Genomic DNA, 55,727 nt, shown 5'->3' on the forward strand with positions numbered 1-55,727 from the left:
AGCTGCCGGTGACCTTCTGGGCCATGCTGATCGGCACGCTGGCCATCACCGGTGTGGGCATTCCGCTGACGACCATCGGTTTTGCTGGGTTCCTCTCCAAGGACGCGGTGATCGAAAGCGCCTATGCGGGCACGGCGGGCGGCTATGCCTTCTGGATGCTCGTGGTGGCGGCGCTCTTTACCAGCTTCTACAGCTGGCGGCTGATGTTCCTGACCTTCTGGGGCAAGCCGCGCGGCGACAAGCACACCCATGAACATGCCCATGAAAGCCCCGCGGTCATGCTGGTCCCGCTTGGCGTGCTGGCCATCGGCTCCGTGCTGGCCGGGATGGTCTGGTACAACAGCTTCTTCGGCAAGACCGACGAGGTGGCCAAATTCTTCAACGTGCCCTATCACGCCGAGGCCGCACATGGCGATGCGCATGGCGATGATCACGGCGAGGCCAAGGATGACGGGCATGGCGACGACGGCCATGGCGAGGCCGCCACGAAAGAGGCGGATGAGCATGCCGGGGAGAAGAAAGACAAAGACGCCAAGCCGCATTACGTGCTCGCGGGTAACCCGGGCGACGGGGCAATCTATGCGGCCGCCGACAACGACATCCTGAACGAGGCGCATTACGTGCCGAAATGGGTCAAGGTCAGCCCGTTCATCGCGATGATCATCGGACTGGTCACGGCCTATTGGTTCTATATCGTCAATCCGTCGATCCCGCGCCGCCTGGCGGAAAACCAGCGCCCGCTCTACCTGTTCCTGCTGAACAAGTGGTATTTCGACGAGATCTACGACTTCCTTTTCGTCCGGCCGGCCATGTGGCTTGGCAAAGCCTTCTGGAAGAAGGGGGACGGCACTGTCATCGACGGCTCGATCAACGGGGTTGCGATGGGGATCATCCCCTTCTTCACCCGGCTCGCTGGCCGGGCACAATCGGGCTACATCTTTACCTATGCGTTCGCCATGGTGATCGGGATCGCGGTGCTTATCACCTGGATGACGATCTCGGGGGGGGCTGAATAATGGATAACCTTCTTTCGATCACCACCTTCATCCCCGCCATCGCGGCCCTGATCCTGGGCGTTTTCCTGCGGGGCGATGACGAGGCCGCCAATCGCAACGCCAAATGGGTGGCGCTGATTGCCACCTCGCTGACCTTCCTGGTGTCGCTCTTTATCCTCGCGGGCTTTGACCCCGACGATACCGGCTTCCAGTTCGTGGAAGAGCATACCTGGCTTCTGGGGCTGAAATACAAGATGGGCGTCGATGGAATCAGCGTGCTGTTCGTGTTGCTGACCACCTTCATGATGCCGCTCACCATTGCTGCCTCGTGGAATGTGACGGTGCGGGTGAAGGAATACATGATTGCCTTCCTCGTGCTTGAGACGCTGATGCTGGGCGTGTTCATGGCGCTCGATCTGGTGCTCTTCTACCTCTTCTTCGAGGCAGGTCTGATCCCGATGTTCCTGATCATCGGCATCTGGGGCGGCAAGGAGCGGATCTATGCCAGCTTCAAGTTCTTCCTCTACACTTTCCTCGGCTCGGTGCTGATGCTGGTGGCGATGGTGGCGATGTTCGCCGAGGCGGGCACCACCGACATCCCGACGCTGATGAACCACACCTTTGCCTCCGACAGCTTCTCGGTGCTGGGCGTGCATATCGTGGGGGGCATGCAGACGCTGATGTTCCTCGCCTTCTTCGCCAGCTTCGCGGTGAAGATGCCGATGTGGCCGGTGCACACATGGCTGCCCGATGCTCACGTGCAGGCGCCCACCGCGGGCTCGGTCGTTCTGGCGGCGATCCTGCTGAAGATGGGCGGCTATGGTTTCCTGCGCTTCTCCCTGCCGATGTTCCCTGTGGGCTCGGAGGTGATGACGCCGCTGGTCCTGTGGATGTCGGCCATCGCCATCGTCTACACCTCGCTGGTCGCACTGGCGCAGGAGGACATGAAAAAGCTCATCGCCTACAGTTCTGTGGCCCATATGGGGTATGTCACCATGGGCATCTTTGCGGCCAACCAGCAGGGCATTGACGGGGCGATCTTCCAGATGCTCAGCCACGGCTTCATCTCCGGCGCGCTCTTCCTCTGCGTCGGGGTGATCTATGACCGGATGCACACCCGCGAGATCGACGCCTATGGCGGCCTCGTAAACCGGATGCCCGCCTATGCGCTGATCTTCATGCTTTTCACCATGGCCAATGTCGGCCTGCCGGGTACCTCGGGCTTTATCGGGGAGTTCCTGACGCTGGTGGGCATCTTCCAGGTCAACACCTGGGTGGCTCTGGTGGCCACGTCGGGTGTGATCCTGTCGGCGGCCTATGCGCTCTGGCTCTATCGTCGGGTGGTGCTGGGCGATCTGATCAAGGAAAGCCTCAAGAGCATTTCGGACATGTCCGGGCGCGAGCGCGCGATCTTTGCGCCGCTCGTGGTGATGACGCTGCTCCTCGGGGTCTACCCGAGCCTTGTGACCGATATCATCGGGCCGTCCGTTGCGGCCTTGATCGACAATTACGACACGGCGCTGGCCGCGGCAGAGACCGCGAACCAGACCGCAAGTGCCGCGCAGTAACGGAGGGCCAGAGATATGCAGGCCGACCTGAACGTAATCCTGCCCGAGATCATCCTCTCGGTCTATGCGATCGCAGCGCTCCTGGGCGCGGTCTATACAGGCAAGGACCGGATGGCGGGGATGCTGCTCTGGCTCACCGCGGCGCTTTTCGTGGCTGTGGCGCTTTGGATCGGATCCACCGCGAACGGCACGCGTGAGGCCTTTGGCGGCATGTTTGTCGATGACGGGTTCGCCCGATTTGCCAAGGTGACGATCCTGCTGTCCGCCGCGGCCATTCTGGTGCTGGGACAGGAATACATGGCCCGCCGCAACCTGATGCGGTTTGAGTATCCGCTGCTTATCGCGCTTTGTGCGGTCGGTATGATGATGATGGTCAGCGCGGGCGACCTGATGGCGCTTTACATGGGGCTGGAGCTACAATCGCTTGCGCTTTATGTGGTGGCCTCCCTGCGGCGCGACAGCGCCAAGTCCACCGAGGCCGGCCTGAAGTATTTCGTTCTGGGCGCGCTCAGCTCGGGCCTGCTGCTGTATGGCTGCTCTCTGGTTTATGGCTATGCCGGCACAACGCTCTTCTCGGGCATCATCACCTCGGCACAGGATCAGGCCCCGATCGGGCTGCTTCTGGGGCTGGTCTTCGTGATGTCGGGCCTTGCGTTCAAGGTCTCGGCCGTGCCCTTCCACATGTGGACGCCCGACGTCTACGAAGGGGCGCCCACACCGATCACCGCCTTTTTTGCCACCGCGCCCAAGATGGCCGCCATGGCGCTTTTCGCGCGTGTCATGCATGACGCCTTTGGCAATGTGGTGGGCGACTGGCAACAGATCGTGGCGCTGCTGGCGCTTCTGTCGATGTTCCTCGGCGCTGTTGCCGCTATCGGGCAGACCGATATCAAGCGGCTGATGGCCTATTCCTCGATCGCGCATATGGGCTTTGCCCTGATGGGCCTTGCCGCCGGGACGGCCTTTGGTGTGCAGGCGATGCTGATCTATATGGCCATCTATGTGACGATGAATATCGGCACCTTCGCCTTCATCCTGTCGATGGAGCGTGACGGCCAGCCGGTGACGGATATCGCCAGCCTGAACATGTATTCCCGCGCCCATCCGACCCGCGCCTTCGCGATGCTGATCCTGCTGTTCAGCCTCGCCGGTGTGCCGCCGCTGCTGGGCTTCTTCGGCAAGCTTTATGTGCTGCGCGCGGCTTATGAAGGTGGGCTGGCCTGGCTTGCCATTGCGGGGGTGATCGCGTCGGTGATCGGTGCGTTCTATTACCTGCGAATCGTCTATTACATGTATTTCGGCGAGGAAGGCGACGGCCTGGAAACCGGCAAATCCCCGGTGCAATGGGGCTTCCTGATGGTGTCGGCGGCGATCATGCTTCTCGGCATTATCAACATGTTCGGGGTCGAGGGCATGGCGCAGGCGGCGGCGGCGACCCTGGTCAACTGATCGGGCTGAGGACCGCCGGGGTGTCAAAGAGTATCTTGCCTCCGGCGGGAGTATTTTCGGAACAATGAAAGCGGTGTGGCCATCTGGATATGGGAGGCGTGTGCTGGCCGAAGTGGACAGCACCAATGCCGAGGCCGCACGGATTGCAGGCACGCTGGCGGGGCCTGAATGGATTCTGGCGCTTCACCAGACCGCGGCGCGCGGGCGGCGCGGGCGGGCCTGGGCCAATCCGGAGGGGAATTTCGCGGCCACGCTGGTGATGCGGCCCGAGGGCAGTGCGGAGCAGATGGCGCTGCGCTCTTTCGTGGCGTCGCTGGCGCTCTATGATGCCTGTGTCGCGGTGACCGGACGCAGCGCGGGACTGGCGCTGAAATGGCCCAATGATGTGTTGCTGAACGGTGGCAAGCTGGCTGGTATCCTGCTGGAGAGCGCCGGAAGTGCCGCGGGGCTGAGCCATTTCATGATCGGTATCGGGGTGAACCTGCGTGAAGCGCCGGGCGCGGATCAGGTGGAGCCGGGGGCTGTGCGGCCTGTCTCCTTGCTGTCCGAAACCGGTGTCGCGGTCACGCCCGAGGCGTTTCTGGACGTTCTGGCGGCGGCCTTTGCCCGCCATGAGGCGCAATTCACCGAGCTTGGTTTTGCGCCGATCCGCAGGCTCTGGCTCGACCGGGCGGCAAAGCTGGGCGAGGTGATCACCGCCCGAACGGCCCGCGACGAGATCACCGGAACGTTTCAAACGGTGGACGAGGCGGGCAATCTTGTTCTATTGAGCGGCAAAACCCGGCATGCCATTCCGGCGGCCGAAGTCTTTTTCTGAAAGGGGCCGAGATGCTTCTGGCCATTGATTGCGGCAATACCAACACCGTTTTTGCGATCTGGGACGGGACCGAGTTCATCTGCACCTTGCGGACCTCGACCCACCATGCGCGCACGGCGGATGCCTATTTTACATGGTATTCCACGCTGGTGAAGCATTACGGGATCGAGGTGGATATCACCGATGTAATCATCTCGTCCACGGTGCCGCGGGTGGTGTTCAACCTGCGGGTTTTTGCCGACCGGTTCTTTGGCTGTCGTCCCCTGGTGGTGGGCAAGCCCGAATGCGCGCTGCCGCATGAGCCGAAAGTGGATGAGGGCACGATCGTGGGGCCGGACCGGCTGGTCAATGCGGCGGGGGCGTTTGACCGGCATGGTGGCGATCTGATCGTGGTGGATTTCGGTACGGCCACGACATTCGATGTGGTCTCGAAGGACGGAAATTACATCGGCGGGGTGATCGCGCCGGGGGTCAACCTGAGCCTGGAGGCGCTGCATATGGCGGCGGCCGCCTTGCCGCATGTGGATATCTCGAAGCCGCAAAATGTCATTGGAACCAACACGGTAGCCTGTATGCAATCGGGTGTGTTCTGGGGCTATATCGGGCTGGTCAAGGAAATCTGCGACCGGATCAAGGCGGAGCGCGAGCGCGAGATGACGGTGATCGGCACTGGCGGGCTGGCGCCATTGTTTGCCGAGACGGAAGAGTTGTTCGATGTGATCGAGGACGATCTGACGATGCACGGGCTGACCGTCATCCATGAGTATAACAAGGCGTTGGGATAAGCGATGAGCAGTGAACGGGTGATCTATCTGCCTCTGGGTGGGGCGGGCGAGATCGGGATGAATGCCTATGTCTACGGGGTTGGCCAGCCGGGGCAGGAGCGGCTGATCCTGGTGGATCTGGGTGTGACCTTTCCGGACATGGATGGCAGCCCCGGTGTTGATCTGATTTTGCCGGATATTCAATGGCTTAAAGAGCGTCGTGAACAGCTGGAGGCGATCTTCATCACCCATGCGCATGAGGATCATGTGGGCGCTCTGGCGCATTTCTGGGGGGATCTGGGCGCGCCGGTTTATGCCCGTGCCTTCACCGCCAATATCGCCCGGCGCAAGATGGAGGAGCATGGCCATCCGGAGCGGGCGGTCACCACGGTTTCGCCCTGGCCGGAAACCGTGCAGGCGGGGCCCTTCACCGTGGGGTTTGTTCCTATTTCTCATTCAATTCCAGAGAGTTCCGGACTGGTGATCGACGTGGCCGGGCAGCGCCTGGTGCATTCGGGCGACTTCAAGATCGACCATGCGCCGGTTGTGGGCGAGCCGTTTGACGAGGATGCCTGGAAACAGATCGGCGCGGCTGGCGTGCTGGCGCTCATGTGCGATTCTACCAATGTTTTCAATGCACATGGGGGGCGTTCTGAAAGTGCGCTTGGCCCGGAAATCGAGAAACTCGTCGCCGGATGCAAGGGGATGGTGGTGGCCACGACCTTTGCCAGTAACGTGGCGCGGGTAAAGACGCTGGCCGAAGCGGCACAGGCGGCGGGGCGGTCGGTGTGTTTGCTGGGCCGTGCGATGCGGCGGATGATCGAGGCCTCGGTGGAAACAGGCGTGCTTACCGGCTTTCCGCGCACGATAAGCCCCGAGGAAGTAAAGGAAATTCCCCGCGAGAACGTGATGCTGATCGTCACGGGAAGCCAGGGGGAGCGGCGCGCGGCGAGTGCGCAGCTGAGCAATGGCAAATATCAGGGGATCACGCTTAAGGAGGGGGACACGTTCCTCTTCAGCTCCAAGACCATTCCGGGGAACGAACGCGGGGTGGCCAGAATCATGAATAATTTCAGTGAGATGGGCGTCGATGTTGTGGACGAATCCGGCGGGCTCTATCACGTGTCGGGCCATGCCAACCGGCCGGATCTGAGCACGATGCACAAGCTGGTCAATCCGAAGCTGGTGGTGCCCATGCATGGCGAGCATCGGCATCTGCGGGAACATGTAAAACTGAGCAAATCCAACGGGTTCAAAGGCATTCTTGCACCGAATGGCACGATGATTGACCTCGGCGGCGAAACACCCACAGTGGCCGAGTATGTCGAGACCGGGCGGACCTATCTGGATGGCTCGGTCCAGATCGGGGCGCTGGACGGGATCGTGCGCGACCGTATTCGTATGGCGCTGAACGGGCATGTGATGGTGAATGTGATCCTTGATGAGGATGATGAGCCGTTGGGCGAACCCTGGTGTGAAATCAGAGGCTTGGCGGAGACAGGTGTCAGCCGAGCACCGCTGGTGGATGTGCTGGAGGAAGACCTGAGCCAGTATCTGGGCCGGGCCGGATCGAAGACGCTCATGGATGACGACAAGCTGGAAGACGGCTTGCGCAAGATCGCGCGGAACACGGCGCAGGGCGAGATCGGCAAGAAGCCGGAAGTGACGGTGGTGATCTCGCGATTGTCGGCCTGAAAATTTTGTACAAAACGTACAAAATGACCCCCTGTTTTGTACAATCGAACAATCGGGCGCATATGTCGCAATCTGACGAGACGGGACGGGCGAACGGGCGGTTAGGTGGCGTGTAACCACTTTTGAGGGACCGCCATGAGCGCCAGCCAGTATATCGACCTTGACCGCTATCCGATTGACCGGGCCGGACCCGACCGTGACGCCGTGATCGCGCGGGCGCGCGCAGCGCTGGCCGAGGATGGCTGTGCGGTGCTCAAGGGGTTCCTGACCGGGGCCGGGATCGCGGCGCTGACGGCGGAGGCCGAGAGCGTGGCCGACAAGGGGCACCACTCGCACAGCCGGACCAATGCCTATTTCACCCGCGACGACCCGAGCCTGCCCGAAGACGATCCGAGGCGGCAGTTCTTCGACCGCTCGAACGCGTTTATCCCGGCGGACAATTTTGTGCCGGAAGGGCCGTTGCGGCAGGTGCATGACTATCCCGGCTTTGACAGGTTTATCCAGGATTGCCTGCAGGAGGAGAAGTTTTACCGCTATGCCGATCCGCTGGCCGATGTGATCGTGAACATGGCCGAGGAGGGCAATGGCTTTCCCTGGCATTTCGACACCAACAATTTCACCGTGACGCTGGCCATTCAGAACGCCGAAGAGGGGGGCGCGTTTGAGTATGCGCCCGGCATCCGCGAGGGGGATGAGAATTTTGCCGAGGTCGCGAAGGTGCTGAACGGCACCTCGGAGCGGGTGACGGTGCTGCATCTCGAACCGGGCGATCTGCAACTGTTCCGGGGGCGGTATTCGCTGCACCGGGTGGCGCCGCTAAAGGGTGCAAGGCCCAGATATGTGGCGATTTTTTCCTATGTGGAAGAGCCGGGCATGGTGGGCAGCGTGGAGCGCACCGAGCAGCTTTATGGCCGGACCCTGCCGGTTCACCATGAGCGGGCCGGGCAAAGGGCGGACGCCTATATCGATTGAGGGAAGGCGGGGTGCCCCCCCGCCTTGCAGGTCAGTTGCGGCGTTCGTCGAAGCTTTGGGCGATGAAGCTGGGCATGTGATCGCCCATGCCGACGGTTCTGTTGTCGCCGCCCGAGCGGCCACGTCCGCCGCGCTCGCCGCGTTTGCTGGTCTGCTTTTCGCGCGGCTGGTCCTCGCCGACCTCTTGCGTGGCCGTCTCGGCAGTGGCGGGCGCGGGGGCCTCTTTGTCGGATTTGCGCGACCGGCTGCGGCGCGGCTTTTTCGGGCTGTCCTCGCGGGCCTCGGCCTCGGGGGCCTCGTCCTGGGGCGCGGTGCCCAGAGGGTTGTCGAGCCGGGGGATGTCCTTCTGAATCAGCGCTTCGACGGCGGCGAGCGCCTTTTCGTCGCGCGGGTTGCAGAGTGTGATCGCCTTGCCTTCGCGGCCTGCACGGCCGGTGCGGCCGATGCGGTGCACGTAATCTTCGGGGTGGCCGGGCACGTCGAAGTTGAACACGTGGCTGACCGCGGGCACGTCGAGCCCGCGCGCGGCCACATCGGAGGCCACAAGAAACTTCAGCTCACCGCCGCGGAAGGCATCAAGCGTGCGCGTGCGCTGTGACTGGTCCAGGTCGCCATGAATGGGGGCGGCATCATAGCCGTATTTTTTCAAGGACTTGGCGACGATATCCACATCCGTCTTGCGGTTGCAGAAGATGATCGCGTTGGTGCATTTCTCACCCTCCGCGTCGATCAGCGCGCGCAGGAGCTTGCGCTTTTCGCTGTCGGCGCGGTCGCGGCGCGAGGGTTTGAACATGGCCACGCCCTGTTCGATCGTCTCGCTGGCCGTGGCCTGGCGGGCCACTTCGACGCGGGCCGGGTTGGAGAGGAAGGTGTTGGTGACCCGCTCGATCTCGGGCGCCATGGTGGCGGAGAAGAAGAAGGTTTGCCGGGTGAAGGGGGTCAGGCCGAAGATCCGCTCGATATCGGGGATGAAGCCCATGTCGAGCATGCGGTCGGCCTCGTCCACGACCATCACCTTGACGTCCGACAGGATCAGCTTGCCGCGTTCGAAATGATCGAGCAGGCGGCCCGGGGTGGCGATGAGCACGTCAACGCCCTTGTCGATAAGAAGGTCCTGTTCCTTGAAGCTGACCCCGCCGATCAGCAGCGCCTTGGTCAGGCGCAGGTATTTGGAATAGGTGTCGAAGTTTTCGGCCACCTGAGCGGCAAGTTCCCGCGTGGGGCAGAGCACGAGAGAGCGCGGCATCCGCGCCCGCGCCCGGCCGCGCGCCAGAAGCGACAGCATGGGCAGGGTGAAGCTTGCCGTTTTGCCGGTGCCGGTCTGGGCGATGCCCAGCACGTCGCGCCCCTCAAGGGCGGGCGGAATGGCCCCGGCCTGAATCGGCGTAGGGGTTTCATAGCCGGCATCGGCGATGGCTTTGAGGACTTTGGGGTTCAGGCTCAGGTCTGAAAATTTGGTCATGTGTATCCGTGGTTTACGGACACTATCTTGGCCCGTACGTCGCAATTGGGGCGGCCCGAATGGCCATATCTGCCCCGTCACGGGCCATGTACCTCAAGATGCGCGAAAGGGCAATGCACAGTGGCGTGTGTGCGACAATCAATGAGCTAAACCAGTGATTGTTGCCAATTGCGCAACAATCAGTCGTGGTCGGGGAAGTGGCGGGCGCGTTTGGCGTCAAGATCGAGCGCGAACCCGTGCAGCAGGTTATGGGCCATCAGCCGTTCGCGCAGGGCCGGGGTGGCGGTGCAGACCTCCGAATAGAAGGCGCGCAGGGCGTCTTGGCCGCCCTCGGCCTCGATCATGGAGAACAGCGCATTCATATTGACGCCGGCACCGTCGGCGGTGGGCACGGGCTTCAGCTCGGGGCGGTAGGAGCCGCGGGCGAGGCGGAACTGATAGGCGCCGTGAAACTGCGTCCAGCTTTTGGCGTGCAGGTGACAGAGGAGCGTGCCGGAGAGGTCGGCGGCGTCGTCGTCCATCTGCCCGTCCTGAAAGGCGTTGTGAATGCGCAGGCTGATCTTGTCGAGCCCGGTACGCACAAAGACCTTGCCCGCCACATGGCTGAGGAAACCGCCATTGAGAAAGGCGCCATAGGTCGGGTAAATCTCGGCGGTTTGCGCGCGGCGCGGCTTTTGCTGGCGGGCGAAGCTTTTGAACCAGGTGACCTCGGGCGCGGCGGGGCTGTCGGGGTCGGGTGCCAGCGCCTCGACCGGGCGCACGCGGGCGCTGAGCACATCGGCCCCGAGGGCGGCCAACTGACCGGGCAGGGGGCTTTGCGGCCAGAGAAATTCATCCACGTCGATATGCGCGAGCCAGTCCACGCCAGGCCCGCGCCGATAACAGCGGGTGGCGTTGGCGGTCTGGCGGGCCTGATGTTTGTCCGGGCGTTGCTTGCGGCGGCGCCAATAGGCCGCGTCACAGAGGATCACGCGGCATTTGGGATGGGCCTTGAGGGCGGCAAAGGCCTCGGGGGTGTCTTCATCGAGATAGATATGCACCCGGTGCGCGCCCAGATCGAGATGATGCGCGGCGAAATTCAGGATGTCGCGGGCGGGGGCCTTGATGGTCGAGACCACGCCCCAGGTTGGTTCTGTCATATGCGCAGGGTGCGATGAGACGGGCGCCGGTGCAAGACAGAGTTTTGTGCCTCCGGCGGGAGTATTTTGGGAACAATGAAAGAGGCAAATATGACTTTCATCGTTCTGGAAATACTCATGCGCCGCCGGGAGAGGTCACACCATCATTTCCTTGGTGGCGGTCAGTTTGATGTCCGGATAGTCGCGCTCGACCCGGTCGATATCCCATTGCAAACGCGTGAGGTAGACGACATCGCCATCATGATCGTGCGCGATGTGCTGCTTGTTGGCTTGGGTAAATTTATCAATGGCTTGCCGGTCACCCTTCACCCAGCGGGCCGAGGTGAACTGCGATGCCTCGAAGCGCACGGGCAGGCCGTATTCCAGCTCGATCCGGGAGCCGAGCACCTCGAATTGCAGGGCCCCCACGACGCCGACGATAAAGCCCGAGCCGAAGGCCGGTTTGAAGACCTTGGCCGCCCCTTCTTCGGCGAATTGCATCAGCGCCTTTTCCAGATGCTTGGCTTTCATCGGATCGCCCGCGCGGGCGGTTTGCAGAAGCTCCGGCGCGAAGGAGGGGATGCCGGTGACGCGCAGCGCCTCGCCCTCGGTCAGGGTGTCGCCGATGCGCAGCTGGCCGTGGTTGGGGATGCCGATGATATCACCCGCGTAGGCCTCTTCGGCCAGTTCGCGGTCGGAGGCGAGAAACAGCACCGGGTTGGAAATGGCCATCGGTTTCTTGGAGCGCACATGGGTCAGTTTCATGCCACGTTTGAAATGGCCCGACGCGAGGCGGACAAAGGCGACGCGGTCGCGGTGCTTGGGGTCCATATTGGCCTGCACCTTGAAGACAAAGCCGGAAACCTTTGATTCTTCTGGGGAAATCTGGCGCGGCTCGGCGCTTTGCGGCTGTGGTTCGGGGCCGTATTGGGCGATGCCGTTCATCAGTTCCTTGACGCCGAAGGAGTTGATGGCGGAGCCGAACCAGATCGGCGTCATATGCCCTTCGAGCACCGCCTGGGGGTCCAAGCTGGGCAGAAGCTCGCGCGCCATTTCGACCTCTTCACGGAGCTGCTCGATCAGGTCGGCGGGCACATGTTCGGCCAGTTTCGGGTCATCAAGGCCCTTGATCTCGATCGACTCGGCCACCCGGTTGCGGTCGGCGCGGTCCATCAGTTCCAGCCGGTCGTTCAGAAGGTCATAGCAGCCGATGAAATCGCGCCCCAGCCCGATGGGCCAGGAGGCCGGTGTGACGTCGATGGCCAGGTTTTCCTGGATCTCGTCGATGATCTCGAACGTGTCGCGGCTTTCGCGGTCCATCTTGTTGCAGAAGGTGAGGATCGGCAGGTCGCGCAGGCGGCACACCTCGAAGAGCTTTTGCGTCTGGCTTTCCACGCCTTTCGCGCCGTCGATCACCATGACGGCGGCATCGACGGCGGTGAGGGTGCGATAGGTGTCTTCGGAGAAATCCGAGTGGCCGGGCGTGTCCACAAGATTGAAGCGGAAACTCTTGAAATCAAAGGACATGGCCGAGGCGGAGACAGAAATGCCGCGGTCCTTCTCCATCTGCATGAAGTCCGAGCGCGTGCGCCGCGCCTCGCCCTTGGCGCGGACCTGTCCGGCCATCTGGATCGCCCCGCCGAAGAGCAGGAATTTCTCGGTCAGCGTGGTCTTGCCCGCATCGGGATGCGAGATGATGGCAAAGGTGCGCCGCCGCGCGATCTCGGGCGGCAGGTCAGGGCGGTTTGAGGCGGTATCCAACATGGGGCTGGCTATAGCGGGGAGCCGGGGCGCGCGCAATATGCCCCAAAAGAGAACAGGCCCCGGGGAGGGGCCTGTTTTGAGACGTCGTGTGTTTGCGTCTAGATCTTGCCCGCGCGGCGGCGGTTGCAGTAGCGGGACTGGCCGCGGATGATGTGGCGGCGGGCGTTGCCGGGTGCGCGGCGAAGGCAGCCGTCGGCGCCGCGCCAGACCTTGCGCTTGGTGGTCGACTTCTTGGTGGTCGTCGAGCTGTTGGCATTGGCGGCGAGCCAGTTGACATAGAGCGTCTCGGACATGGCATTGAGCGCGCCGAGCTGGTCGGCGGCGAGGTAGCCCGTGGGCGGGATGCCGTTCTTGTACTGCCACTGGGTGAGGCCCGCACGGGTGCCGGGGCCAAACACGCCATCGACGCCGCGGGTGTTGTAGCCCAGCAGGTTCAGGCGGCGCTGCACCTGGATGCGGCCGGCCTTGTCAAGTTCGAGCGCGGTCTCGGTCAGGATCGTGCCTTCGGTCATGGCCTTGGGCACGGCGAGTGCCGCGCTGTCGGCGCCCGTATCGGCGGAGGCGGCCAGGGCGGCAGCGGCGGCCGCGGCAGCCGCGGCGGCGGCGATATCGGCCTCCGTATCGGTGGCGGTATCCTCCATTGCGGCGTCGGAGCCTTCGTCGCCCATGCTGTCGCTCTCGGCCATATCCGTGGCGTCCTCCGGGTCATCGGAGCGGGTGATCCAGCTGTCATCGTCGGCGGCGGCGGAATAGGCCAGCATCTCACCGCCCTCGGAGGACAGTTTCACATTGCCGGTGATGCATTTGAGCTGTGTCGGCCCGGTGTCGAACCGGCCCTGTTGAAAGACCACTTCTTCACAGGTGAAGCTGGCCATCGAGGTTTCGGCGACGATCGCGTTATGCAGCTTCTGGGCGGTGGCCATGTCGACCTCGATCTCCATGTAGTTGCCCACGCCGAGAGCGCCGCCGGGCACGAAGCCGGATTTGTAGAACGGGCAATCGTCGGGATTCTTCTCGGCCAGACCGTCGAAGCGGATGCTCACCAGTGCCTCGACCGCGCCGCCATCGACATCCGATTTGTAGAGCAGAGAGCTTGGCAGGCAGAGCTTGTAGGTCTTGGCGTCGAAATCATAGGTCAGCTCGCGGATGGGCAGAGCGCCGGTGATGTTCGAGATGTCCATCGGCTGTCCGGCAAGCTGGGCGGCGAGGCTTTGGGCCTGCGCGGCATCGACCTGATCGGAGAGCTGTTCGGCCACTTGATCTTGGGTCTGACCGGCGCCGACCTGTAGCTTGACCACATCCGTGGCGCTGAGCGAGCTCAGGTCCTGCGCGGCGGCGGCCCCGGCCAGCGTGACGGAAAGCAGACCGGCCATGGGCAGGGTCAGGTTTGGAAAATGCGTCATATTCAATCCCCAGGGTTTGCAATCGTTCCCAGAGTAGAGCGGGGCTCGCCGGGGAATCAAGGTTTTTGACGGAAACCGTGTGTTGCCGCGTGAAAAGGCTCAGCGGGTGGAGGCGCGGCGCAGGAGTTCGGCCGCATCGAGATGATCCAGCAGCGCCTCGTTCACCTCGTAATCGAAATAGGGGCGCGCCTCGTGACCGGGCAGGGCGGGTGCCAGCGCGTTGGAGATATCCTGGGGCAGAACCTCGCGCGTGCGGGTGTCCACCAGCAGCGTTTCGGCGGCGATGCCTTCGGCATAGATGATCTGGTGCTCATCGAAAAGCAGCTGAAAATAATCGACAAATCCGCCTTCTTCGCGCACCACCGAGCCGCCATTGACCAGGTGGCGCGCCCGCACCAGCACTTCGGAGCGGCCCGCGCCGAGCTTGTCGGAGCGCTGATAGATGAACAGCCGGTGGTCGGGGCTGACCAGCAGGTCGTTTTCATTGTGCAGCGCCCCGGCGCGGATGCGGATCGGGGCAAACTCGCCCACCGCGCGGGCGGTGGATTGGCCGATCCAGCGCAGTTCCTGAATGCCGTCATCGCGGGTGAGAATCTTGTCGCCCGCTGTCAGGTCTTCCACCGGCTTCTGCGCGCCGGAGGCCAGGGTGATATGGGTGCCCCGGGTGAAGGACACACAAGCGACTTCGGCGAATTTCTGGCGGGCAATCCCGCGGTCGATGCCAACCAGCGCATAGCCAAGACGCGGGGTGATCGGGGCCAGAGGCAAGACATAGACATCGGCCACGTTGTTTTGTCCGTCCACCTCGACCAGCATGAGAAGCTCGGTGGTCTGCCCGTTGGTCGACATAAGGGTGAGGCAGCTGTCGAGATAGACCTGCGCACCGTCCCGGCCGAGATCCGTCTCGGGGTGGATGGTGAAATGCCCCGCCGCGTCCGAGACCAGCGACAGACGATAGGTGCGTGCATTGCGGCGTAGCTCATAAAGGTCATCGAGGTCGAGCTCATCGGCAAACGAGATCGCATCGCCCAGATTGGCGCCGTTCACAACGGTGAAATCCAGCGCCTGATAGACGCGGATGGATTGAGCCGGTTTGGATGCGCTGTGTGACATGCGTGTACCGATAACCAACGGGAACGGGGCCAATGCGGCGTTAAGCGTGATCTCTACGGTATGATTATGGCAGCAACGGGTCAACGACCGGGTGTTTTGCTGGCAAGCCGGGCGGGTTCAGTGCTAGGGCTTGGGAAAACCAAGGGAGTGATCGCATGGATTTGGGAATCAAGGGAAAACGCGCGCTGGTCTGCGCGTCGAGCAAGGGTCTGGGCCTGGGCTGTGCGCGGGCGCTGGCGGAGGCGGGCGTGAGCCTGGTGATGAACGCGCGCGGCGCGGAGGCGCTGGAGGCGTCGGCGCAGGCCATTCGCGACGATTTCGGGGTCGAGGTCGTGACCGTGGCGGCGGATGTCACCACCGAGGAGGGCCGTGCCGAGGTGCTGGCCGCGGCGGGCGATGTGGACATTCTGGTGACCAATGCAGGCGGGCCGCCGCCGGGCATGTGGAACGACTGGGACCGCGACGATTTCATCGCCGCGCTGGATGCCAACATGCTGACCCCGATCGCCTTCATGAAGGCGCTGCTGCCCGGCATGATGGAGCGCGGCTGGGGCCGGGTGGTCAATATCACCTCGGTCTCGGTCAAGTCGCCCATTGCCGTGCTGGGGCTCAGCAACTCGGCGCGGGCCGGGCTGACGGGCTATGTGGCGGGCACGGCGCGGCAGGTGGCGGGCAAGGGGGTGAATATCAACAACCTGCTGCCCGGCATTCATGCGACCGACCGCGCCGTGGCGCTGGATACCGGCGTGACCAAGGCACAGGGGATCACGATGGAAGAGGCCAAGGCGCAGCGCTGTGCCACGATCCCGGTGGGCCGCTATGGCACGATCGAGGAGTTCGGGGCCACCTGCGCCTTCATGTGCTCGCAGCATGCGGGGTTCATGGTGGGGCAGAACGTGCTGCTGGATGGCGGCGCTGTAAACACCACGATGTAAGCCTTTGTCTCAGAAAGGGTTTTCCCTCAAAGACCAGCTGTTCAATGCGGAAAAGATCGCCTGGCTGGCCGGGCGGTTTCAGCCACCTTTTGACGCGGCAGGCTTTGAGGCGGAGGTCATGGCGCGGCTGCCCGAGCTGGAGCTGAAAGCGCGCATCGCCTGGATTGCCGACTGTCTGGGGCGGCATTTGCCGGCGGCTTTTCCGGAGGCGGTGGCGGTGATCCGGGCTGCTTTGCCTCCACCGCTGGATCCGACATTGCGCGACGATGATTTCGGCGACTTCATCTTTGCGCCTCTCGGGGAATTTGCCGTCTGGGCCGGGCTGGAGGATCATCCCGATCTGCTGCTTGATCTGCTCGAAGATCTGACGCAGCGGTTTTCGATGGAATGGGCGATCCGGCCCGTGCTGAACCGCTGGCCCGAGAGGGCGATGGCGCGGATGCAGGTCTGGGCGGAGCACGAGCATTATCATGTCCGGCGGCTGGTGAGCGAAGGGACGCGGCCAAACCTGCCCTGGGGGATGGGGGTGTGCCTGACCCCCGGTGCGGCGCTGCCGCTGTTGGATGAGCTCTATGCGGATCGCGCGCGATTTGTGACAAGATCGGTCGCCAACCATTTGAATGATATATCAAAAAGTGACCCCGCCCTGGTTGTGTCGAAGCTGGAAAACTGGCGCGATGAGGGTCGGGCCGTGGCGGATGAGCTTGACTGGATCACCCGCCACGCGCTCCGCGGGCTGGTCAAGGCGGGCCATCCCGGGGCGCTGCGCCTTTTGGGCTATGATCCGGAAGCAGAGATCGCGGCGCGGCTGAGGCCGGAGCCTGCGGTGTTGCCGCTGGGTGAGGTGCTGCAGATCGGAGTTGAACTGACCGGCCCGCCGCACCTGCCGGTGATGGTGGATTACGTGCTGCACCTGCACCGGACAGGTGGTGCACCGGGGCGCAAGGTGTTCAAGCTCAAACAGGCCCGGCTCGATGCGCGGGGGCGGTTGAGCCTGATCAAAGCGCAGCGGATCGCGGCGGGGCTGTCCACCTATCGGGTCGAGCCGGGACCGCACCGGATCAGTGTGCAGGTCAACGGCGTGATGCGCGCGGAGGCCGCGTTTGACATCACCGGGTAAACACGCCGGATCACATTGCCGTTGGGCGGCTGATTTGGCGATGGCGCGTGGCGTGCAAGCTGATAAGGAGGCGGGATGACACCTCTGTAATCTGGATTAAGAACGCCATGCAAGATATTGCCCTTGTTTTGATTTTCATGATTACCATTGTGGCCAGCCTGGCGGTTGCCCCGCGCCGGGCCACGGTGGAGGGTTTCTTTGGCGGACAGAGCGCCACGGGACAGGCGCCCGGGCTGTGGATGCTGGTGCTGAGCCAGGTGACCACCTGGATTTTCGCCCGCTCGCTGATGAACGCCGCGATCCTGGGGTATTTCTACGGCATCTGGGGCGTGCTGGCCTATACGGCCTATTATGGCTCGTTTCTGACCGGGGGGTTCGTGGTCGGGCGGCTGCGCGCGAAGGGCGCGCGGTCGGTGCAGGATTGGCTGACCGGGCGCTTTGGCGCGGTGGGCGGCGCCTGTTACAACCTCGTGATCGCGCTCCGGCTATTGTCGGAGGTTTTTGCCAACCTGCTGGTGGTCGGCCTGATCTTTGCCGCCGCCCTGCCGGAGGTGCCCGGGGCGGGGACCGGGGCGATCGTGATCGTCGCGGTGCTGGCGCTGGCCTATAGCGCTTGGGGTGGGCTGAGTGCCGCGCTGAGGACGGATGTATTGCAGATGGGGGTGTTCCTGGTGGTCTTTGCCGCCGCATTTGTCGCCTTGCTGACAAGCCCGGGGTTTGACCTGGGCGCGGTGCTGACCGCGCCGGGGACATCCGGGGCGTGGAACGGGCAGGTGCTTCTGCTGGTTGCGTTTTTGCAGGTGTTTTCCTACCCGGTGCATGATCCGGTGATGATGGACCGTGGCTTTCTCGCGGATGCGGAAACAACGCGGCGGTCCTTCCTGCATGCATTCTGGCTGTCGTCGCTGTGTATTCTGGCCTTCGGGATGTTCGGTATTCAGGCCGGGCTGGTGGGGGCGGCCTATGAGGGCGAGCTTCTGGGCACCTGGGCGCAGATGTTCCCGCCCTGGCTTTATGCGGCGCTGCTGGTGTCGCTGCTCATCAGCGCGCTCAGCACGCTTGATTCGGCGCTTTCCTCTTCGGCGCGGCTGGTGGTGGAGGAGCTGCGGCTTGCCCCGCGCAGCCTGGCCGCGGGGCGCTGGGCGATGCTGGGCTTTGCCGGGCTTGGCACGGGTCTGACGCTGTGGGGCAATCAGAGCCTCTTTGACGCCGTGGCGGTCAGCGGCACCGCAAGCCTGTTTCTGACGCCGGTGCTGGTGGTGGGGCTGGTGATGGGCCGCGAGATCCGGCTCTGGGCCTATCTTGTCGCCTTTGGGTCCGCGATGCTGGGGGCGTTGGCCTATTTCGCGCGCGATGGCCTGTTTGCGCCGCTCCTGCCGGAGGCGCATAAATACGAGCAATTGCTGGTGATCTGCCTGTGTGTTCTGGCTGTCGGTTTCCTGGCCAGCTTCGCCGGTGCGCGCCGCACCCCGTCCTGATCCTGCGTCTTTTTGGCAAAAATACCCATCGCGCCCACACTTGCACCGGGCGGGCGGGGTTGGTATTGCGCTCGTCGAATGCCCGAGTAAAGTAATCGGGAAAACACGAGGCGCGCGTGGACAAGACCCCACCAAGACTGGAAATCAAGCATCTGATGCGCCGCTATGACGGGCGTGTCGCGGTGGATGACGTGTCGCTCAGCGTCGCGCCGGGGCAGGTGACCTGCCTGCTGGGCCCGTCGGGCTGTGGCAAGTCCACGACGCTGCGCTGTATCGCGGGCGTGGAGATGCAGGACGCGGGCGAGATCTGGGTGGATGGCCAGCTTGTCTGCGACACGGTGTTCCGGGTGCCGCCCGAGCGGCGCCATATCGGGCTGATGTTTCAGGATTTCGCGCTGTTTCCGCATCTGAGCGTGCAGGACAATATCCGCTTCGGCCTTAGCGGGGACAAGGGCGAGACCGCCCGCAGGGTGGATGAGCTGCTGGAGCGGGTGGGGCTGATGGGCTTTGGCCCGGCCTTTCCGCATGAGCTGTCGGGGGGCGAGCAGCAACGGGTCGCGCTGGCCCGGGCGCTGGCGCCGCGCCCGTCGATCATGCTGATGGACGAGCCCTTTTCAGGGCTCGATAACCGGCTGCGCGACGGTATCCGCGACGAAACACTGGAGATTTTGCGCGAGCAGGACACGGCCGTCCTGCTGGTGACGCATGAGCCCGAAGAGGCGATGCGCATGGCCGACGAGATAGCACTCATGCGCAAGGGCCGGATCGTGCAGCGCGGCGCGCCCTACAATATCTACAATGCGCCCGCGGATCGCGAGGCGATGGCCTTTTTCTCGGATATCAATGTGATACGAGGCGTTTCCAAAGGGGCGCTGACGCAGACGCCGTTTGGCCAGTTCCTGACACCGGGCTATGAGGACGGGCAGGAGATGGAGATCGTGATCCGCCCGCAGCATATCAAGCTGGATTTCGACCGGGCAGGTCAGGGCCCCGCGCCCACGATCGAGAACGGCACGGCGGTATCCGGCGTGGCCGAACGCGCGCGCTTCATGGGCAATGAAAGCCTTGTGGAGTTTCGGATGGAACATGACGGATCATTGATCCGCGCCACTGTGCCGGGGGTGTTCCTACCGCGCGCGGGCACGCGGATGTGGCTGATGATCCGGCGCGACAAATGTTTTGTATTTCCGGTGAAAGGGTAGGGACTGCGCAGGAAACGGCGGGGTTGAAAGACCGCTTTGAGCCCAAAGCAGCCTGTGCCTTCGGCACGAGAAGTGCCCGCGTTTTGGAAGTGTCGCAAAACGTGTTAGCCTCTATTAAAAGGAGAAGCGCGGGGATTTTTCGATGAAGGACTTTCCACCCAGACTCGAGAACAAGTTCTACCTGACCGAGGGAGGAACCGAGACAGACATACTCTACAAGTGGGGCTTCGAGCTTCCCGAGTTCGCGATGTTCCCCCTTCTTGATAATCCGGAGGCCGACCGCGTGATCCGCGATATCTATCGTCGGTACTTCGATGTTGCCCATAAGCACGACACCGGGATGCTTATCCTCGGCCATGACTATCGCGCCAGTCCGGATTGGGGCGCCAAGCTCGGCTACACGCCCGAGGCACTGGCAGAGATGGAGCGCCGCACAATCGGCTTTCTGGACAGCTTGCGCCGGGAATACGAAGGCAAGGTTTCGGATGTCTACATTGCTGGCTGTGTCGGGCCGCGCGGCGATGCATACGGAACCGGGGGCGGGATCTCGGAGGCCGAAGCCGAGGATTATCATTCTGTCCAATTGACCACGCTAAAGAGTACACCCGCCGACATGGCTATCTCCCTCACGCTTAACAATATCCCCGAGGCCATCGGCATTGTCAGGGCAGCCAAGGCAATCAAGATTCCGATCGGTATCAGCCTGACCCTGACAACAGAGGGTCGCCTCAGATCCGGGCCAAGTCTGCGCGAAGCGATCGAGGCGATCGAGGAAAAGACGGATGGGGCGGCCGCCTGGTACGGTACGAATTGCTCGCACCCTCTGGAATTTGCCTCTGCTCTTGCCGATGACGGCCCGTGGCTCGACCGGCTCCGTTATATCCGCCCGAACGCCGTCAAGATGGACAAGATCGCCCTGTGCAAACTCGGTCACCTCGAAGACGGTGACCCGGTCGAGCTGGGCCAACAGATGGGGGATGTAGCACGCCGGTTCCCACGCGCTGACATTCTTGGGGGGTGCTGTGGAACGGACGAACGCCACCTCGGCGAAATCGCTAAAAACGTGAACAGCCTGCGAAGGAAGGTCGAAGCCTAGCCGGCTCAGGGCTTGCGCAGGACATATCCGTAGTAGCTGCAGGCTCCAAAGAATGTGCCCTCTTCCGCGGCCGTCCTGAGATCTTCGGCAATCGCCGCGGCCTCTTCTTCCGAAGATACGCCGGAATTCACCAGCATGGGGCCAATCGTGCCAACGAGGCCTGCAAAGAAATCCGGCGTCCCAGCTTCTGCGATCAGGTAGGAGAAACACCTTTCGACCGAGAGCCCCACCGCTTTAGCCATGCGGGGCAATCGCCGCATGACGCGAGGCTGCGTAACCGTTGCTTCGATCATTGCCGCATCAATCTCGCCTGCTCGATCCGGATTCGCCGTCTCCAGCGTGGAAGAGGCGTAGTCTCCGTCAAACACGATGATCGCACCTCCAGACCGCGTTACGCGCGCCGCCTCTCTCAGCGCGGCGGCAGGATCGTCGAGATGACTGACAAGAGTATGCAGCACGGTCACGTCGAATATGCCGTTGTCGAAGCCAAAGCTGCGTATATCGCCAACCTCGAAAAGGACCTTGTGCGACAGCCCTTCCGATGCGGCCAATTCACGGGCTTTGGCGATAAGTTGCGCGCTTAGATCGATGCCCGTAATCCGGCCGCTGAAATCCTTCCGTCCGGCTATCCTGCGGGCCACGACGCCCGTTCCACACCCAAGATCGAGCACGTCTTTGGCTTCCGAAATACCTGCCGCGTCCAGGTAATCGTCGATCATCCCGAGGAACCGTGCATCTCTCCCACGTTCCTCGAGTCGAGCCACAATCATCTCGAGCATGCTGGCATCGATCTGATCGGTAATCCTGTAGGGATCATCTGCCATCCCAGCTTCCCCTGTTGATTAGACCGTTTTTTGGTACGCTTCCGAGGGTAACAGAAAACTGCAGCGTTTCGCCACAGATGTCTCTCGAACTGGCAGAGAAGGAGGTCTGTCAATCGTGCCAGCTGATTACATCGAGTTCTCAAACCAACAATGTCCGAGTTCTGCCGCTAGTGGAAGTGCACGCCTGCGTCTATCCCGACACTCTGCCCCGTTATCGAACGCGCTTTGCAGAAACTCACAACCTGGGAAGCAACATCGTCAATATCGGTAAAACCCTTCAGAGCTGACCTGTCGCGCCAGGCATCGTATGCCTTGTTGTTTTCACCTGGCTTGGGTCCACCACCCCCCAAAGCGGTTTCCACCATCAGTCCCGGTGCAACACAGTTTACCGTGACATCCGGTGCCAAAGATGCGGCAAGGAAGCGCGTGAGAGGAATGACCGCTGCCTTGCTGGGCGCGAATATTCTATCCTGATACCAGTCACCGTGACCGAGCGTAGAGCCAATGTTCACGATGCGGCCCCATTTCGAGGCGCGAAGGTGACCAGCGGCAGAGCGAGCGACCAGGTATGGTCCCCTGACGTTCACCGCCATCATTTCGTCCCAGATTTCGGGGGTGAACGCATCGAGGTCACCCGGGTCAATCGAATGTCCGCCTGACGCAATTGCCGCGTTGTTCACAAGGATGTCAAGCGATCCCAATTCCCCGACAACTCTGGATACGGCGGCGTCAATTGAGGCGGGAACCATCTGGTCTACCTGAACGGTGATGGCTACCCCTCCGTTGGCTGTAACTTGTGTTTTGACCTCTTCAGCTCGCTCTTGGCCTTGATTGTAGCCGATTGCGACCGCCACGCCGTCGTCAGCCAGGCGGCTACAGATTCGAGAGCCAAGTCCACCGCTGCCACCGGTGACGAAAGCTACAGCTCCAGAGATTTCCATATTCGATTCCTGTCCAAACTTGCATCCAATTATACAAAAAAGCAGCGCGACGTCATTCGCAGCCCCTTTGATGCGAAAGCAAACCTTGCCCGGAGTGCAGGTGATTGTCTGGATGGTCCGCAAAGATGCCATTCCAAGATTTCGCCTATCGTTGCAGTTGCGGGCGGACAGGTGATCAGGCTGTGAAGAACAGTCATTTTACGCAAAACTCTGCATTTGGCGCGCATTCCGCCTTCCAACCCGGCCTGATAGGGCTTAGATACAGTTGACGAAAATCCCGGCACTCTCCAACCTGCGCCGGGAAATGGGAGAGAAACTATGCTGAACAACATTGGCCTTCCCGGCCTTCTTCTGATCGCCGTCGTGGTGCTCGTGCTTTTTGGCCGGGGCAAGATCAGCTCGCTGATGGGTGAGGTGGGCAAGGGCATCACCTCGTTCAAGAAGGGCGTGGCTGAGGGCAACAAGGAGCTTGACGACGCCACCGAGGATGCCGCCGAGGCCGCCAAGGACGTCACCCCCGACAAAGACAAGGCCTGAGCCTCTAGATGTTCGACCTTGGCTGGACCGAGCTGCTTGTCATCGGCATTGTGGCGCTCATCGTGGTGGGCCCCAAGGATTTGCCGGGCATGTTCAGGACTGTCGGCAATTTTGTCGGCAAGGCCAAGCGCATGGCGCGCGAGTTCAGCCAGGCGATGAACGATGCCGCCGATGACGCGGGCATGAGCGACGTCAAGAAAACCCTCGACGCCGCTGCCCGCCCGATGAACTCGGCGATGAACGAGGTCAAGAAATCGACCGAAAGCTTCACGCAGAAGACCATGAACTCGGGCAAGCCCAAGCTGAGCCCCGAGAGGGCCGAGGCGGCGGAAAAGATCCGCCAGAAATCGGCCGAGATGGCGAATGAGCGGATCGCCCGCGAAAAGGCCGAGGCCGCGGCGGCAGAGGCGGCGGATGCGAAACCGGCCGCCAAGGCACCCGCGCCGAAAGCCGCGGAGGCCAAGACGGCCCCGGCCAAGAAAGCTCCGGCGAAAAAGCCCGCTGCGAAAAAGCCCGCCGCGAAGAAAGCCCCGGCCAAGGCGGCAGCGAAACCCGCGCCCAAGGCCGCGGCCAAGAAACCAGCGGCCAAAAAACCCGCAGCAGGGTCGGCCGGGGATAAGGCATGAGTATCCGATTGCTGGGTCCGGCGGGGGGGCTGTTTGCCTTTTTGCTGGGCTTTGTCGTCGTGTTCACGTTCGGCACAACCGTGACCGACCTGATCGTGGCCCCGCTCTGTGATCTGCTGGCCATGCGCGGGCAGAGTGATTGCACCCTGGTGTTCCTCACATCCAAGGAGGCCTTTTTGCTGAATCTGCGGCAGGCCCTTCTGGCCGGGATGATCTGTGCGATGCCGTCGATTGTGGCGGCGCTGGCGCGCGTGCTGGCCCCGACGCTGGCGCGGATGACGCCGCAGGCGATTCCGCCTTTTGCCATTGCGGGCGGTGTGATCGCCCTGGCGGGCGCGGTCTTTGCCATCTTTTACGAGGCCCCGGTTGCCTTTGCTCCGGCCTTGCTGAGCCTCACGGCGATGAGCAGCGGAGTGCAGGCCGATCTGGGCCTTGTGACGAATTATGCCAATGCGGTGGTGGTGATGGCGGGCAGCTATGTCTTGACGCTGCAACTGCCCGTGCTGGCGCTGATGATGATCAAGTCCATGCGCACGAGGCGCATGATGGACGCGGAGACAACGACATGAGCCAGAGCGACGACATCGAAGACAGCTCCGCCCCGCTGATCGAGCATCTGGCCGAGCTGCGCACGCGGCTGATCCGCAGTGTGATCGCCTTTATCATCGGCATCGTCCTGGCCTTTGCCGTGGCCGAGCCGATCCTGCAATTCCTGCTGCACCCGATCGAGGCGCAGCTGCGCGAGCTGGGCGACCCGTCACCGACGCTGCAATATACCAGCCCGCAGGAATACCTGTTCACGCTGTTCCGCATCTCGATGGTGTTCGGCTTTGCGCTGGCTTTCCCGGTGATTGCGCATCAGATGTGGCGGTTCGTGGCGCCGGGGCTTTACAAGGCGGAGAAGAACGCATTCCTGCCGTTCCTTGTCGCCTCGCCGGTGATGTTCCTTCTGGGGGCGGCGTTTGCGCATTTCGTGGTCACGCCGCTGGCCATGGCGTTTTTCCTGGGCTTTGCCGATGTCAGCTCGATTTTTGCCAACCTGTTGTCGGGCACGGTCGAGACCCTGCCGGATGACGCGGCGGTGGTGCCCGCCACTGATGAGGGGGTGAGGATCACCTTCTTCGGGAAGGTCAACGAATCGCTTGATATCACGCTGAAATTCATCATCGCCTTCGGCCTTTGCTTTCAGTTGCCGGTGCTGCTGACGCTGATGGGCAAGGCCGGGCTGGTCAGTGCCGAAGGTCTGGGCGGCGTGCGCAAATACGCGATGATCGGCATTCTGGTGCTGGCCGCCCTGGTGACGCCGCCGGATGTGATCACGCAGCTCATTCTCTTTACCGTGGTTTACGGGCTTTACGAGGTGTCGATCTTCCTCGTGCGCCGTGTGGAGAAAAAGCGCGAGGCGGAGCTGCGCGCGCAGGGGCTGTGGTTCGACGAAGACGAGGACGAGGACGAGGGCGAGACTGAGGCCGAGACGGAGGCCGGCGAAGCGGATGTCGAGGACGAAGAGCTGGACGATGAGCTTCTGGCCGAGTTCGACGACGCTGACGACGCCGATGAGGCCGATGACAACGCCGATGAGGGCGAGGCCAAAAAGGATCCCAAGGCGTGAGTGACGCGTTGGAAAGGATCGCGGCCGCGCTGGAGCGGATGAGCCCGCCGGAGCAACCCACGCCCGATTTCGCCAGCGCCGAGGCCTTTGTCTGGCATGTGGAGCCGGATCGTCTGGAGCCTGTGGCGCAGGTCAACCGCGTGGATATGTCCCTGCTGGTGGGCATCGACCGGTCGCGCGACACGCTTCTGGAAAACACCCGGCAGTTTGCCGGTGGCCTGCCTGCCAACAACGCGCTGCTATGGGGCGCGCGGGGGATGGGGAAATCCTCGCTCGTGAAGGCGGTGCATGCCGCGGTGCGCGCCGAAGGGGCCGATCTGAAGCTGGTGGAGTTGCAGCGCGAGGACCTGCCCAGCGTCGGCCGTTTGCTGAATGTGCTGCGCCTGAGCAAGGCGCGGTTTGTGCTGTTTTGCGACGATCTGAGCTTTTCCCATGACGACCAGCATTACAAATCGCTCAAGGCGGTGCTGGATGGCGGGATCGAGGGGCGGCCTGACAATGTGGTGTTTTACGCCACGTCGAACCGCCGCCACCTGATGCCGCGTGACATGATCGAGAATGAACGGTCCTCGGCCATCAACCCCAGTGAGGCGGTGGAGGAGAAAGTATCGCTCAGCGACCGGTTCGGGCTGTGGCTGGGTTTCCATCCTTGCGATCAGACGGCGTATCTGGCGATGATCCGGGGCTATTGCGACGCGCATGGGGTCGAGATCGACGACGCCACGCTGCGCGCCGAGGCCATCGAATGGCAGGCGACGCGCGGGAGCCGGTCGGGCCGGGTGGCCTGGCAGTATTTCACCGATCTGGCCGGGCGGCGCGGGGTGCGCCTGTGACGCTGAACGGCAAGGTGGCGCTGGTCACGGGCTGTTCGGCGCCGAAGGGGATCGGGCGGGCCTGTGCGGCCGCGCTGGCGGCGGAGGGCGCCTTTGTGATCGTGAGCGACCGGCCCGGGGAGGGCCGGATGGAGGCGGTCGAGGCGCTGGCCGGTGAGATCGGCGGCGCGGCGCTGGCGCTGGATGTGACCGACGCGGAGCAGATTGCGCAAGCGGTGGCCGCAGCCGGGGCGCATGGCGGTGTGGATATTCTTGTCAACAATGCGGGCACGGTTCAGGGGGCGGGCCCGTTCCTGAGCGGGACGGCGCAGGACTGGGAGGTTTCGTTCAGGGTGAACCTTCTGGGGCCGATGCTGCTGGCGCAGGCGGTGATCCCCGGCATGATCGAAAAGAGCGCGGGGCGCATTATCAACATGGGCTCGATCGGCGGGCTTGGGGGGCGCGCGAGTTTCGGGGCCTATTCGGCGATGAAGCACGGGGTCACGGGCCTGACCAAGACGATTGCCGCCGAGTTCGGGCCGATGGGCATCCGCTGTAACGCGGTCTGTCCGGGCTATATCGCGACGGACATGCATGAGGCGTCGAATATCCGTCTGGCCGAGGCCGAGGGCGTGCCGCTCGACGCGATGAAACGGCGGCGCTATGAGGCGGTGGCGTTGCGTGCGGCCGGGCGGCCGGAGGATATCGCGGCGGCGGTGCTGTATCTGGCCGGGCCGCAGGGGGATTATGTGAGCGGCATCAACCTGCCGGTGGCGGGGGGGATCCAGCTGGGGCTGTGATCTGAAGGAGTGCCCTGTCGGGCACGCCGGTTTGTCTCGTTGCCGGCCTGTGGCCGCCGCCTCGGAGGCAGCGGTGAGGTGACGCCCTTGTGCCGGGAGCGGCGCCTGGGGCAGGTGTCGGGTGCCTCCGGCGGGGGTACGTCAGCCAGGACGAACACCGGGACGGCCAGGCCCGGACCTGCTCAGCGCAGGTAGGGGATGGGGTCCACGCTGTCGAAGCCTTCGCGCACTTCGAAATGCAAAGCGGCGGTGCCGTCGCGGCGGATTTCCGCCAGTTTGCCGCCGCGTTTGATCGGATCGCCCTTGGTCACGGCGACATTGGCGACGTTGGAATAGACCGTCAGCAGGTTGTCGGAATGTTTGACCACGATGATCGGGATGCCGTTGGTATCCTTGGTGATGGCCGCGACCACGCCGTCGGCGGCGGCCTTTACCGGGGTGCCGGGGGACGCGGCGATGTCGATGCCGTCATTCTTGCCTTTCGAGTATTCGCGGACGATGTCGCCGCGCACCGGGAAGCTCATGCGGGTGCCCGAGGCGGCGGCGGTCTGGCTGCCGCTGAGGTCCGGCGCGGCGACGGTGCCGACGGGTTGGGCGGCGGGCGCGGTGTCTTCGTCGGGCAGCGGTTTGGAGGCCGAGGGCGGCGTCGGTGTCGGGCTGCCAACGCCGGGCGAGGTGACCTGACCGCCTTCGGAGGGATCGAAGGGGGCCGGGCGCTGGCCGTCGCGAGCGACGGGGATCAGCAGGTACTGGCCTTCGCGCACGGCAAAGTCGGCCCCGAGCCCGTTCCAGTCCGCCAGGCTGCGGATCGAGACATTGTAGAGCCGGGCGATCGTATAGGCGCTTTCGCCGCGTTCGACCTTGTGGCGCACGGGCTCCGCGCCGATCTGGCTGGCGGTGATGGGGGCGGGGCTGGCGGATTGCGCGGCGTCAGCTTCGGCGATGGCGCCGTCGGCCAGCGCGGTGATATCGACGCGAGAGGGGGGCTGAATCGGGCCGCCTTCGGGTTCGGCCACGCGGTTTGGCAGGGCGATGATCTCGCCTTTGCGCAGACCGTCGCCGGGCTGCATGCCATTGAAGCGGGCCAGGGCGGCGGCATCGGTGCCGATCCGGTCGGCGAGGCTTTGCAGCGTGTCGCCACGGCGGGCGACGGCGACCTGATAGCCGGGATAGGAGATGATGCCGCGGCTGTCGGGGCGGGGGCGCTCGGCGGTGGCGTTGCGGGCGGCGCTGGCGGTGCTGGGGGCCTCGCCAAAGGCGCCGCGCAGGTCAAGATCCAGCGGTTCGCTACAGGCGGAGAGCGCCAGCAGCGCGGTGCCGGCCAGAAGCTGCGGGGCGGAAGGAAGGCTGGGTCTCATCTCGATCGGGTCCTCGTGTCATGCCCCTGTTGGCCGGGGCTTTGCGGCGCAGTTTAGCGGCTTGGGAACGGTTTGTCTTGCCCTTCATGCCGGGGCGGTGTTCAAGGGTGGCCGTCGCGTCCGAGCCCCTCGACGAGCGGCACGAACCGCACCGGCAGAAGCTCGTCATAATCGAAGCCGGAGGCGGTGCGGGTGACGCGGATCAGGGTCTGGACCGTGTCGGACTGGCCCACGGGCACAACCATGATCCCGCCCTCCTTGAGCTGGGTCATGAGCGGGCCGGGCGGATCCTCGGCGGCAGCGGTGACGATGATGCGGTCGAAGGGCGCCTGATCGGGCAGGCCGAAGCTGCCATCGGAGGTCAGCGCCGTGATATTGGTCAGATCGAGGGTGCGGAACACCTCCATCGCCTCGGCCACGAGGCGGCGGTGGCGGTCGACCGTATAGACCCGGCGGGCGAGATGGCTGAGGATGGCGGCCTGGTAGCCCGAGCCGGTGCCCACCTCCAGCACCTTTTCGCGCCCGGTGAGCCGGAGCGCCTGGGTCATCAGCCCCACCACAGAGGGCTGTGAGATGGTTTGACCGCAGGCGATGGGCAGGGGCATGTCCTCATAGGCGCGCATCGCGAAGGTGCCGCGGATGAAGAGGCCGCGGTCGATCTTTTCCATGGCGTTCAGCACCCGCGCCTCGGTCACCCCGCGCGAGCGCAGGGCGAAGAGGAACTGCATCTTGCGTTCGGCGATATCGTCCGGGGCGTCGCTCATTCGATTGCCTTGAGAGCCTCCAGCGCGTCATGGGCGGTCAGGTCGGCGCGCATGGGCGTGACGGAAATATAGCCCTTGAGGTTCATATCCGCGTCCGAGCCCGGCGAGGTGGGCTGTTGCTGCGGCGCGCCGGTGACCCAGAGGAAGCGGCGGCCGGAGGGTGCGTTATGAGGCTGCACGCCAAAACCCATGTCGCGGCGAAAGCCCTGGCGGGTGGCCTTGATGCCCTGCACATCCGCCGCCGGGACGGGCGGAAAGTTGATGTTGTAGAAGATGCCGTAATCGTCGCGGGTCCACACGCCCTTGTCCAGAAGGCGGCGCAGGGTGGGCAGGCCATGCACACGGGCGGCCTCGAACGTGTCGGTGAGGTCGCGGTTGGCGGGGCCGTTATACTGGCTGAGCGCCACGGCGGGCACGCCTTGCAGCGCGGCCTCCATCGCGGCCCCGAGCGTGCCGGAATAGAGCGCGTTTTCAGCCGAGTTGTTGCCCCGGTTCACGCCCGACAGCACCAGATCGGGGCGGGCATCGGGCATGACGTCATGCAGGCCCGCAAGCACGCAATCGGCCGGGCTGCCTTCGACCATGTAGCGGCGCTCTTCCAGCCTGGAGATCATCATCGGGTGGGTATAGGAGATGCAATGGCCGACGCCGGATTGCTCAAACGCGGGGGCCACGGTCCAGACCTCGCCCTCGGGGCCCGCGAGCGCATGGGCGATTTCGGTCAGAACCTGAAGGCCCGGGGCGTTGATGCCGTCGTCATTGGTGATGAGAATACGCACGTGTGATGCCCCTTTGCCGGTTCTGTTCTTAGTAGCGTCGGGGGTGGGGCGGGGCAAGGCCAAGCGGGGCCGGAGCGGCGCCAACTCTGCGCCGGATGGGCGTAGTGTGGCACTGATGGCTTGGCAAAGTGATTTTCACCGATAGACTCAGGACGTCACTACATCGGGAGCAAATCAATTCACGCGCTGTCCAATATGCTGTTCAGTCTTCATCCGGTGATCGCGGGCCTTGTGTTCATCGCCGGGGTGATTGCCGTGTCGCTGGCGAGTTATGCGCTGACCCGGTGGGCGCTGCTGGCCCGGACCGACGAGGACAGCCGCGAACTGGCGGGGTCGGTGCTGTTCCGGGTGGCGGCGCTGCACGGGCTGGTGCTGGCGCTGGTTTTCGCGCAGGAGCTGACCTCGATCCGGGACGTGCATGTGACCTCGGCGCATGAGGCGGCGATGCTGGCGGATATCTATTATGACCTGGAGCGCTATGACGCGGAAGGCACCCAGGAGATCCGGGCCGAGCTGGCGCGCTATGCAATCGCGGTGATCGACGAGGAATGGCCCTCGCTGGCGGGGGATGGCCGGTTGTCGGATGCAGCATGGCAGGCCTGGGAACGCGGCTATGAGAGCATCCTTGATCTGTCCCCGGAGACGCCCCGGCAGGAGCGGCTTCTGGGGATCATGCTGGCCGATATTCGCGAGCTGTCGGAACTGCGCGAGGCGCGTGAAAATGCGGCGCATTTCGGGGCCTCGCAGCTTTTTCTGATCGCCGCGTTGTCGGGCATCCTGCTGATCTCGGCGGGCTATTTCACCTATCCGGCGACGGCGCTGAACCTTATGCTGCTGTCGGGCTTTGCGGCCTTTACCGGGCTGATCATCTTTTTCGTGATGGCCTATGCGAACCCTTATCATGCGCCGGGAAACGCCACGCCGCTGGGCTTTGAGAGGTTCCTGAGCGATGAGGTGCGCGCGCTCGGGGCGCGTTAGGCGCCACGCATGAGCCCGATGAGCCGGGTGGCCTCGTCCATCGGCTGGGCCAGAACGCTGCGGTCTTCGCCCGGGTGGAAGCGGCCGCGGGTCGCGGTGGGCATCGGCGCGGGGGCAAGGATATGTACGCGCGGGCCGGTGCGCTGCGTTTCGGCGGCCCAGCTGCGGGCGAGGGCGATCTGGGCGGATTTGGTCGCGCCATAGGCGCCGAAGAACGGCTCGCCGCCGCGCGGATCGTCGAAGAAGACGGCCTGTCCGGCTTCGCCCAGAAGCGGGGCGAGAAACGGAATGAGCTGACCCGTGGCGGTCACGTTGGTGGCCACCGAGCGCTCCCAGTCCTTGGCGTCCATGAAGGGCGCAGGCGTCAGCGGGGCGGCGTGGATGGCGGCATGCACCCAGAGATCGAGCTTGCCCCAGCGGTCATGGATCGAGCGGCAGAGCTGCGCCATGGCATCGAGATTGGTGATATCCATCGGCGCCAGCGTGGCGTTGCCGCCCTTGGCCTGGATGCGGTCGTCAAGCTCTTCGAGCGCGCCGGTGGTGCGGCCGACGGCGACGACGTGATGTGTCGCGGCAAGCTGCTCGGCCATGGCTGCACCCAGCCCGCGCGAGGCGCCGGTCACCAGAGCGATTTTCGGGGTATCGTGATCCGTCATGCTTTGGCAAATCCCACCCTGACGCAGAGATTTCAAGCCCCCTTCGCTTGACATTTGCGGCATTGCAGCGAAAAAAGTGGGCAATTGTCGGATTTCACAAGGAGGACCGCGTATGCGCGCCCAAGTTCTGACCCAGGCCGCGATCGGCCATGAGACTCTTCTGCACAAAACGGCTCTTGTTCTGGGCGGCTCGCTGTTCATCGCGCTGGCCGCGCAAGTCAGCGTAGGCTGGCCGGTGCCGATCACGCTGCAGACGCTGGCGATTCTGATCGTCGGGCTGACCTTCGGGTCGCGCCTGGCCGCCGTGACCCTGCTGGCCTATCTGGCGCAGGGTGCTGCGGGCCTGCCGGTCTTTGCCAATGGCATGAACGGTGTCGCCCTGATGGGCCCGACCGCGGGTTTCCTCTTTGGCTTTGTGGGCATGGCCTGGCTGGCCGGTCTGGCCGCCGAAAAGGGCCTGGCGCGCGGTGTCGTGTCGACCGCGCTGGTGGGCATCGTCGTCTCGGCGCTGCTCTATATCCCCGGTCTGGCCTGGCCTGCCGCGATGCTGGGCAAAACCCTGCCCGAGCTTTGGGCCGGCTGGATGGCGCCCTTCCTGCTGGGCGATGCCATCAAGGCCGTGATCGCCGCGATGGTGGTCTGGGGTGGCTGGAAGGCCGTGGCCGCGGTCAAGCGCTGATCTCAGCCTGACAAGATCTGGAACGCCGCTCCGGTCCCCCGGGGCGGCGTTTTTCATGCCAGCGGCCTGACCCAGAGATGCCGGTGCTCGGTAAAGACCTCCTGGGTCGGGGCCGGGAAGGCCGGATCGGCAAAAGCGCCGGTGGCGACGGCGATCATGCCGGGCTTGCGGCGCGGATACCAGAAGACGGTGCTGCCGCAGACAGGGCAGAAGTGAAAGTCGACCGGATGGCCGTGATCGGACTCGCGGGTGAACCGGGTGCTCTGACCTGCAATCTCGACCGCCTCGGCCGGGTAGAAGGCTGCGATGCCAAAGGGGCCGCCGCTGCGTTTCTGGCATTGCGTGCAATGGCAGAGCGACACGAGGGCGGGTGTACCCCGGCAGCTAAGGCCGAGCGCCCCGCAGGCGCAGGCGGCATGGCGTATGTCTGTCATTGGTCCTCGCATGCTCCTTGTGTCCCGTGCTTGGCATGCAAGGCGCTGAGCGCGGTTTCGCACAGGCCCAGGTCAAGCCACTGACAGCCTGCGCACAGCCCGGTCAGCGCGCCGGGCGGCACGCGTTTGACCATCCGGCGCTTGGCCTCGCCCCAGGTGATCGTGTTGCCTACGAACAGCCCGAGCGCGCGGGCATGGCGGGCGTCGAGGCGCGCGATCTTGTCCTGGCTTTCGCATAAAGCGCCGCGGCGCTTGGGGCAGGGGGTGCAGATGTCATCGGTGGCGCCCACCACCTCGATCAGGGTGTCATCGCCGCCGGGCGCGCGCAAACACGCGTCGACGATCGCGGCCATGTTGGCGGTGAAGCCGTCCGAATAGCCCTTGCCCTGAAACCCGAGCGAGCACAGGAAATGATGCGGTCGATAGCGGATCGGATCGTGAGGCATGGGGCGCAGGATGGGCCTGCGCGGGGCTGTGGTCAACCTTCGGGCAGCGTCAGGCGCTTGGTATGCGCGCCCGAGACGAGATAGAGCGCGCCGTCGTCAATCGCGCTGACGGTGGAGGAGCCCACATTGTCGCCGGTCTGCACCATGCGGATGTCGCCATTGCGGGTGCGGATCAGGGCGCTGCTGCCCTCGGCTTTGTCAAAGGTGCCAAGAAGCACCAGGCCATGCAGCGGCAAGGCGCCTTCCTGCGTGGCGGCGACAAGGGTATCTGCGGGGGTGTCGGTGGTTTCGGCCAAGGCCAACTCCATGAATGCTGCATCTGCGAAGGGGGCAGATAGGCTTGTTTCATGGGAAAGGAAAGGGCTTCTGTTCGAGGGTCGGCGGAAATATGCTGCAACGCGGCATCAGGGGTTTGCTCGTCGAGCTTTGCAGCTCGCCTCGCGAGGCCGCCCGTAAAGGCGGATGAGCGGCGGGGTTACTCCGCCGCTTTCAGCTCAAAGCCTTTTTCGATCTGGTCCGACGGGGCAACGGGGTATTCGCCCGAGAAGCAGGCATCACAATATTGCGGACATTTGGCGTTGCGGCCCGACGCCTCGCCCACGGCGCGGTAGAGACCGTCGAGGGTGATGAATTTCAGGCTGTCCACCGCCAGGTGGTCGCGCATTTCGTCCTCGGACATGGTCGCGGCCAGAAGTTTCTCGCGCTGCGGTGTGTCCACGCCATAAAAGCAGGGCCAGGCCGTGGGCGGGCTGGCGATACGGAAATGCACCTCTTTCGCCCCGGCATCGAGGATCATTTCCTTGATCTTGCGGCTGGTGGTGCCGCGCACCACGCTGTCATCCACCAGGATGACCCGCTTGTCCTTGATCAGCGCGCGGTTGACGTTGAGCTTGAGCCGCACGCCCATGTTGCGGATCTGCTCGGTCGGCTCGATAAAGGTCCGGCCCATATACTGGTTGCGGATGATGCCCATCGCATAGGGGATGCCGCTTTCGTGGCTATAGCCTATGGCCGCCGGCGTGCCTGAATCGGGCACCGGGCAGACAATATCGGCCTCGACCGGAGCTTCGCGCGCAAGCTCGATACCGATCTGCCGCCGGGTTTCATAGACCGAGCGGCCACCGATGATGCTGTCGGGGCGCGAGAAATAGACATGCTCGAAGATGCAGAAGCGCGGGCTGAGCGGCTTGAAGGGCCGACGGCTTTCGACGCCCTTGTCGGTGATCACCACCATCTCGCCCGGTTCGATCTCGCGCACGAAGGCGGCGCCGATGATGTCCAGCGCGCAGGTCTCGGAGCTGAGCACCCAGCCATCGCCAAGCTGGCCCAGCACCAGCGGGCGCACGCCTAAGGGATCGCGCACGCCGATAAGCTTGGTGCGGGTCATGGCCACGACCGAGAACGCCCCCTCGACCCGGCGCAGCGCGTCTTCCATCCGGTCGGGGATGGTGCGCTGCAAGGAACGCGCCATCAGGTGAATGATGCATTCGCTGTCGGAATTGGACTGGAAGATCGAGCCGCGCTCGATCAATTCGCGACGCAGTGCGTCGGCATTGGTGATGTTGCCGTTATGGGCAATGGCCGCGCCGCCCATCGCAAATTCGCCGAAGAAGGGCTGCACGTCGCGGATCACCGGCGCTTTGCCTCCGGCGGTGGAATAGCGCACATGGCCGATGGAGAGCGGCCCCGGCAGGGTTTCCATCAGCGACTGCTTGGTGAAATTGTCGCGCACATAGCCGAAGCGGCGGGCGTGGTTGAAGCCGTGATCGGGGTGGTGGCAGACGATGCCGCCCGCCTCCTGCCCGCGGTGCTGCAGGGCATGCAGGCCAAGGGCCACGAAATTCGCCGCATCGGTCACACCGATCACGCCGAAAATCCCACACTCCTCGTGCAGCTTGTCATCATCGAAAGGGTGAGCGGGGGGCATTTGCTTGGACAAGACGGGGCAGCTCCGAATCCACTGGCGTCACGTATCCTTTACATAAGGGCTCGGGCGCGGTCTGTCACCCGCCGATCCGCGCTCAGCCCGGGTTGTTATGCCGCAGAAGAGGATTTTTCCGTCACAGCGGGGCGCAAGACGCAGCCGGGATGGGCCCTGGAAGGGCGCGCCCCGGCCCGGTCAAAGGCGCGACAGGATCACTCCGGCGACCAGCAGCACACCGGAGAGCAGGCGCGTCGGGGAGATTTCGCGCACGGTGAGCCCGAACGCCCCGTAATGGTCGAGCACGAGGGCGGCGCCGATCTGGCCCAGCACCACCAGCCCGGTGACGGTGAGTACGCCCAGAACCGGCACACTCCAGAGCGCGCTGAAGACGAAAAACGCGCCCAACGCTCCACCGACGAGAAGCCATGACGGCAAAGAGGGCAGGGCGGTGAAGGTGTGTGCATCCCCGAACAGGATGGTGCAAAGCAGCAAAAGCAAGAAGCCCACGCCGAAGGAGATCGTCGCCGCGGCGATCGGGCTGCCGAGGCCGCGATAAAGTGCGGCGTTGATCGGGGCCTGCACTGCGATCACCACACCCGCGGCGACCATCAGCCCCATGGCTATCGGCGCGGTCGGGGGCATCGCGGCGCGGCTTACTCGGCGGGCGCGCAGGCGCCGACGAGCTGTTCATATTTCTGGGTGATCCAGCCGAGCGCCGCTTGCGGGTCCTGGTTTTCGATCCCGTCGGTCAGCCGCGCAAAGACGCGGGCCGAGCGGCTGTCGTCGATGATCTGGATGTTTTGCGCGCTGATCACCGTCTCATAGACGAAATAGGCAATCGCCACGAGCAGCACGCCGCGCGCCACGCCAAAGAGGAAGCCGAGCCCCTGGTCGATCCCGCCAAGCGCCGAGCGCTGCACCAGCGAGGAAAACAGCGGCGTGATCAGCGAGGCGACGATGAGCGCCCCGGCAAAAACAACGGCGAAGGCCCCGAACATCGACAATTCGCAACTGTCGGCGATGAAATCGCCCGCAACGGGGATTTCCTTGACCAGCGGTTCCACCTGCGGGGCGAAGAGGAAGGCGACGACGCCCGCCGCGATCCAGCCCGCGATGGCCAGCGCCTCGCGCACGAAGCCGCGCGAATAGGCCAGGAGTGCCGACAGAACGATGACAACGGCCACGATGCCGTCGATGATGGTGAAGCCGTCCATGATGCGTGTTCCTGTCCCTCTTGCGCGCCTACCCTGCGCCGAAAATATCACCAACCAATCCGGCCAGATCGCCAAACTGATTGAGCGTCATGCCGGTCGCTGCGCCCGGCTTGCCGCCGATCGGAGCGATTGCGGCGGTAAAACCAAGTTTTTGCGCTTCTTTCAACCTGTTTTCGGTCTGACCTACCGGACGAAGCGCGCCGGAAAGGCTGATTTCGCCGAAAATCACCGTTTCGGCGGGCAGAGCGGCGTCTTCCCGCGCAGACAGAAGCGCTGTGGCCACGGCCAGATCGGCCGCCGGTTCCGAGATTTTCAGACCGCCGGCGACGTTGAGATAGACGTCAAGCCCGGCAAAGGGGATGCCGCAGCGGGCCTCGAGCACGGCCAGCACCATGGCCAGGCGGGCGCTGTCCCAGCCGACGACGGCACGGCGGGCCTGGGCATGAGGCGAGGGGGCGACAAGCGCCTGCATCTCGACCAGAACGGGCCGGGTGCCTTCGATGCCGGCAAAGACGACGGAGCCGGGCGACGGCTCGCCCCGGCCCGACAGGAAAAGCGCGGAAGGGTTGGCGACCTCAGACAGGCCGCTGCCGGTCATCTCGAACACGCCGATTTCGTCCGCCGGGCCGAAGCGGTTCTTGACCGAGCGCAGGATGCGGAACTGATGCCCGCGCTCGCCTTCGAAATAGAGGACGGTGTCGACCATATGCTCAACCACGCGGGGGCCGGCGATCTGGCCTTCCTTGGTGACATGGCCCACGAGGATGACCGACACGCCCTTGCGCTTGGCGAAGCTGGTCAGCTCATGCGCGGCGGCGCGCACCTGGGCGACGGAGCCGGGGGCGCTGTCCACCGTGTCGGCCCACATGGTCTGAATCGAATCGATGATGACGAGCTGGGGCTTCTCGGTCTCCATCGTGGTCAGGATGTCGCGCAGCGCGGTGGCGGCGGCCAGTTGCACCGGCGCGTCGCCCAGGCCCAGACGCTGTGCGCGCATGCGGACCTGCGCCGAGGCCTCTTCACCCGTCACATAGAGCGTCTTGAGGCCCGATGCGGCAAAGCGGGCAGCGGCCTGCAGCAGCAGCGTGGATTTGCCGATGCCGGGATCGCCGCCGACGAGGATGGCCGAGGCGGGCACGAGGCCGCCGCCAAGCACGCGGTCCAGCTCGGGCATGCCCGAGAGGGTGCGGGGCGGAGGCGCCTCCTCGGTGGCCAGGTCGGTCAGGTGAAGCGGGGTGCCGCGTTTGGCGCCGATGGATTTGGCGCCGGGGCCGGCGGAAAGCGGCGTGTCCTCGGTGATGGTGTTCCAGTCGCCGCAGGCCTCGCAGCGGCCGGACCATTTGGAATGGTGCGCGCCGCAGGCATTGCAGGTGAAGGAGGTTGTGGGTCTGGCCATGACGGCGGTGATGCCCGAAAGGGGTGGCGCGGTCAACGGGCCTGCTCTTCGCGCCCTTGCGTGCGCGTCTCGCGAGGCCGGCCGCAAGGACGGATGAGCGGTTATTCGGCGGCCTTGCGGGGGATATCGATCACCGTGCCGTCGGCGCGCAGGATCTCTTCGTGACCGAGTTCGGGCAGGATCGTGCGCAGCTCGTCCTGTAGCCGTTGCAACTGGCTGGCGGCGACGCTTTCCTCCAGCTCGACCTCATGCACCCAGTGGCGCAGCTCGGTGGTGAGCGCCTTGGCCTTTTCCAGGCGGATGTTGAACTGCGCCACCTCTTCCTGGCGTTGCTTGAGGAAGGCGCGGGCGCGTTCGACCTTGTCGGTGGCGTAGACATCCGCCAGTTCGCGGCTGATATGTGACATCTGCGCCGCGATCTCGAGCAGCGCGGGTTCGAGGCTTTCCAGCTCGGGATGGGTGCGCAGATAGGCCAGCCGCTCGCGCACGGCGTCAAATTCGGAGCTGAGCTGAAAGAGGTTTTCGCGGTCCGCCGAATGGGCGATGGCATAGGCGCGGGCCACGTCCTGCATGCCGATCTCGAACCGGCGATGCGAGTTTTCAAGCTGCATGATGCGGGCGTTCGACGGCAGGTACACACAAAGCAGAACGGCCAGAACCGTGCCCGCGATTTGCGTATACATCCCGGCCTGATCATAGGTGGCCCCGCCGATGCTGACCGGGAGCTCCAGCCAGGGCGCCGCCCCGAACGCGGCCATGCCGGTGAGCAGGAGCAAGATCAGGGCGGTCGCCGCAAAGACGGCCACCGCCAGGCGTTGCAACAGAGACTGGATCAGGAAAAGAATGGAACGAAGCTGCGCGGTCATGACTTTCCCCCCAGAAAGATGACTTATACGAAAGGATAGGCAAGTTTACGCCCAGCGCTGGCAAATCCCGAAGGGGAATTTTGCGGATTTCCGGTCAGGCGGGTGCTTTTAACGCTGGATTAACGGTGAATTGTTTCCTGACTGGAAACAATCCGGTCCTTTTGCGGGGATTTTTCGGTTTTCCAGCCGATGAAGATCGACGCGAGAATGCAGGCGGTAAAGAGATAGAGCCCCCAGGCGGTTTCGATCTTGCCCATGCCGATGCCTTTGGTGAGCGTGATATAGACCGCGATCAGGAAGATATCGGCCATCGCTAGCTTTCCCAGCAGCTGCAGCGCCGGCAGGGTCTTGCGCCGCAAAAGGCCGAAATGGATGAGCGCAAGGCCGATCGTTTTCACATAGGGCGCGAAGAGGGCGAAGAAGGTGACCAGAAGCGCCAGAAACACGTCCGAATCCCACAGGCTTTGCAGGCCGGAGATGACGCTGATTTCCGAAAGGCCAAAGAGCGGCAGAAGCCCCGCGCGCATTAGCGGCGCAAACCAGGCCAACGGGAACAGGACCAGCAGGGCGAGGTTTGCATAGCGCAGCATTCTCAAAGGCCTTTCATCATCTCAATGGCTTTGAGCTATGCGCTGGAGCGCATTGACGCAAGACGCAAGCGTTACTTCAGGATCGACAAAAGATCCGCGTGATCATCGGTCCAGACCGGGGCGCCGTCGTTTTGCAAAGGCGTCCAGCGCGGGTCCGTGCCCAGATCGCCGAGGGCGGCCTCGGACCGGGTCAGCGTGGCGGCGATGGAGGCCCAGTCGGCCGGATCCTGCGCCACATTGCCCGCATAATGCTGTTTGCGCCCAATGAGCCCCTGTGCGTCGGCGGAACGGCCAAGGGGGCGGTCGATCGCGTAATAGCGGTTGGAGATGTGAAAGACGAGGATGCCATCGGGCGCAAGGTGGCGCATGTAGAGGCGGATCGCCTCGTCTGTGGTCAGGTGCACCGGTACACTGTCCGAGCTGTAGGCGTCGATGACGAGGATGTCATAAGCCTGCGGCTCCTGCGCGGCCAGAACGATGCGGGCATCGCCCAGATGCACGGGCGCGTCACCGGCGCAGGCCTCCATGAAGCGGAAATAGCGCGCATCGCGGGCGATGGCCTCGACCATTGGGTCGATCTCGTAGAACTGCCAGTCCTGGCCCGGTTGTGCGTAACAGGCCAGCGAGCCGACGCCGAGCCCCACGACGCCGATGCGTTGCGCATCCCGCCCGCGGGCCGAGGTCATGACCTGCGCCATCGGTCCGTTGGGGTGGTAGTAATAGAGCGGCTCGGGACGGGCGGCGGTATCATCGGCGATGCGCTGGCCGCCATGAATGGTGGTGCCGTTGCCATAGAGCCGCAGGCCCTGCGTTTCGGAGACGAGATGCGTGCCGAAAAAGCTGCGGTCGCGCAGCAGGGCGGTGTCGGGCAGGACGAAGGCCGAGGCGGCAAAGACCGAGGCCATCGCGACATAGGCGCCTGCCGGTTGCGCCCGGGTCAGCAGCAGGGCGACAAAGCCGCCCGCGACCAGCACGAGGGTCAGAGCCGTGGGGTCGGTGCCGGGGATAAGCTGGGTGAGCGCATAGGCGGGCAGGGCGGCGGCAAGGCCGAACCCGGCCCCGCGCAGCAGGGTGGACGCGCGCACCCGCGCCAGAGGCACCAGCATCAGCCCGGCCATCAGAACCGTGGCCCCGGCCTCATACAGCCCGGCAAAGAGCGTGGGCGCGATGATCGAGTTGAAAAGCCCGCCAAGCGCGCCGCCCACGGACATGGTCAGGTAAAAGGCGGTCAGCTGCGACGCGTCGGGCCGTGCGAGATAAAGCGTGCGGTGGGCATAGAGCGCCACGACGAAGAACCCGCCGATCAGGAAGGCCACCTTGGCCCAGCTCATCAGCGGGCCGGTGAGCCCCGCGAAGATCAGCAGCAGGCCAACGAGGACCAGCGCCGTGAGCGGTTTGAACAGACGCTCGGGCATGATTTGGCGGTGGGTGAAGGTGAGCACGAAGGTCAGCAGGTAGAGCGACAGCGGGATCACCCAGACGAGAGGCACAGCACCGATATCGAGGCTGATCTTGGAGGTGACCGACAGCATCAGCGAGGACGGGATGAAGGCGAGGTACGCCCAGAGGATGAGCTGTCGCGGCTGGAGCCGTGCCGGTTTGGCAAAGGCGAAGGTCCGCAGGGCAGGGCCCCGCGCCATCACACCGGAGGCCAGAAGGAACGCGCCCAGGGCGACAAAGCCGATGGCCCAGCCGAAGGTGATGGCACTGACCCCGAAGAGCGGCTCGGCCACAAGGGGGAAGCCCAGAAGCGCCACGAGCGAGCCCAGGTTGGACGCGCCATAGAGGAAATAGGGGTCGTCAGCCGAAGGACCGCCGGAGCGGCCATACCAGAACTGAATGAGCGGCGCATTGGCGCTGAGCGCGAAGAAGGGCAGGCCGACGCCCGCGGCAAAGAGCAGAAGGGTTTGCCAGGCCATCGGACCTGTCGGATCAAAGCGCCAGCCCTCGGGGATGGCCAGCGGCAGGAACAGCAGGGCGGAGGCCCAGACGCCAAGGTGAATGATCAACTGCGCGCGGGGGGCGACATGGCGGGTCAGCAGGTGCGCATAAAGATAGCCCGCGATCAGCACGGTCTGAAAGAACAGCATCGCCGTGGTCCAGACCGCCGGAGAGCCGCCGATGGTCGGCAGCACGATGCGGGCAAACATGGGCTGCACGAAGAAGAGCAGCGAGGCGGAGAGGAAAATCGTCGCCACAAAGAGGATCGGCACGACAGAGCGCGCGGTCTTCGGCGTGTCGGAAATATGCATAATCTGTGCCTTGCCCAGTCCGTTGTTGCCGGGAAAGTGACAGTGAAAAGGGGTGAAAATGGGGCGTGAGCGGTGGAAAATCAGGGCAATTCGGGGCGTTTCAGGCCGGTTATGAGCCGCGCAGCGGCCCGGCCTATCCACCGAGCTACGTCGCACCAAAGATGCGCCATCCATGAGTGGCAGGCCTTTGGCGTGACGGCTGGCTATTTGGTGACGCTGGGCGCATCACTCATTCTGAGTGCGGATGTGGCGGGGATAAAGCGCCCCGGAACGCCTGTGAAGGTCGCCATCCCGGAAGCTGGTGATGGGCGTTGGGGTTACCGCACCGCTTCGATCGGGCCTTCGGCGCTGCCGTGGATAAACTGCTCCATATAGGGATCGCCTGAATGGTCCATATCGGCCACGGGGCCGGTCCACTGGATGACGCCGTCATGCAGCATGGCCACATTGTCGGCGATGGCGCGGACGGAGGTCATGTCATGGGTGATGGTCATGGCGGTGGCGCCCATCTCGGTCACGATCTCGCGGATGAGATCGTTGATCACGCCGGACATGATCGGGTCGAGCCCGGTGGTGGGCTCGTCAAAGAAGATGATCTCGGGCTCGGCGGCGATGGCGCGGGCAAGGCCGACGCGCTTTTGCATGCCGCCCGAGAGCTCGGCGGGGAATTTGTCGGCCTGTTCGGGCTTGAGGCCCACGCGGCGGAGCTTTTCGATCGCGATCTCGCGGGCCTCGTCGCGGGGACGTTTCAAAGACCCGCGCAGCAGGCGGAAGGCGACGTTTTGCCAGACCGGCAGCGAGTCAAACAGAGCACCGCCCTGAAACAGCATCCCGAACCGGGCAAGAAAGGCATCGCGGTCGCCTTTGGTGACGTCCTTGCCGTCAAGCGTGATCAACCCGCTGTCGGGCTGAATGAGGCCAAGGATGCATTTCAGCGCCACGGATTTGCCGGTGCCCGAGCCGCCGATGATCACCATCGAGGTGCCCGACGGGATGGTCAGGTTCACGCCCCGAAGAACATGGTTGTCGCCAAAGGCTTTGCGGACATCCTTCATGTCGATCATAGCGAGAAGAACACCCCCGTGAGCACGAAGTTGGCGGCGAGAATGAGGATCGCGGCAGCCTGGACCGAGCCTTTGGTGGCGCGGCCCACGCCCTGGGCGCCGCGGCCTGAATGCATGCCGAAATAGCAGCCCATGAGGGCCGCGATCACACCGAAGACAGCCCCTTTGACGAGGCTGGAGATGATATCGCGCGCCTCCAGGAAGTTGATCGTGTTGTGCAGGTAGGTGGCGGAGTTGAAGCCGAGCGATTTGGTGGCCACCGTGTAGCCGCCCGCGATGCCGATGATGTCCCCGACCCCGACCAGCAGAGGCACGGTCAGAAGGGCGGCCAGCACACGCGGCACCACGAGATATTTCATCGGGTTGGTGGAGAGGGTGACGAGCGCGTCGATCTGCTCGGTCACTTTCATCGTGGCGATCTCGGCGGCGATGGACGAGGTGACACGCGCGGCGATCATCAGGCCGACCAGCACGGGACCAAGCTCGCGCACCATGCCGATGGCGACGATCTGGGGCACCACGGCCTCGGCGTTGAAGCGCGCGCCGCCGGAATAGATCTGCAAGGCCAGCGCGCCGCCGGTGAAGACCGCCGTCAGGCCCACCACGGGCAGCGACAGCCAGCCCACCTGCAAGAGCGCCACGGCGATTTCGCGCGGGTAGAAGGGCGGGCGGGCCATATGCGAGAAGCTGCGCGCGGCAAAGAGCGAGACGCGGCCCAGCATGGCCAGAGCGGCCAGGGTGTTGCGCCCGATGGCGGCCAGGAAAGAGAGAAGAAAGCTCATCCGCCGATATACCGGCGGGCATATCGCGCCCCGAGCGAGGTAAGGATTTCGTAGCCGATCGTGCCCGCGTAGCCGGCCACGTCATCGACGCCCTGATGCGGCCCGAGCAGGTCGAGCGTCTTGGGGTCCTTGCTGAGATGGGTGATGTCGACGCCCATCATGTCCATCGAGATGCGTCCCGCGAGAGGGCAGGCCTCATCGCCCGCAAAGACCAGCGCCTTGGGCCCCATGGCGCGGATCACCCCATCGGCATAGCCGGCGGATATGGTGGCGATGCGGCGCGGCTCTTCGGTGACAAAGCTGTTGCCATAGCCCACGCTTTCGCCCGGTTCGATGTTGCGGCACTGGATCACCGGAATTTCGAGCGAGGCCACCGGCCGCGCATCCGCATGAGGCAGGCCGCCATAAAGGCCGATGCCAGGCCGGGTAAGATCAAAGTGATATTCCGGGCCAAGCAGAATGCCGCCGGTATTGGACAGGCTCAGCGGTGCGTCGATCCCGTCGGTTATGTCGAGGAACGTCTGAAGCTGCTGGGCGTTCATCGGGTGATCCGGCTCATCGGCGCAGGCCAGATGGCTCATCACAAGGCGCGGGGCTTGACCGAGCGCAATGTCGCGCAGAGCGGCCCATTCGCCCGGCTCCATGCCAAGCCGGTTCATGCCGGTGTCGAGCTGGATGCCAAAGGGATGGCCGGGCAGGCCTTCCACATGGCGGATCATCTGTTCGAGCGAGTTGATCAGCGGGATAAGATCGAGATCGCCGATCATGTCCGTGTCGCCCGCCATATGGCCCGAGAACACATGGATCGCCGGCGCAGGGCCGAGGGCCTGACGCAGGGCCGCGCCTTCCTCGGCCACGGCGACGAAAAAGCTGCGCGCGCCCGCGCGCATCAGCGCCCGACCCACGCGCGCGGCCCCGAGCCCATAGGCATCGGCCTTGACCACCGCGCCGGTCTCGCACCCGGTCAGGGCGTTGAGGGCGCGCCAGTTGGCGACGATGGCGTCGAGATCGATGGTGAGGGTCGCGGTGCTCATGGGGGTTGGTTTTGACATCTCTGCCGGGGGGGTCAAGGGGGAAACGCCGACAGCGCATCGCAATATGCCCGGCTTGGGGCACGGTCATTTTCCGGGCTGCCGGGCAATTGCCTGGGTTGTCGGCTGGGCCTATGGTTGACCGGCTTGGCGCGGTTTGGCCGAGCGGGATTTTGCGTTTGTAATTTAGGGAGTTTCAATATGAAGACGCGCATTTCAGGGATGATTTTGGCCGCCGGGCTGGGCGTGGGCGGGCTGTCCGCTCAGGCGGATGACATGGCAAAAGCAATTGAAAAGATTGAAAAATGCCGAGGCGGGAGCTGTGTGATCCTGTCGATCCGGGGGAAGGGGATCACGCAGGTGCCCCAAGACGTGCTTGACCTGAAGGGGCTGCCGGGGCTGGCGCTGACCGGCACTGCGATCGAGGATTTTTCGCCGCTGGCGACGATCGAGGGGCTGGGCCATCTCAACCTCGGGCGCACCGGGTTTGCCGATCTGACGGTGGTCTCGGGTATGCACGGGCTGCAGGAGCTGGAGCTGGAGCAGAGCAATGTCAGCGATCTGGGGCCGATTGCGGGGCTGACCGGGCTGAAATCCCTGCGATTGGGAGACACGGTGGTGAGCGACCTTGCGCCGCTGGCGGAGATGAAGGCGCTGCAAAAGCTCGACCTGCGCAAATCGGCGGTGACGGATATTGCCCCGCTGGCGGCGCTGACCGCGCTGAAGGATCTGGATATCGGGGATACCAAGATCACCGATTTTGCGCCGCTGGCCGGGCTGCGCAGCCTTGAAAAACTGGATCTGAGGCGCGGCGCGATCTCGGATCTGACGCCGCTGGCGCAGCTGACGGGGCTGGTGGATCTGAGCCTGTCGAACACGAAACTGTCGGATCTGGCCCCGCTGGCCGGGCTGGCCGGTCTGGAAAAGCTGCAACTGGACAAGACCGGGATTTCCGATCTGACCCCACTGGCGGGGCTGAGCCGTCTGCGCTGGCTGACGCTGGGCGATACGCAGGTGAGCGACCTTGCCCCGCTCGCCGGGCTGCCGCAGCTGAGCATTCTTGATCTCAGAGGCACACCGGTGAGCGATGTGACGCCGCTGGGGCAGGTGGCGGTGCTCAGCTCTCTGACGCTGGAGGAGAGTGCGGTCACGGATATCAGCGCGCTGGCGGGGCTGGAATTTCTCACCGATCTGTCCCTGAAGGATACCGGCGTCAGCGATATTTCGGCGGTGCAGAATCTGGTGGCGCTGAAATCACTGACGCTGACCGGGACACAGGTGCGGGATCTGAGCCCGCTGATGGCGCTGCCCGACTTGTCGACGCTGAGACTGGGCAAGGATCACGGGCTGCCGGCTGATCAGATTGCCGCGCTGGAGGCCAGGGGGGTGAAAATCCGCTGAAGGGGAGGTGCCACCGCCCCCTCGGCCGCGCGCCCGCCCACCCACCCCGCGCGCCCGAGGGGGCGGGACCGGTGGCAGGCATCCGATCCGGGAATGTCTGGACAGAGAACGGGCAGGGCCGCCGCCGGGGAGGCGGTTGGCGGGGCCAGGGGCGCGCCGGGGCGGTGATCAGAATTCCTGATCGCCGCCGCGTTGCTGCCAGGGTTTCACAAGGTTGCCAAATCGGGTGAACTGCGCCTCGAAGCTGAGCTCGACCGTGCCGATGGGGCCGTGGCGCTGTTTGCCGATGATCACCTCGGCCTTGCCATGCAGGCGCTCCATCTTCTCCTGCCATTCGGCCATGGCCTCAAGGTTGTCGTCATCGGGTTTTTCACGTTCGGCGTAATATTCGCCGCGATAGACGAACATGACCACGTCGGCATCCTGCTCGATCGAGCCGGATTCGCGAAGGTCCGAAAGCTGCGGGCGCTTGTCGTCGCGGCTTTCCACCTGACGGGACAGCTGGGAGAGGGCGATGACGGGGATGTTGAGCTCTTTCGCGATGGCCTTGAGGCCCATGGAAATCTCGCCGATCTCCTGCACACGGTTATCGGAGGTGCCGCGCACGAGCTGCAGATAGTCGACGATCAGCAGGTCCAGCCCGTGCGTGCGCTTGAGACGGCGGGCGCGGGCGGCCAACTGGCTGATCGGGATCGCGGCGGTGTCGTCGATGAAAAGCGGGCAGGCTTCAAGCTGTTTGGCGGCCTCGACGAAGCGGCGGAACTCGGCCTCGTCCATATCGCCCTGGCGGATCTTGTGGGAGCTGATTTCAGACGCTTCGGCCAGAACCCGGCCGGCGAGCTGCTCGGCGCTCATCTCCAGCGAGAAGAAGCCCACCACGCCGCCATTGACGGCGCCTTGCGTGCCATCGGGATGGGTGCCGTGGCGATAGGCCTTGGCGACGTTGAAGGCGATATTGGTGGCGAGTGAGGTTTTACCCATCGACGGGCGGCCGGCGAGGATGATCAGGTCGGATTTGTGCAGACCGCCCAGCATCTTGTCCATATCCACCAGATCGGTGGCGATGCCGGCGAGCCCGCCATCGCGCTTGTAGGCGGCATTGGCGACGTTGACGGCATCGGTCACGGCCTTGAGGAAGGACTGAAAACCGCTTTCGGTCTGGCCCTGTTCGGCCAGGGTGTAGAGCTTTTGCTCGGCCTCGACGATCTGGTCCTTGGGCTCTGAGTCCACATCAATGCGCTGGGCCTTGCCCGCGATGTCATGGCCAAGCGCGATCAGTTCGCGACGGATCGCCATGTCATAGATCATCTGGGCATAGTCGCGCACCGCGAAAGAGCTGATCGCGGCCCCGGCGAGGCGTGCGAGATACGCCGGGCCACCCAGTTCCTTCAGCCCCTCGTCATCCTCCAGAAACGCCTTGAGCGTGACCGGCGAGGCCAGGTTGTTCTTGGCGATGCGGGCGGCGGCGACGTCGAAGATGCGGGCATGCACGGGGTCATAGAAATGCTGTGGCCCGATGATCGAGGCGACCCTGTCGTACACATCGTTGTTCGTCAGGATCGCCCCCAGGAGTTGCTGCTCGGCCTCGATCGAATGCGGCATGGCCGCCTCGTCGTGGCTTTCGGTTCCTGCCGCGTTGAAACTGGTAATTTCGTTCACGTCTGCCCCACTGTCCCTGTCGTTCTGCCTCTGAGCGTGTTGTTTACCCGATCCCGGCCTGCGCTTCTATCTGGATAAAGCTGTGGACTGTCGCCGGGAAAAAGCGGTGCACAAGCCGGTCACGCGGCTTGGGCCTCTAGATATGGTATCATGCCCATCCCGAATGTCCAAATGCTGTTTGGTTCAGCGATTCGATACGGGCAGGATCGGGGCTTATCCCCAGTGAATTTTATTTATTGTTAACTTCCTGCCACTTACGCGGATCGTTGAGAAATTCCTCGACCCCGTCGAGCGTGGCGGCATCAAACGCGCCTTGCGCGCGGGCTTCGGCGAGCACGTCCCACCAGGTGCAAAGATAGTGCAGCGCGACGCCGTGATCGCCCAGGGTTTTCTCGGTCTCGGGGAAGATGCCGTAATAGAAGATCACCGCCGTGTGGCCGCAGCTCGCCCCGGTCTCGCGAATGGCATCGACAAAGCTGAGCTTGGAGCCGCCATCGGTGGTCAGGTCCTCGACCAGAAGCACCCGTTCGCCCTCGGACATGGCGCCCTCGATGCGGGCGTTGCGGCCATATCCCTTGGGCTTCTTGCGCACATAGGTCATCGGCAAACCCATGCGTTCGGCCACCAGGGCGGCGAAGGGGATGCCCGCCGTTTCGCCACCTGCCACGTTGTCGAACGCCTCGAAGCCTGCGTCGCGCAGCACGGTGACAGTCAGGAAATCCATCAGCGTGGAGCGGATGCGCGGAAAGGAGATCAGCTTGCGGCAGTCGATATAGGTCGGGCTGGGCAGGCCGGAGGCCAGCGTGAAGGGCTCGGCCGCGTTGAAATGAACCGCCTCGATTTCAAGCAGCATGCGCGCGGTCAGGCGGGCGATCTCTTCGCGCGGGGGGTAGGAGGTGGGGATCATGGACAGCTCGCTTCGGGCAGTTTCTGTTGGTCTGGCCTACCGCGTATTGCACTCCGACTTCAACCCGGCACATCCCGGGAAACATCCGGCGACAGCGGCAATGTGATGCTGAACCTGGCGCCCTGGCCCGGGCCGTCGCTATCGGCGTTGGCCTGGCCTGAATGGGCCTTGGCGATCTCGCGCACATTGGCCAGCCCCAGACCGGTCGATGCCTCGCCTCCGGTCGGGGTGGCGGACAGACGTTGAAAACGGCCGAAGGCACGTTGCAGATCGCTTTCGGTGAGGCCCTGGCCGCTATCCGTGACGCTGATCGTGGCCGTGTCCTGCTGCGTGGTCAGATCGACATGAACAGAGCTGCCGCTATGGGTGTATTTCAGAGCGTTGTTGATCAGATTGTCGATGGCCGACACGATCAGCGCGTCGTCGACCGTGGCGGTGACGCCGGGTGCCGGGTCGACATGCAGGCTGATGCTCTTGCGGGCGGCTTCCTCACTGTTGGCCTCGACGGCGATGCTGATCAGGTTGGCCAGATCGCAGGGTTGTGCGCTGATCTGGAGGGCCTCGCTATCGGCGCGGACATGTTCAAGCGCGGCAGAGATCAGGCCGGTCATTCGGTCGGCGCTGTTCATGATCTTGCGAAAACCGGAATCGAGTTTCTCAGTGTCGGGTGTTGCAGCGCCCAGCCGGGCGCGCCCCAGTTCCGCCTGGGCCATGATCACGGATAGCGGGCTGCGAAGATCGTGGGAGACGAGCCCCATCAGGTTGGTTTTCTGCTGGATCTCGTGTCGCAGTTTCGCATACCCGCGCTGCAGGCGGGTATTGAGGGCCGACAGGTCCGAGATCAGGCTCTGCCTGTTGGCTTCTTCTGCGATGCGCCGCAGCTCGGCCTCGGCGCGCAAAGCGAAGATCTGGGCGATCGCCGCGGCGACCTCCGAGTCCCTGATGTGATCCGTTGTGAAGATGGCCAGATGCCCGGCCACGTCGCCCGAGACATCGCGCAGAGGAATGCCGATATAGCCTTCGTATTCGGCATCCTCCGGATAGAGCGCGGCGATCTTGCAGGGAATGATCACGGTTTCGCCTGCGTAGACGCGTGCGCAGGGCGTGCCGGACAGCTCATAGCGGAGGTCTTCGCTTACGTCGTTTTCCTCAAGGGCGAAGAGGGTTCGGGCGTGCGTCGGGGGGTGTCCTTCACCAAAGGTGATGGCGACAAAGGCCGCGTCCAGATACCGGCTGAGCGCGGAGACAAGGCCCGATAAAAGGTCATGGCCGGTCACCCCCGCGATACTGCGCGCGATCAGGAGGATCTGCTGCATTTCCGTGTTATGCGTCGTCATGAAACCCGTGTTCGATCCTAATGAGAATGACGAGCTAAACCGATACTGCGGCGTGTCTAGCCAATTGTGCGGAGCTGATCGCCTGACACTTTCCAGCACAGCTCAAACCCGGGATCGAAGACCGTGACCGGGCCATCGCCCGTGTCGATCTTGTCGGGGTAGCTGGGCGCGGTTTTGTCCAGTGTGATCCTGTCCTCATTGGCGGGCAGGCCATAGAAGGCAGGGCCGTTGAGCGAAGTGAACGCCTCCAGCCGGTCGAGCGCGCCGTCCTCCTCGAAGACCTGGGCAAGGATCGACAGCGTGTTGGTCGCGGTGAAACAGCCCGCGCAGCCGCAGGCGCTTTCCTTGTTGGGGTCGGTATGGGGGGCCGAGTCGGTGCCGAGAAAGAACCGCCCCTCACCGGAGGTGGCCGCCGCGCGCAGGGCAAGCCGGTGCTCCTCGCGCTTGGCGACGGGCAGGCAATAGTAATGCGGCTTGATCCCGCCGACGAGGATATGGTTGCGGTTGATCACCAGGTGATGCGTGGTGATCGTGGCGCCGAGCGTGTCATCGCCCGCGCGCACATAGGCCACCCCGTCGGAGGTGGTGATATGTTCCATGACCACGCGCAACCCGGGCGTCGTGCTGCGGATCGGGTCGAGCACGCGGTCGATGAACACCGCCTCGCGGTCGAAAATGTCGATCTCGGGGTCGGTCACTTCGCCATGCACGCAGAGGGGGCAGCCGATCTCGGCCATGCGCTCCAGCACCGGGCGGACGGTGTCGAAGTTGCGCACGCCGCTGGCGGAATTGGTGGTCGCGCCCGCAGGGTAGAGCTTGACCGCGGTGATCAGGCCAGAGGCATGGGCAGCGGCCAGATCGTCGGGATCGGTGTCCTCGGTCAGATAGAGGGTCATCAGCGGGGTGAAGCTGTGGCCCTCGGGCAGGGCGGCCATGATCCGGTCGCGATAGGCGGCGGCCTCGGCCCCGGTGACCACGGGCGGCACCAGGTTGGGCATGATGATCGCGCGGGCGAAATGGCGCGAGGTTTCGGGCAGAACGGCGCGCAGCATCGCGCCATCGCGCAGATGCAGGTGCCAGTCATCGGGGCGGCGGATCGTGAGGCTCTGGGTCATGGGTGTCGCTTACACAAATGTGGATGCCGGGGCCAGAGGGGTTCTTGGGGCAGAGTATTGAGGCTGGGCGAATGTCGATGCAGGATACCGTCATGACAAATGCGAGCGAAACCTTGCCGGTGAAACTGCCGCTCTGGCCTGAAGACAAGGCTGCGAAGGAGGCGCTGGCCGATGCGCTGGGCAATCTTGAGGGTGGCGCGCTCGACTTTGTGGCAGAGCCGGAGATCGGGTTGGATGTGGTCTGCCTGCGTGCGGCGGATGAACGGGTCTTGGAAGACATGGTGCATCGCTTGCTCACCGTCTATGGCATCAGGATGCGCGTTGGTGCGCCCGCGATTGCCTATCGTGCCACGATCAAGGGGCGGGCCGAGGATCGTTTTGAGCATGAGGTAAAGAGGCGCGGTGAGCGCTATGTCATGCGTGTAGAGGTAAGGGTGGCGCCGGATGATCCGGAGCAGGCCGGGGTTATCGACGAAACGCCACAGATGGGATCACTTGGTGCTGAGCTTGCCGAGCATCTGCGAAGCGGGTTGCAGAGTGTGCTCGATTGCGCCCCGCTGGAGACGTCACCGCTATACGGTCTGCGTGTACAGGTGACCGGGGTCGAGGCCCTGACCCCAAGCGTTTTACCGTCGGGTGTCGCCACCGCCGCGCGGATCTGCCTGCGACGCTGTGTGAAAGCGGCGGGGTTGGTCCTGCTGGAGCCGATCATGCGCTTGGAGGTGCATGCCCCTGTCGCGACCGAAGCCTCTGTGATCAATGATATCCGCTCGCGCCGGGGGCGTGTGATCGCTACCGATGACGCGGGAGACAGCAGCCTGAAGATCAAGGCCGAACTGCCGATGGCCAACCTGTTCGGATATATCAACACCCTGCATCACATAACCGACGGCGCAGGCCGCTTTGAGGCAAGGTTCTCTCATTATCAGCGGGTGCCCGGCTCGGACGATCCTGACGATGCGCCGCCGCTGGCAATGGCGATGTAGCACTTGCCCTGAGCCGTCTTTGGTTCTGAAGATGGCTCATCCTGCTACCTGAGCTGGACAGTTCAGCCGTCCACCGGTGGCACGGCCCGCCGGTAGAGATGCCAGGTGGCGTGGCCCAGGATCGGCAGGGTGAAGATCAGGCCCAGAAACGCCGGAAGCATGGACAAAAGCAGCGTGACCGAGATGATCGCCGCCCAGGTGAGCATAACCACCGGGCTTTCCCGCACCACGCGGATGGAGGTCAGCATGGCCGACACGAAATCGGTGTCCCGGTCGAGCAGCATGGGCATGGCGACAACGGTCACGGTGAACAGCACAGCCGACAGAACCGCGCCCGCGCAGGTGCCAATCGCAAGAAAGGTCCAGCCTTCGGGCGTGAAGAAGACGATTTGCAGAAACCCGTCAAAATCCGAGAAGGAGGCATTCTGCAGGATGATCGCCAGCCAAAGCCGGATCTGATACATCCAGACCCAGAAGATGAACAGGGTGACAAAGGCCATCCAGCCCATTTCGCGCTGGCGCTGATTTGCCATCACGGTGAGGATCTCGGACCAGCCGAAGCTGTCGCCCTTTTGCAGGCGGCGCGACATCTCATAAAGCCCGGCAGCGGCGAAGGGGGCGACCAGGGGAAAGCCGACAACAGCGGGAATGACCATCCAGATCTTGCCGAGCCCGACCAGGCTCCAGACAAACAGAAGGCCGAACACCGCATAGAACAGGCCGAAAAAACCGCTCATCACGGGCCGCGCGGCAAAGTCGGCCATACCGGCCCTGAGCGACGCGGTAATGTCATCTTTGGTCACTTTGTTGACGTCGGGCAGAGAGGGCTGCGGCGGTGTCAGATCATCCGGTGCGGAGGATTCCGAGGAGTCGCCGTTGGTGTTGGATGTCATGAGACCCGCCTCCCGAAGCTGGACATCTGACCGGTCGGTTCACCGGCAAGGCCAGCACTGGACCGATGACGCCTGCCGCAGGGTCAAATGTGCCTCAGATGGATCACCGGGGCAAGAGGGGCCGCTCTGCCCTTACACCGCCTCTGACGCCGCTTGATCCTGCATCAGGATGCTCTCGGCCCGGTTCAGCGCCTTGCGGAACGGCGGCGCGTTGCGCTGGGCGAGGACGGCACGGGCCAGGCGCATGGTCAGCAGGTGACGCTCGTCGCGTGTGGTGTGTTTCAGCAGGCTGAACTGGTAGGCCGGATCGGTGCGGCGCGCGCGATAAAGCCGGGCAAGGTTCAGCCGCGTCAGCTTGCCCGCGCTGAGCTGTGCCAGGATACGCAGCATGATCTGCATGCGGTCGAGCGAAATCTCCAGCCGTGGGCCCAGATGGCGCATGCGGAATTTCATCACGTTGGGGCGGGTGAAGAGGGCGGCGTGCATCGCGTCAAGCTCGATCTCGGGGTCATAAAGCACCACCGCGTCTTTGGCGGCATCCAGCATGTCGGGCGCATAGCCATAGCGGTCGTCAAAGGCGACGCGGCGCTGGGCCAGATAACGGTCATCCCATTCCGCGATGCGCGGATCGAGCGTGGCCTGCGGCTGGATCGCCAGCACCCGCGCGCCGGGGGCGGCCACCGAAAACGCCGCCGCCGCATAGCCGCAGGGACCGGCGCCGTAGAAAATCACCCGCTCGAACTCATCGAAGAACCCGTCGTCGATCAGCCGGTCGAAAAACCCGTAGACCTGCCCGTCGCGAAACCAGGTGTCGCCGTTGCTGAGCAGGCTGAGATGCGACCAGCCCAGAGCCTTGACCAGCGGCCAGCCCATCGGATGCGCCTTGGGGCTGTCTTCTTCCACGCGGTCGTGGTTCTCAAAGCTGACCAGAAGCACCGGGCCCTTGGCGCGAAACACCGCGGCATGCGCCGCCCCCAGAGGTTCGACAAAGCCCGCATCGCCGATCATCCCGCCCATCCGCGAGAGCCAATCGGTCCAGTTGAGCCCATCGAGGGGCGCGTCAAATGCATCAGCCTGAGATTGCATACAGCTCGTTCCTTACCGGTCCTGCCTGCCGCTGAGCGGCACCGTGGCCTCGGTCTAGAGGTCAATCTGGGCGAAATTTTGTAAAATCCAAGGGGTTTCTGCGTGAGGCGCTGCTGTGTCGCGCCCCTTGACCTGCGGGGGGGAACGTGCAGGTTTGAGCGCATAAACCAAGATTGAGGCCAGCGGTCATGACGCCAGATTCCATCGACGCCACGCAAGAGATGCTGCAAGGGCAGGATTATATCTGTGGCCGGGCGCTGGCCACGGTGGTGTTTCTCAGCCTGCGGCTGGGGCGCCCCCTGTTCCTGGAAGGTGAGGCAGGAGTGGGCAAGACCGAGATCGCCAAGGCGCTGGCATCGGCGCTGGGCCGCCGCCTGATCCGGCTGCAATGCTATGAGGGGCTGGATGCGTCCTCGGCGGTCTATGAATGGAACTTCGCCGAACAGATGATCGCCATTCGCGCAGCCGAAGCCTCGGGCGGGGTGGACCGCGAAAGCCTCAAGGACGAGCTTTTCACCGAGGAGTACCTGATCGAACGGCCCTTGTTGCAGGCGATGCGCCCGCAGCCGGGCGGCGCGCCTGTCCTGCTGATCGACGAGCTTGACCGCACCGATGAGCCGTTCGAGGCCTTCCTGCTGGAAGCACTGAGCGATTTTCAGGTGACGATCCCGGAGCTGGGCACAATAAAGGCGCCGGAGCCGCCGATCGTCATCCTGACCTCGAACCGCACGCGCGAGGTGCATGATGCACTCAAGCGCCGCTGCCTCTATCACTGGGTCGATTACCCCGGTTTCGAGCGCGAGATCGAGATCCTGCAGGCCCGTGCGCCCGAAGCAGCCGAAAGCCTCAGCCGCGAGGTGGTGGCCTTCGTGCAGGCTTTGCGCACCGAGGATCTGTTCAAGAAACCGGGCGTGGCCGAGACCATCGACTGGGCCAAATGCCTGCTGGCTTTGGATGTCATCTCGCTTTCCCCCGAAGTCATCGCCGACACGCTGGGCGCGATCCTGAAATACCAGGACGATATCCAGAAATTGCAGGGGTCCGAGGCCAAACGTATTCTGGACGAGGCCAAGGCCAGCCTGGAGCCGGCATGATCTTTCATTGTTCCAAAAATACTCAAAATCCGACAGATGCCTGAATATGCCCCGCTCGATCTGCCCGAGCACCCGAAGCTCACTCATAACATCACCCATTTCGCACGCGCGCTTCGCAAGGCCGGGCTGCCGGTGGGACCGGGGCGGGTGGTGGATGCGATCCGGGCGGTGGAAGCGGCGGGGTTCACCTCGCAGCGCGATTTTTTCTACACCCTGCGCGCCTGTTTCGTGAACCGGCCCGAGCATCGCGCGGTCTTTGCCCAGATCTTCCGGCTCTACTGGCGCGACCCGCGCTATATGGAACATATGATGGCGATGATGCTGCCCGCCATTCGCGGCGTGCAGGAGGAGCGGGCGGCACAAGCGGGCGAAAAACGCGCGGCGGAGGCGCTGCTGGATGGGCAGCAGCCCGACCTTCCCGAGGCCGACACGCAAGGGACGGACGAGGAGACGGTGATCGAGGTCGATGCCTCGCTCACCATCTCGACCGAGGAACGCCTGCGCACGCTGGATTTCGAACAGATGAGCGTGGCCGAGATCGCCGAAGCCAAGCGTATGCTCGCCAAGCTTACCCTGCCGGTGCAGCCCTTGCCCTCGCGCCGGGGCCAGCCCAGCCATACCGGCCACCGGATCGATGCCCGCAAGACGCTGCGCGCGGCGATGCGGCGGGGGGGCGAGATGCGGCGCATTCACCTGACCAAGCCACGCCCGCGCTGGCCCAACCTGGTGGTGCTCTGCGATATCTCCGGCTCGATGAGCCAGTACAGCCGCATGGTGCTGCATTTCCTGCATGCGGTGGCCAATGAGAAAGGCGCGGGCTGGGCGAAGGTGCATGCCTTCACTTTCGGTACGCGGCTGACGAACATCACCCGGCATCTGGCGACGCGGGACGTGGACGCGGCGCTGGCCGCCGCCGGGCAGGAGGCGCAGGAC

The 55,727-nt window shown here is 63.9% G+C and carries 54 protein-coding genes (2 of these 54 running past the window's edge); 24 read left to right on the forward strand and 30 right to left on the reverse strand.

Features of this window, described 5'->3' with window-relative positions:
- From nuoL to EI983_RS06950, 7 genes are all read left to right on the forward strand, one after another.
- A protein-coding gene (gene nuoL, locus EI983_RS06920; protein WP_157706646.1) for an NADH-quinone oxidoreductase subunit L crosses the window boundary here: on the forward strand, positions 1 to 1,016 show its 3' end. 1,138 nt of this gene lie to the left of the window's left edge; only the last 1,016 of its 2,154 coding nucleotides appear in the window; the start codon falls outside the window, past its left edge; it ends in the stop codon at positions 1,014 to 1,016.
- Positions 1,016 to 2,563 carry an NADH-quinone oxidoreductase subunit M gene (locus EI983_RS06925; protein WP_157706647.1) on the forward strand — a complete coding sequence of 516 codons (1,548 nt, stop codon included), beginning with the start codon at positions 1,016 to 1,018 and terminating at the stop codon, positions 2,561 to 2,563. The genes nuoL and EI983_RS06925 overlap by 1 nt, the downstream gene beginning before the upstream one ends.
- Positions 2,564 to 2,578: 15 nt before the next feature.
- Complete coding sequence (nuoN, locus tag EI983_RS06930; RefSeq protein WP_157706648.1) at positions 2,579 to 4,012, forward strand: NADH-quinone oxidoreductase subunit NuoN; 1,434 nt, start codon at positions 2,579 to 2,581, stop codon at positions 4,010 to 4,012.
- A 64-nt stretch (positions 4,013 to 4,076) separates the two neighbouring features.
- On the forward strand, positions 4,077 to 4,829 hold the full coding sequence (locus EI983_RS06935; protein WP_157706649.1) for a biotin--[acetyl-CoA-carboxylase] ligase: 753 nt from the start codon (positions 4,077 to 4,079) through the stop codon (positions 4,827 to 4,829).
- Positions 4,830 to 4,840: 11 nt separating this feature from the next.
- On the forward strand, positions 4,841 to 5,614 hold the full coding sequence (locus EI983_RS06940) for a type III pantothenate kinase (RefSeq protein ID WP_157706650.1): 774 nt from the start codon (positions 4,841 to 4,843) through the stop codon (positions 5,612 to 5,614).
- Between the two features lie 3 nt (positions 5,615 to 5,617).
- Entirely contained in the window at positions 5,618 to 7,288 is a 1,671-nt protein-coding gene (locus EI983_RS06945) for a ribonuclease J (RefSeq protein ID WP_157706651.1), read from the forward strand.
- A gap of 135 nt (positions 7,289 to 7,423) precedes the next feature.
- The gene (locus tag EI983_RS06950; RefSeq protein ID WP_157706652.1) at positions 7,424 to 8,260 is read left to right on the forward strand and encodes a HalD/BesD family halogenase; all 837 of its coding nucleotides are present in this window, start codon (positions 7,424 to 7,426) and stop codon (positions 8,258 to 8,260) included.
- Between the two features lie 31 nt (positions 8,261 to 8,291).
- On the opposite strand, the gene EI983_RS06955 is transcribed toward EI983_RS06950, so the two are convergent.
- The 5 genes from EI983_RS06955 to EI983_RS06975 all read right to left on the reverse strand — a co-directional run bounded on the left by EI983_RS06955 (position 8,292) and on the right by EI983_RS06975 (position 15,120).
- On the reverse strand, positions 8,292 to 9,722 hold the full coding sequence (locus EI983_RS06955; protein WP_157706653.1) for a DEAD/DEAH box helicase: 1,431 nt from the start codon (positions 9,720 to 9,722) through the stop codon (positions 8,292 to 8,294).
- A gap of 179 nt (positions 9,723 to 9,901) precedes the next feature.
- Complete coding sequence (locus tag EI983_RS06960; RefSeq protein ID WP_157706654.1) at positions 9,902 to 10,861, reverse strand: glycosyltransferase family 2 protein; 960 nt, start codon at positions 10,859 to 10,861, stop codon at positions 9,902 to 9,904.
- Positions 10,862 to 10,996: 135 nt separating this feature from the next.
- Positions 10,997 to 12,604 (reverse strand): peptide chain release factor 3, encoded by a 1,608-nt coding sequence (locus tag EI983_RS06965; RefSeq protein ID WP_157706655.1) that lies wholly within the window; start codon positions 12,602 to 12,604, stop codon positions 10,997 to 10,999.
- Between the two features lie 98 nt (positions 12,605 to 12,702).
- The gene (locus EI983_RS19215) at positions 12,703 to 14,007 is read right to left on the reverse strand and encodes a peptidoglycan-binding domain-containing protein (RefSeq protein ID WP_198389388.1); all 1,305 of its coding nucleotides are present in this window, start codon (positions 14,005 to 14,007) and stop codon (positions 12,703 to 12,705) included.
- Positions 14,008 to 14,106: 99 nt separating this feature from the next.
- A complete protein-coding gene (locus EI983_RS06975) occupies positions 14,107 to 15,120 on the reverse strand; it encodes a Hint domain-containing protein (protein ID WP_157706656.1) in 1,014 nt (337 codons plus the stop codon).
- A gap of 155 nt (positions 15,121 to 15,275) precedes the next feature.
- On the opposite strand from EI983_RS06975, the gene EI983_RS06980 reads away from it, so the two are divergent.
- The 5 genes from EI983_RS06980 to EI983_RS07000 all read left to right on the forward strand — a co-directional run bounded on the left by EI983_RS06980 (position 15,276) and on the right by EI983_RS07000 (position 20,951).
- Positions 15,276 to 16,055 carry an SDR family oxidoreductase gene (locus EI983_RS06980; RefSeq protein WP_157706657.1) on the forward strand — a complete coding sequence of 260 codons (780 nt, stop codon included), beginning with the start codon at positions 15,276 to 15,278 and terminating at the stop codon, positions 16,053 to 16,055.
- A gap of 4 nt (positions 16,056 to 16,059) precedes the next feature.
- On the forward strand, positions 16,060 to 17,175 hold the full coding sequence (locus EI983_RS06985; protein ID WP_157706658.1) for a hypothetical protein: 1,116 nt from the start codon (positions 16,060 to 16,062) through the stop codon (positions 17,173 to 17,175).
- 107 nt (positions 17,176 to 17,282) lie between these two features.
- Positions 17,283 to 18,653, forward strand: coding sequence for an SLC5/6 family protein (locus EI983_RS06990; protein ID WP_157706659.1), 1,371 nt, complete (start codon positions 17,283 to 17,285; stop codon positions 18,651 to 18,653).
- A 155-nt stretch (positions 18,654 to 18,808) separates the two neighbouring features.
- The gene (locus EI983_RS06995; protein ID WP_157709017.1) at positions 18,809 to 19,855 is read left to right on the forward strand and encodes an ABC transporter ATP-binding protein; all 1,047 of its coding nucleotides are present in this window, start codon (positions 18,809 to 18,811) and stop codon (positions 19,853 to 19,855) included.
- A gap of 142 nt (positions 19,856 to 19,997) precedes the next feature.
- Positions 19,998 to 20,951 carry a homocysteine S-methyltransferase family protein gene (locus tag EI983_RS07000; protein ID WP_157706660.1) on the forward strand — a complete coding sequence of 318 codons (954 nt, stop codon included), beginning with the start codon at positions 19,998 to 20,000 and terminating at the stop codon, positions 20,949 to 20,951.
- Positions 20,952 to 20,956: 5 nt separating this feature from the next.
- Here EI983_RS07000 and EI983_RS07005 read toward each other — a convergent pair whose 3' ends face one another.
- The gene (locus tag EI983_RS07005; protein WP_157706661.1) at positions 20,957 to 21,775 is read right to left on the reverse strand and encodes a methyltransferase domain-containing protein; all 819 of its coding nucleotides are present in this window, start codon (positions 21,773 to 21,775) and stop codon (positions 20,957 to 20,959) included.
- 167 nt (positions 21,776 to 21,942) lie between these two features.
- Entirely contained in the window at positions 21,943 to 22,716 is a 774-nt protein-coding gene (locus tag EI983_RS07010; protein ID WP_157706662.1) for an SDR family NAD(P)-dependent oxidoreductase, read from the reverse strand.
- A 318-nt stretch (positions 22,717 to 23,034) separates the two neighbouring features.
- Here EI983_RS07010 and EI983_RS07015 point away from each other — a divergent pair, with 318 nt between their 5' ends.
- The 6 genes from EI983_RS07015 to EI983_RS07040 are packed head-to-tail and all read left to right on the forward strand — an operon-like array spanning position 23,035 to position 27,103.
- On the forward strand, positions 23,035 to 23,253 hold the full coding sequence (locus EI983_RS07015; protein WP_157706663.1) for a twin-arginine translocase TatA/TatE family subunit: 219 nt from the start codon (positions 23,035 to 23,037) through the stop codon (positions 23,251 to 23,253).
- An 8-nt stretch (positions 23,254 to 23,261) separates the two neighbouring features.
- A complete protein-coding gene (tatB, locus tag EI983_RS07020; protein WP_157706664.1) occupies positions 23,262 to 23,879 on the forward strand; it encodes a Sec-independent protein translocase protein TatB in 618 nt (205 codons plus the stop codon).
- Complete coding sequence (locus EI983_RS07025) at positions 23,876 to 24,448, forward strand: twin-arginine translocase subunit TatC (RefSeq protein ID WP_157706665.1); 573 nt, start codon at positions 23,876 to 23,878, stop codon at positions 24,446 to 24,448. The genes tatB and EI983_RS07025 overlap by 4 nt, the downstream gene beginning before the upstream one ends.
- Positions 24,445 to 25,491 (forward strand): twin-arginine translocase subunit TatC, encoded by a 1,047-nt coding sequence (gene tatC / locus EI983_RS07030; protein WP_157706666.1) that lies wholly within the window; start codon positions 24,445 to 24,447, stop codon positions 25,489 to 25,491. The genes EI983_RS07025 and tatC overlap by 4 nt, the downstream gene beginning before the upstream one ends.
- A 38-nt stretch (positions 25,492 to 25,529) precedes the next feature.
- Complete coding sequence (locus tag EI983_RS07035) at positions 25,530 to 26,324, forward strand: ATP-binding protein (protein ID WP_425500904.1); 795 nt, start codon at positions 25,530 to 25,532, stop codon at positions 26,322 to 26,324.
- A complete protein-coding gene (locus tag EI983_RS07040; RefSeq protein WP_157706668.1) occupies positions 26,237 to 27,103 on the forward strand; it encodes an SDR family NAD(P)-dependent oxidoreductase in 867 nt (288 codons plus the stop codon). The genes EI983_RS07035 and EI983_RS07040 overlap by 88 nt, the downstream gene beginning before the upstream one ends.
- A gap of 182 nt (positions 27,104 to 27,285) precedes the next feature.
- On the opposite strand, the gene EI983_RS07045 is transcribed toward EI983_RS07040, so the two are convergent.
- The 3 genes from EI983_RS07045 to surE form a co-directional block, all read right to left on the reverse strand.
- On the reverse strand, positions 27,286 to 28,461 hold the full coding sequence (locus EI983_RS07045) for a peptidoglycan DD-metalloendopeptidase family protein (RefSeq protein ID WP_157706669.1): 1,176 nt from the start codon (positions 28,459 to 28,461) through the stop codon (positions 27,286 to 27,288).
- 101 nt (positions 28,462 to 28,562) lie between these two features.
- Complete coding sequence (locus EI983_RS07050) at positions 28,563 to 29,225, reverse strand: protein-L-isoaspartate(D-aspartate) O-methyltransferase (RefSeq protein ID WP_157706670.1); 663 nt, start codon at positions 29,223 to 29,225, stop codon at positions 28,563 to 28,565.
- Positions 29,222 to 30,004, reverse strand: coding sequence for a 5'/3'-nucleotidase SurE (surE, locus tag EI983_RS07055; protein ID WP_157706671.1), 783 nt, complete (start codon positions 30,002 to 30,004; stop codon positions 29,222 to 29,224). The genes EI983_RS07050 and surE overlap by 4 nt, the downstream gene beginning before the upstream one ends.
- Before the next feature lie 195 nt (positions 30,005 to 30,199).
- Here surE and EI983_RS07060 point away from each other — a divergent pair, with 195 nt between their 5' ends.
- Positions 30,200 to 30,982, forward strand: a complete 783-nt coding sequence (locus EI983_RS07060; RefSeq protein ID WP_157706672.1) for a bestrophin-like domain — start codon at positions 30,200 to 30,202, stop codon at positions 30,980 to 30,982.
- Here the strand turns inward: EI983_RS07060 and EI983_RS07065 are convergent.
- Positions 30,979 to 31,638: an SDR family NAD(P)-dependent oxidoreductase gene (locus EI983_RS07065; protein WP_157706673.1), complete on the reverse strand. Its 660-nt coding sequence runs from the start codon at positions 31,636 to 31,638 to the stop codon at positions 30,979 to 30,981. The genes EI983_RS07060 and EI983_RS07065 overlap by 4 nt on opposite strands.
- A 112-nt stretch (positions 31,639 to 31,750) precedes the next feature.
- Here EI983_RS07065 and EI983_RS07070 point away from each other — a divergent pair, with 112 nt between their 5' ends.
- Positions 31,751 to 32,317, forward strand: coding sequence for a biotin transporter BioY (locus tag EI983_RS07070; RefSeq protein WP_157706674.1), 567 nt, complete (start codon positions 31,751 to 31,753; stop codon positions 32,315 to 32,317).
- A 53-nt stretch (positions 32,318 to 32,370) separates the two neighbouring features.
- Here the strand turns inward: EI983_RS07070 and EI983_RS07075 are convergent, their stop codons facing one another.
- The 13 genes from EI983_RS07075 to alr all read right to left on the reverse strand — a co-directional run bounded on the left by EI983_RS07075 (position 32,371) and on the right by alr (position 44,319).
- Positions 32,371 to 32,751 carry a GFA family protein gene (locus EI983_RS07075; protein WP_157706675.1) on the reverse strand — a complete coding sequence of 127 codons (381 nt, stop codon included), beginning with the start codon at positions 32,749 to 32,751 and terminating at the stop codon, positions 32,371 to 32,373.
- Positions 32,748 to 33,197 carry a DUF1284 domain-containing protein gene (locus EI983_RS07080; RefSeq protein WP_157706676.1) on the reverse strand — a complete coding sequence of 150 codons (450 nt, stop codon included), beginning with the start codon at positions 33,195 to 33,197 and terminating at the stop codon, positions 32,748 to 32,750. The genes EI983_RS07075 and EI983_RS07080 overlap by 4 nt, the downstream gene beginning before the upstream one ends.
- Positions 33,198 to 33,229: 32 nt before the next feature.
- Positions 33,230 to 33,493 (reverse strand): amidophosphoribosyltransferase, encoded by a 264-nt coding sequence (locus EI983_RS07085; protein ID WP_157706677.1) that lies wholly within the window; start codon positions 33,491 to 33,493, stop codon positions 33,230 to 33,232.
- Between the two features lie 179 nt (positions 33,494 to 33,672).
- Entirely contained in the window at positions 33,673 to 35,124 is a 1,452-nt protein-coding gene (gene purF, locus EI983_RS07090; RefSeq protein WP_198389389.1) for an amidophosphoribosyltransferase, read from the reverse strand.
- Positions 35,125 to 35,316: 192 nt separating this feature from the next.
- The gene (locus EI983_RS07095; protein WP_157706679.1) at positions 35,317 to 35,763 is read right to left on the reverse strand and encodes a DMT family transporter; all 447 of its coding nucleotides are present in this window, start codon (positions 35,761 to 35,763) and stop codon (positions 35,317 to 35,319) included.
- An 11-nt stretch (positions 35,764 to 35,774) separates the two neighbouring features.
- Positions 35,775 to 36,335 carry a CvpA family protein gene (locus EI983_RS07100; RefSeq protein WP_157706680.1) on the reverse strand — a complete coding sequence of 187 codons (561 nt, stop codon included), beginning with the start codon at positions 36,333 to 36,335 and terminating at the stop codon, positions 35,775 to 35,777.
- 28 nt (positions 36,336 to 36,363) lie between these two features.
- A complete protein-coding gene (gene radA / locus EI983_RS07105) occupies positions 36,364 to 37,731 on the reverse strand; it encodes a DNA repair protein RadA (protein WP_157706681.1) in 1,368 nt (455 codons plus the stop codon).
- Positions 37,732 to 37,832: 101 nt separating this feature from the next.
- Positions 37,833 to 38,597: a DNA repair protein gene (locus EI983_RS07110; RefSeq protein ID WP_157706682.1), complete on the reverse strand. Its 765-nt coding sequence runs from the start codon at positions 38,595 to 38,597 to the stop codon at positions 37,833 to 37,835.
- Positions 38,598 to 38,716: 119 nt separating this feature from the next.
- Positions 38,717 to 39,187 carry a paraquat-inducible protein A gene (locus EI983_RS07115; RefSeq protein ID WP_157706683.1) on the reverse strand — a complete coding sequence of 157 codons (471 nt, stop codon included), beginning with the start codon at positions 39,185 to 39,187 and terminating at the stop codon, positions 38,717 to 38,719.
- Positions 39,188 to 39,258: 71 nt separating this feature from the next.
- Positions 39,259 to 41,439 carry a fused MFS/spermidine synthase gene (locus EI983_RS07120; RefSeq protein ID WP_157706684.1) on the reverse strand — a complete coding sequence of 727 codons (2,181 nt, stop codon included), beginning with the start codon at positions 41,437 to 41,439 and terminating at the stop codon, positions 39,259 to 39,261.
- Positions 41,440 to 41,756: 317 nt separating this feature from the next.
- Positions 41,757 to 42,503, reverse strand: coding sequence for an ABC transporter ATP-binding protein (locus EI983_RS07125; RefSeq protein ID WP_157706685.1), 747 nt, complete (start codon positions 42,501 to 42,503; stop codon positions 41,757 to 41,759).
- The gene (locus tag EI983_RS07130; RefSeq protein WP_157706686.1) at positions 42,500 to 43,285 is read right to left on the reverse strand and encodes an MlaE family ABC transporter permease; all 786 of its coding nucleotides are present in this window, start codon (positions 43,283 to 43,285) and stop codon (positions 42,500 to 42,502) included. Before EI983_RS07130 ends, EI983_RS07125 begins: the two co-directional genes overlap by 4 nt.
- A complete protein-coding gene (alr, locus tag EI983_RS07135; protein ID WP_157706687.1) occupies positions 43,282 to 44,319 on the reverse strand; it encodes an alanine racemase in 1,038 nt (345 codons plus the stop codon). Before alr ends, EI983_RS07130 begins: the two co-directional genes overlap by 4 nt.
- Before the next feature lie 198 nt (positions 44,320 to 44,517).
- On the opposite strand from alr, the gene EI983_RS07140 reads away from it, so the two are divergent.
- Complete coding sequence (locus tag EI983_RS07140) at positions 44,518 to 45,717, forward strand: leucine-rich repeat domain-containing protein (RefSeq protein WP_157706688.1); 1,200 nt, start codon at positions 44,518 to 44,520, stop codon at positions 45,715 to 45,717.
- Between the two features lie 168 nt (positions 45,718 to 45,885).
- Here EI983_RS07140 and EI983_RS07145 read toward each other — a convergent pair whose 3' ends face one another.
- The 4 genes from EI983_RS07145 to pyrC all read right to left on the reverse strand — a co-directional run bounded on the left by EI983_RS07145 (position 45,886) and on the right by pyrC (position 50,735).
- Positions 45,886 to 47,376 carry a replicative DNA helicase gene (locus EI983_RS07145; protein ID WP_157706689.1) on the reverse strand — a complete coding sequence of 497 codons (1,491 nt, stop codon included), beginning with the start codon at positions 47,374 to 47,376 and terminating at the stop codon, positions 45,886 to 45,888.
- A 229-nt stretch (positions 47,377 to 47,605) separates the two neighbouring features.
- The gene (locus EI983_RS07150) at positions 47,606 to 48,283 is read right to left on the reverse strand and encodes an orotate phosphoribosyltransferase (RefSeq protein ID WP_157706690.1); all 678 of its coding nucleotides are present in this window, start codon (positions 48,281 to 48,283) and stop codon (positions 47,606 to 47,608) included.
- A 59-nt stretch (positions 48,284 to 48,342) separates the two neighbouring features.
- On the reverse strand, positions 48,343 to 49,620 hold the full coding sequence (locus tag EI983_RS07155; protein WP_157706691.1) for a sensor histidine kinase: 1,278 nt from the start codon (positions 49,618 to 49,620) through the stop codon (positions 48,343 to 48,345).
- 56 nt (positions 49,621 to 49,676) lie between these two features.
- Positions 49,677 to 50,735, reverse strand: a complete 1,059-nt coding sequence (gene pyrC, locus EI983_RS07160; protein WP_157706692.1) for a dihydroorotase — start codon at positions 50,733 to 50,735, stop codon at positions 49,677 to 49,679.
- A gap of 92 nt (positions 50,736 to 50,827) precedes the next feature.
- Between pyrC and EI983_RS07165 the strand changes: the two genes are divergently transcribed.
- A complete protein-coding gene (locus tag EI983_RS07165) occupies positions 50,828 to 51,721 on the forward strand; it encodes a hypothetical protein (RefSeq protein ID WP_198389390.1) in 894 nt (297 codons plus the stop codon).
- A 62-nt stretch (positions 51,722 to 51,783) separates the two neighbouring features.
- On the opposite strand, the gene EI983_RS07170 is transcribed toward EI983_RS07165, so the two are convergent.
- Complete coding sequence (locus EI983_RS07170; protein WP_157706694.1) at positions 51,784 to 52,614, reverse strand: DUF2189 domain-containing protein; 831 nt, start codon at positions 52,612 to 52,614, stop codon at positions 51,784 to 51,786.
- A 132-nt stretch (positions 52,615 to 52,746) separates the two neighbouring features.
- Positions 52,747 to 53,700: a phosphoadenosine phosphosulfate reductase gene (locus tag EI983_RS07175; RefSeq protein ID WP_157706695.1), complete on the reverse strand. Its 954-nt coding sequence runs from the start codon at positions 53,698 to 53,700 to the stop codon at positions 52,747 to 52,749.
- Positions 53,701 to 53,888: 188 nt separating this feature from the next.
- Between EI983_RS07175 and EI983_RS07180 the strand changes: the two genes are divergently transcribed.
- Positions 53,889 to 54,794, forward strand: coding sequence for an AAA family ATPase (locus EI983_RS07180; RefSeq protein WP_157706696.1), 906 nt, complete (start codon positions 53,889 to 53,891; stop codon positions 54,792 to 54,794).
- Positions 54,795 to 54,830: 36 nt separating this feature from the next.
- Positions 54,831 to 55,727: the 5' portion of a vWA domain-containing protein gene (locus EI983_RS07185; protein WP_157706697.1), read on the forward strand. 360 nt of this gene lie beyond the right edge of the window; the window shows 897 of its 1,257 coding nt (coding positions 1-897); it begins with the start codon at positions 54,831 to 54,833; its stop codon lies beyond the right edge, outside the window.

It is taken from the genome of Roseovarius faecimaris (genome assembly GCF_009762325.1).
Lineage (GTDB): Bacteria > Pseudomonadota > Alphaproteobacteria > Rhodobacterales > Rhodobacteraceae > Roseovarius > Roseovarius faecimaris.

Excerpts from the sequence above, each read along its gene's own strand:
- alr (WP_157706687.1), bottom strand. The coding sequence starts at position 44,319 with ATGAGCACCGCGACCCTCACCATCGATCTCGACGCCATCGTCGCCAAC.
- EI983_RS06950 (WP_157706652.1), top strand. The coding sequence starts at position 7,424 with ATGAGCGCCAGCCAGTATATCGACCTTGACCGCTATCCGATTGACCGG.
- EI983_RS06940 (WP_157706650.1), top strand. The coding sequence starts at position 4,841 with ATGCTTCTGGCCATTGATTGCGGCAATACCAACACCGTTTTTGCGATC.
- tatC (WP_157706666.1), top strand. The coding sequence starts at position 24,445 with ATGAGCCAGAGCGACGACATCGAAGACAGCTCCGCCCCGCTGATCGAG.
- EI983_RS07100 (WP_157706680.1), bottom strand. The coding sequence starts at position 36,335 with ATGGACGGCTTCACCATCATCGACGGCATCGTGGCCGTTGTCATCGTT.
- EI983_RS07000 (WP_157706660.1), top strand. The coding sequence starts at position 19,998 with ATGAAGGACTTTCCACCCAGACTCGAGAACAAGTTCTACCTGACCGAG.
- EI983_RS07005 (WP_157706661.1), bottom strand. The coding sequence starts at position 21,775 with ATGGCAGATGATCCCTACAGGATTACCGATCAGATCGATGCCAGCATG.
- EI983_RS07115 (WP_157706683.1), bottom strand. The coding sequence starts at position 39,187 with ATGCTGCGCTATGCAAACCTCGCCCTGCTGGTCCTGTTCCCGTTGGCC.
- purF (WP_198389389.1), bottom strand. The coding sequence starts at position 35,124 with ATGCCCCCCGCTCACCCTTTCGATGATGACAAGCTGCACGAGGAGTGT.
- EI983_RS07065 (WP_157706673.1), bottom strand. The coding sequence starts at position 31,638 with ATGACGGATCACGATACCCCGAAAATCGCTCTGGTGACCGGCGCCTCG.
- EI983_RS07015 (WP_157706663.1), top strand. The coding sequence starts at position 23,035 with ATGCTGAACAACATTGGCCTTCCCGGCCTTCTTCTGATCGCCGTCGTG.
- EI983_RS07095 (WP_157706679.1), bottom strand. The coding sequence starts at position 35,763 with ATGCCCCCGACCGCGCCGATAGCCATGGGGCTGATGGTCGCCGCGGGT.
- EI983_RS07025 (WP_157706665.1), top strand. The coding sequence starts at position 23,876 with ATGAGTATCCGATTGCTGGGTCCGGCGGGGGGGCTGTTTGCCTTTTTG.
- EI983_RS07045 (WP_157706669.1), bottom strand. The coding sequence starts at position 28,461 with ATGAGACCCAGCCTTCCTTCCGCCCCGCAGCTTCTGGCCGGCACCGCG.
- EI983_RS07125 (WP_157706685.1), bottom strand. The coding sequence starts at position 42,503 with ATGATCGACATGAAGGATGTCCGCAAAGCCTTTGGCGACAACCATGTT.
- EI983_RS06995 (WP_157709017.1), top strand. The coding sequence starts at position 18,809 with ATGCGCCGCTATGACGGGCGTGTCGCGGTGGATGACGTGTCGCTCAGC.
- EI983_RS07180 (WP_157706696.1), top strand. The coding sequence starts at position 53,889 with ATGACGCCAGATTCCATCGACGCCACGCAAGAGATGCTGCAAGGGCAG.
- nuoN (WP_157706648.1), top strand. The coding sequence starts at position 2,579 with ATGCAGGCCGACCTGAACGTAATCCTGCCCGAGATCATCCTCTCGGTC.
- EI983_RS06925 (WP_157706647.1), top strand. The coding sequence starts at position 1,016 with ATGGATAACCTTCTTTCGATCACCACCTTCATCCCCGCCATCGCGGCC.
- EI983_RS06955 (WP_157706653.1), bottom strand. The coding sequence starts at position 9,722 with ATGACCAAATTTTCAGACCTGAGCCTGAACCCCAAAGTCCTCAAAGCC.
- EI983_RS07080 (WP_157706676.1), bottom strand. The coding sequence starts at position 33,197 with ATGCCTCACGATCCGATCCGCTATCGACCGCATCATTTCCTGTGCTCG.
- EI983_RS07175 (WP_157706695.1), bottom strand. The coding sequence starts at position 53,700 with ATGCAATCTCAGGCTGATGCATTTGACGCGCCCCTCGATGGGCTCAAC.
- pyrC (WP_157706692.1), bottom strand. The coding sequence starts at position 50,735 with ATGACCCAGAGCCTCACGATCCGCCGCCCCGATGACTGGCACCTGCAT.
- EI983_RS07060 (WP_157706672.1), top strand. The coding sequence starts at position 30,200 with ATGCTGTTCAGTCTTCATCCGGTGATCGCGGGCCTTGTGTTCATCGCC.
- EI983_RS06975 (WP_157706656.1), bottom strand. The coding sequence starts at position 15,120 with ATGTCACACAGCGCATCCAAACCGGCTCAATCCATCCGCGTCTATCAG.
- EI983_RS07010 (WP_157706662.1), bottom strand. The coding sequence starts at position 22,716 with ATGGAAATCTCTGGAGCTGTAGCTTTCGTCACCGGTGGCAGCGGTGGA.
- EI983_RS19215 (WP_198389388.1), bottom strand. The coding sequence starts at position 14,007 with ATGACGCATTTTCCAAACCTGACCCTGCCCATGGCCGGTCTGCTTTCC.
- tatB (WP_157706664.1), top strand. The coding sequence starts at position 23,262 with ATGTTCGACCTTGGCTGGACCGAGCTGCTTGTCATCGGCATTGTGGCG.
- EI983_RS06960 (WP_157706654.1), bottom strand. The coding sequence starts at position 10,861 with ATGACAGAACCAACCTGGGGCGTGGTCTCGACCATCAAGGCCCCCGCC.
- EI983_RS07155 (WP_157706691.1), bottom strand. The coding sequence starts at position 49,620 with ATGACGACGCATAACACGGAAATGCAGCAGATCCTCCTGATCGCGCGC.
- EI983_RS07140 (WP_157706688.1), top strand. The coding sequence starts at position 44,518 with ATGAAGACGCGCATTTCAGGGATGATTTTGGCCGCCGGGCTGGGCGTG.
- EI983_RS06945 (WP_157706651.1), top strand. The coding sequence starts at position 5,618 with ATGAGCAGTGAACGGGTGATCTATCTGCCTCTGGGTGGGGCGGGCGAG.
- radA (WP_157706681.1), bottom strand. The coding sequence starts at position 37,731 with ATGGCCAGACCCACAACCTCCTTCACCTGCAATGCCTGCGGCGCGCAC.
- EI983_RS06965 (WP_157706655.1), bottom strand. The coding sequence starts at position 12,604 with ATGTTGGATACCGCCTCAAACCGCCCTGACCTGCCGCCCGAGATCGCG.
- EI983_RS07165 (WP_198389390.1), top strand. The coding sequence starts at position 50,828 with ATGACAAATGCGAGCGAAACCTTGCCGGTGAAACTGCCGCTCTGGCCT.
- EI983_RS07075 (WP_157706675.1), bottom strand. The coding sequence starts at position 32,751 with ATGACAGACATACGCCATGCCGCCTGCGCCTGCGGGGCGCTCGGCCTT.
- EI983_RS06935 (WP_157706649.1), top strand. The coding sequence starts at position 4,077 with ATGAAAGCGGTGTGGCCATCTGGATATGGGAGGCGTGTGCTGGCCGAA.
- EI983_RS07120 (WP_157706684.1), bottom strand. The coding sequence starts at position 41,439 with ATGCATATTTCCGACACGCCGAAGACCGCGCGCTCTGTCGTGCCGATC.
- EI983_RS07070 (WP_157706674.1), top strand. The coding sequence starts at position 31,751 with ATGCGCGCCCAAGTTCTGACCCAGGCCGCGATCGGCCATGAGACTCTT.
- EI983_RS07050 (WP_157706670.1), bottom strand. The coding sequence starts at position 29,225 with ATGAGCGACGCCCCGGACGATATCGCCGAACGCAAGATGCAGTTCCTC.
- EI983_RS07040 (WP_157706668.1), top strand. The coding sequence starts at position 26,237 with ATGGCAGGCGACGCGCGGGAGCCGGTCGGGCCGGGTGGCCTGGCAGTA.
- EI983_RS07170 (WP_157706694.1), bottom strand. The coding sequence starts at position 52,614 with ATGACATCCAACACCAACGGCGACTCCTCGGAATCCTCCGCACCGGAT.
- EI983_RS07110 (WP_157706682.1), bottom strand. The coding sequence starts at position 38,597 with ATGACCGCGCAGCTTCGTTCCATTCTTTTCCTGATCCAGTCTCTGTTG.
- EI983_RS07035 (WP_425500904.1), top strand. The coding sequence starts at position 25,530 with ATGAGCCCGCCGGAGCAACCCACGCCCGATTTCGCCAGCGCCGAGGCC.
- EI983_RS06990 (WP_157706659.1), top strand. The coding sequence starts at position 17,283 with ATGCAAGATATTGCCCTTGTTTTGATTTTCATGATTACCATTGTGGCC.
- EI983_RS07130 (WP_157706686.1), bottom strand. The coding sequence starts at position 43,285 with ATGAGCTTTCTTCTCTCTTTCCTGGCCGCCATCGGGCGCAACACCCTG.
- EI983_RS06980 (WP_157706657.1), top strand. The coding sequence starts at position 15,276 with ATGGATTTGGGAATCAAGGGAAAACGCGCGCTGGTCTGCGCGTCGAGC.
- EI983_RS07150 (WP_157706690.1), bottom strand. The coding sequence starts at position 48,283 with ATGATCCCCACCTCCTACCCCCCGCGCGAAGAGATCGCCCGCCTGACC.